49 protein-coding genes and 1 pseudogene (2 of these 50 only partly in view) are annotated in these 57,671 nt (G+C 65.7%); 35 read left to right on the top strand and 15 right to left on the bottom strand.

The window, feature by feature from the left end; genetic code table 11:
* Nucleotides 1-1,220, bottom strand: partial view of a hypothetical protein gene (locus tag OHA40_RS00940; protein WP_330231167.1) — the 5' portion only. The gene continues 106 nt to the left of window position 1, outside the view; 1,220 of the gene's 1,326 nt are visible here — the first part of the coding sequence; it begins with the start codon at nucleotides 1,218-1,220; its stop codon lies beyond the left edge, outside the window.
* 110 nt (nucleotides 1,221-1,330) lie between these two features.
* Between OHA40_RS00940 and OHA40_RS00935 the strand changes: the two genes are divergently transcribed.
* On the top strand, nucleotides 1,331-2,068 hold the full coding sequence (locus OHA40_RS00935; protein ID WP_330231166.1) for a helix-turn-helix transcriptional regulator: 738 nt from the start codon (nucleotides 1,331-1,333) through the stop codon (nucleotides 2,066-2,068).
* Nucleotides 2,059-2,232: a hypothetical protein gene (locus OHA40_RS00930; RefSeq protein WP_330231165.1), complete on the top strand. Its 174-nt coding sequence runs from the start codon at nucleotides 2,059-2,061 to the stop codon at nucleotides 2,230-2,232. Before OHA40_RS00935 ends, OHA40_RS00930 begins: the two co-directional genes overlap by 10 nt.
* A 138-nt stretch (nucleotides 2,233-2,370) precedes the next feature.
* On the opposite strand, the gene OHA40_RS00925 is transcribed toward OHA40_RS00930, so the two are convergent.
* On the bottom strand, nucleotides 2,371-2,523 hold the full coding sequence (locus OHA40_RS00925; protein WP_330231164.1) for a hypothetical protein: 153 nt from the start codon (nucleotides 2,521-2,523) through the stop codon (nucleotides 2,371-2,373).
* Nucleotides 2,524-3,240: 717 nt separating this feature from the next.
* Nucleotides 3,241-3,441 (bottom strand): hypothetical protein, encoded by a 201-nt coding sequence (locus tag OHA40_RS00920; protein WP_330231163.1) that lies wholly within the window; start codon nucleotides 3,439-3,441, stop codon nucleotides 3,241-3,243.
* 170 nt (nucleotides 3,442-3,611) lie between these two features.
* Between OHA40_RS00920 and OHA40_RS00915 the strand changes: the two genes are divergently transcribed.
* The 6 genes from OHA40_RS00915 (at nucleotide 3,612) to OHA40_RS00890 (ending at nucleotide 9,181) form a co-directional block, all read left to right on the top strand.
* Complete coding sequence (locus OHA40_RS00915; RefSeq protein ID WP_330231162.1) at nucleotides 3,612-4,133, top strand: hypothetical protein; 522 nt, start codon at nucleotides 3,612-3,614, stop codon at nucleotides 4,131-4,133.
* Between the two features lie 683 nt (nucleotides 4,134-4,816).
* A complete protein-coding gene (locus tag OHA40_RS00910; protein WP_330231161.1) occupies nucleotides 4,817-6,088 on the top strand; it encodes a PucR family transcriptional regulator in 1,272 nt (423 codons plus the stop codon).
* Nucleotides 6,089-6,370: 282 nt separating this feature from the next.
* The gene (locus tag OHA40_RS00905; protein ID WP_330231160.1) at nucleotides 6,371-6,640 is read left to right on the top strand and encodes a hypothetical protein; all 270 of its coding nucleotides are present in this window, start codon (nucleotides 6,371-6,373) and stop codon (nucleotides 6,638-6,640) included.
* Nucleotides 6,641-7,191: 551 nt separating this feature from the next.
* On the top strand, nucleotides 7,192-7,380 hold the full coding sequence (locus tag OHA40_RS00900; protein WP_330231159.1) for a hypothetical protein: 189 nt from the start codon (nucleotides 7,192-7,194) through the stop codon (nucleotides 7,378-7,380).
* Between the two features lie 426 nt (nucleotides 7,381-7,806).
* On the top strand, nucleotides 7,807-8,466 hold the full coding sequence (locus OHA40_RS00895; protein WP_330231158.1) for a TetR/AcrR family transcriptional regulator: 660 nt from the start codon (nucleotides 7,807-7,809) through the stop codon (nucleotides 8,464-8,466).
* 82 nt (nucleotides 8,467-8,548) lie between these two features.
* Nucleotides 8,549-9,181, top strand: a complete 633-nt coding sequence (locus tag OHA40_RS00890; RefSeq protein ID WP_330231157.1) for a TetR/AcrR family transcriptional regulator — start codon at nucleotides 8,549-8,551, stop codon at nucleotides 9,179-9,181.
* A gap of 200 nt (nucleotides 9,182-9,381) precedes the next feature.
* Here the strand turns inward: OHA40_RS00890 and OHA40_RS00885 are convergent, their stop codons facing one another.
* Together OHA40_RS00885 and OHA40_RS00880 are read right to left on the bottom strand one after the other, a co-directional pair.
* On the bottom strand, nucleotides 9,382-10,632 hold the full coding sequence (locus tag OHA40_RS00885; RefSeq protein WP_330231156.1) for a PucR family transcriptional regulator: 1,251 nt from the start codon (nucleotides 10,630-10,632) through the stop codon (nucleotides 9,382-9,384).
* Nucleotides 10,633-11,025: 393 nt separating this feature from the next.
* Nucleotides 11,026-11,688, bottom strand: a complete 663-nt coding sequence (locus OHA40_RS00880; RefSeq protein ID WP_330231155.1) for a TetR/AcrR family transcriptional regulator — start codon at nucleotides 11,686-11,688, stop codon at nucleotides 11,026-11,028.
* A gap of 174 nt (nucleotides 11,689-11,862) precedes the next feature.
* Between OHA40_RS00880 and OHA40_RS00875 the strand changes: the two genes are divergently transcribed.
* Entirely contained in the window at nucleotides 11,863-13,260 is a 1,398-nt protein-coding gene (locus tag OHA40_RS00875) for an ABC1 kinase family protein (RefSeq protein WP_330231154.1), read from the top strand.
* A gap of 141 nt (nucleotides 13,261-13,401) precedes the next feature.
* Here OHA40_RS00875 and OHA40_RS00870 read toward each other — a convergent pair whose 3' ends face one another.
* Nucleotides 13,402-14,301 carry an AfsR/SARP family transcriptional regulator gene (locus OHA40_RS00870; protein ID WP_330231153.1) on the bottom strand — a complete coding sequence of 300 codons (900 nt, stop codon included), beginning with the start codon at nucleotides 14,299-14,301 and terminating at the stop codon, nucleotides 13,402-13,404.
* Between the two features lie 235 nt (nucleotides 14,302-14,536).
* On the opposite strand from OHA40_RS00870, the gene OHA40_RS00865 reads away from it, so the two are divergent.
* Genes OHA40_RS00865 through OHA40_RS00825 form a run of 9 tightly spaced genes read left to right on the top strand, consistent with a single transcriptional unit; the run spans nucleotide 14,537 to nucleotide 26,719 of the window.
* On the top strand, nucleotides 14,537-14,782 hold the full coding sequence (locus OHA40_RS00865) for an acyl carrier protein (protein WP_330231152.1): 246 nt from the start codon (nucleotides 14,537-14,539) through the stop codon (nucleotides 14,780-14,782).
* A 10-nt stretch (nucleotides 14,783-14,792) separates the two neighbouring features.
* Nucleotides 14,793-16,400 carry a pyridoxal phosphate-dependent aminotransferase family protein gene (locus tag OHA40_RS00860; RefSeq protein ID WP_330231151.1) on the top strand — a complete coding sequence of 536 codons (1,608 nt, stop codon included), beginning with the start codon at nucleotides 14,793-14,795 and terminating at the stop codon, nucleotides 16,398-16,400.
* Nucleotides 16,397-17,938 (top strand): amino acid adenylation domain-containing protein, encoded by a 1,542-nt coding sequence (locus OHA40_RS00855; RefSeq protein ID WP_330231150.1) that lies wholly within the window; start codon nucleotides 16,397-16,399, stop codon nucleotides 17,936-17,938. Before OHA40_RS00860 ends, OHA40_RS00855 begins: the two co-directional genes overlap by 4 nt.
* A gap of 17 nt (nucleotides 17,939-17,955) precedes the next feature.
* Entirely contained in the window at nucleotides 17,956-18,783 is an 828-nt protein-coding gene (locus tag OHA40_RS00850) for a thioesterase II family protein (RefSeq protein ID WP_330231149.1), read from the top strand.
* The gene (locus tag OHA40_RS00845; protein ID WP_330231148.1) at nucleotides 18,780-19,832 is read left to right on the top strand and encodes an SAM-dependent methyltransferase; all 1,053 of its coding nucleotides are present in this window, start codon (nucleotides 18,780-18,782) and stop codon (nucleotides 19,830-19,832) included. The genes OHA40_RS00850 and OHA40_RS00845 overlap by 4 nt, the downstream gene beginning before the upstream one ends.
* Complete coding sequence (locus OHA40_RS00840) at nucleotides 19,829-22,492, top strand: PEP/pyruvate-binding domain-containing protein (RefSeq protein WP_330231147.1); 2,664 nt, start codon at nucleotides 19,829-19,831, stop codon at nucleotides 22,490-22,492. Before OHA40_RS00845 ends, OHA40_RS00840 begins: the two co-directional genes overlap by 4 nt.
* 7 nt (nucleotides 22,493-22,499) lie before the next feature.
* A complete protein-coding gene (locus OHA40_RS00835; protein WP_330231146.1) occupies nucleotides 22,500-25,220 on the top strand; it encodes a beta-ketoacyl [acyl carrier protein] synthase domain-containing protein in 2,721 nt (906 codons plus the stop codon).
* A gap of 5 nt (nucleotides 25,221-25,225) precedes the next feature.
* A complete protein-coding gene (gene redW, locus OHA40_RS00830; RefSeq protein ID WP_330231145.1) occupies nucleotides 25,226-26,386 on the top strand; it encodes an L-prolyl-[peptidyl-carrier protein] dehydrogenase in 1,161 nt (386 codons plus the stop codon).
* A 15-nt stretch (nucleotides 26,387-26,401) separates the two neighbouring features.
* Nucleotides 26,402-26,719 (top strand): hypothetical protein, encoded by a 318-nt coding sequence (locus OHA40_RS00825; RefSeq protein WP_330231144.1) that lies wholly within the window; start codon nucleotides 26,402-26,404, stop codon nucleotides 26,717-26,719.
* Between the two features lie 17 nt (nucleotides 26,720-26,736).
* Here the strand turns inward: OHA40_RS00825 and OHA40_RS00820 are convergent, their stop codons facing one another.
* The 3 genes from OHA40_RS00820 to OHA40_RS00810 all read right to left on the bottom strand — a co-directional run bounded on the left by OHA40_RS00820 (nucleotide 26,737) and on the right by OHA40_RS00810 (nucleotide 30,767).
* Nucleotides 26,737-28,914, bottom strand: a complete 2,178-nt coding sequence (locus OHA40_RS00820) for an MMPL family transporter (RefSeq protein WP_330231143.1) — start codon at nucleotides 28,912-28,914, stop codon at nucleotides 26,737-26,739.
* Between the two features lie 62 nt (nucleotides 28,915-28,976).
* Entirely contained in the window at nucleotides 28,977-30,122 is a 1,146-nt protein-coding gene (locus OHA40_RS00815) for a hypothetical protein (protein ID WP_330231142.1), read from the bottom strand.
* A gap of 15 nt (nucleotides 30,123-30,137) precedes the next feature.
* Nucleotides 30,138-30,767, bottom strand: coding sequence for a 4'-phosphopantetheinyl transferase family protein (locus OHA40_RS00810; RefSeq protein WP_330231141.1), 630 nt, complete (start codon nucleotides 30,765-30,767; stop codon nucleotides 30,138-30,140).
* A 341-nt stretch (nucleotides 30,768-31,108) separates the two neighbouring features.
* Between OHA40_RS00810 and OHA40_RS00805 the strand changes: the two genes are divergently transcribed.
* From OHA40_RS00805 to OHA40_RS00795, 3 genes are read left to right on the top strand one after another with little or no spacing between them, the layout of a single operon-like run.
* Nucleotides 31,109-33,163 (top strand): AMP-binding protein, encoded by a 2,055-nt coding sequence (locus OHA40_RS00805; RefSeq protein WP_330231140.1) that lies wholly within the window; start codon nucleotides 31,109-31,111, stop codon nucleotides 33,161-33,163.
* Between the two features lies 1 nt (nucleotide 33,164).
* Nucleotides 33,165-34,205, top strand: a complete 1,041-nt coding sequence (locus tag OHA40_RS00800) for a 3-oxoacyl-[acyl-carrier-protein] synthase III C-terminal domain-containing protein (RefSeq protein ID WP_330231139.1) — start codon at nucleotides 33,165-33,167, stop codon at nucleotides 34,203-34,205.
* A gap of 25 nt (nucleotides 34,206-34,230) precedes the next feature.
* Nucleotides 34,231-36,852: an aminotransferase class III-fold pyridoxal phosphate-dependent enzyme gene (locus OHA40_RS00795; RefSeq protein ID WP_330231138.1), complete on the top strand. Its 2,622-nt coding sequence runs from the start codon at nucleotides 34,231-34,233 to the stop codon at nucleotides 36,850-36,852.
* A 52-nt stretch (nucleotides 36,853-36,904) separates the two neighbouring features.
* Here the strand turns inward: OHA40_RS00795 and OHA40_RS00790 are convergent, their stop codons facing one another.
* Complete coding sequence (locus tag OHA40_RS00790) at nucleotides 36,905-37,528, bottom strand: MarR family winged helix-turn-helix transcriptional regulator (RefSeq protein ID WP_330231137.1); 624 nt, start codon at nucleotides 37,526-37,528, stop codon at nucleotides 36,905-36,907.
* An 85-nt stretch (nucleotides 37,529-37,613) separates the two neighbouring features.
* Nucleotides 37,614-38,654: an AraC family transcriptional regulator gene (locus OHA40_RS00785; RefSeq protein WP_330231136.1), complete on the bottom strand. Its 1,041-nt coding sequence runs from the start codon at nucleotides 38,652-38,654 to the stop codon at nucleotides 37,614-37,616.
* 166 nt (nucleotides 38,655-38,820) lie between these two features.
* Here OHA40_RS00785 and OHA40_RS00780 point away from each other — a divergent pair, with 166 nt between their 5' ends.
* The 11 genes from OHA40_RS00780 to OHA40_RS00730 all read left to right on the top strand — a co-directional run bounded on the left by OHA40_RS00780 (nucleotide 38,821) and on the right by OHA40_RS00730 (nucleotide 49,414).
* Nucleotides 38,821-39,594, top strand: coding sequence for an MlaE family ABC transporter permease (locus OHA40_RS00780; RefSeq protein WP_330234485.1), 774 nt, complete (start codon nucleotides 38,821-38,823; stop codon nucleotides 39,592-39,594).
* A gap of 105 nt (nucleotides 39,595-39,699) precedes the next feature.
* Nucleotides 39,700-40,464 (top strand): ABC transporter permease, encoded by a 765-nt coding sequence (locus OHA40_RS00775; protein ID WP_442944094.1) that lies wholly within the window; start codon nucleotides 39,700-39,702, stop codon nucleotides 40,462-40,464.
* Between the two features lie 25 nt (nucleotides 40,465-40,489).
* Nucleotides 40,490-41,812: an MCE family protein gene (locus tag OHA40_RS00770; protein WP_330231134.1), complete on the top strand. Its 1,323-nt coding sequence runs from the start codon at nucleotides 40,490-40,492 to the stop codon at nucleotides 41,810-41,812.
* A complete protein-coding gene (locus tag OHA40_RS00765; RefSeq protein WP_330231133.1) occupies nucleotides 41,809-42,882 on the top strand; it encodes an MCE family protein in 1,074 nt (357 codons plus the stop codon). The genes OHA40_RS00770 and OHA40_RS00765 overlap by 4 nt, the downstream gene beginning before the upstream one ends.
* Nucleotides 42,882-43,895, top strand: coding sequence for an MCE family protein (locus OHA40_RS00760; RefSeq protein WP_330231132.1), 1,014 nt, complete (start codon nucleotides 42,882-42,884; stop codon nucleotides 43,893-43,895). The genes OHA40_RS00765 and OHA40_RS00760 overlap by 1 nt, the downstream gene beginning before the upstream one ends.
* Before the next feature lies 1 nt (nucleotide 43,896).
* The gene (locus OHA40_RS00755; protein ID WP_330231131.1) at nucleotides 43,897-45,126 is read left to right on the top strand and encodes an MCE family protein; all 1,230 of its coding nucleotides are present in this window, start codon (nucleotides 43,897-43,899) and stop codon (nucleotides 45,124-45,126) included.
* A complete protein-coding gene (locus OHA40_RS00750; protein ID WP_442944093.1) occupies nucleotides 45,126-46,376 on the top strand; it encodes an MCE family protein in 1,251 nt (416 codons plus the stop codon). The genes OHA40_RS00755 and OHA40_RS00750 overlap by 1 nt, the downstream gene beginning before the upstream one ends.
* Complete coding sequence (locus tag OHA40_RS00745; protein WP_330231129.1) at nucleotides 46,373-47,614, top strand: MlaD family protein; 1,242 nt, start codon at nucleotides 46,373-46,375, stop codon at nucleotides 47,612-47,614. Before OHA40_RS00750 ends, OHA40_RS00745 begins: the two co-directional genes overlap by 4 nt.
* 55 nt (nucleotides 47,615-47,669) lie before the next feature.
* Nucleotides 47,670-48,272, top strand: a complete 603-nt coding sequence (locus OHA40_RS00740) for a hypothetical protein (RefSeq protein ID WP_330231128.1) — start codon at nucleotides 47,670-47,672, stop codon at nucleotides 48,270-48,272.
* 10 nt (nucleotides 48,273-48,282) lie between these two features.
* Nucleotides 48,283-48,963 (top strand): hypothetical protein, encoded by a 681-nt coding sequence (locus OHA40_RS00735; protein WP_330231127.1) that lies wholly within the window; start codon nucleotides 48,283-48,285, stop codon nucleotides 48,961-48,963.
* 211 nt (nucleotides 48,964-49,174) lie between these two features.
* Nucleotides 49,175-49,414 carry a hypothetical protein gene (locus OHA40_RS00730; protein ID WP_330231126.1) on the top strand — a complete coding sequence of 80 codons (240 nt, stop codon included), beginning with the start codon at nucleotides 49,175-49,177 and terminating at the stop codon, nucleotides 49,412-49,414.
* 3 nt (nucleotides 49,415-49,417) lie between these two features.
* On the opposite strand, the gene OHA40_RS00725 is transcribed toward OHA40_RS00730, so the two are convergent.
* Nucleotides 49,418-51,496, bottom strand: coding sequence for an AMP-binding protein (locus tag OHA40_RS00725; RefSeq protein WP_330231125.1), 2,079 nt, complete (start codon nucleotides 51,494-51,496; stop codon nucleotides 49,418-49,420).
* A 762-nt stretch (nucleotides 51,497-52,258) separates the two neighbouring features.
* On the opposite strand from OHA40_RS00725, the gene OHA40_RS00720 reads away from it, so the two are divergent.
* Entirely contained in the window at nucleotides 52,259-53,491 is a 1,233-nt protein-coding gene (locus OHA40_RS00720) for a PucR family transcriptional regulator (RefSeq protein WP_330231124.1), read from the top strand.
* A gap of 19 nt (nucleotides 53,492-53,510) precedes the next feature.
* Nucleotides 53,511-53,837, top strand: a pseudogene (locus OHA40_RS00715) (AarF/UbiB family protein); the annotation flags it as partial.
* 81 nt (nucleotides 53,838-53,918) lie between these two features.
* On the opposite strand, the gene OHA40_RS00710 reads toward OHA40_RS00715, so the two are convergent.
* A complete protein-coding gene (locus OHA40_RS00710; protein WP_330231123.1) occupies nucleotides 53,919-55,145 on the bottom strand; it encodes a saccharopine dehydrogenase family protein in 1,227 nt (408 codons plus the stop codon).
* Between the two features lie 30 nt (nucleotides 55,146-55,175).
* Here OHA40_RS00710 and OHA40_RS00705 point away from each other — a divergent pair, with 30 nt between their 5' ends.
* A complete protein-coding gene (locus OHA40_RS00705; RefSeq protein ID WP_330231122.1) occupies nucleotides 55,176-55,769 on the top strand; it encodes a TetR/AcrR family transcriptional regulator in 594 nt (197 codons plus the stop codon).
* Between the two features lie 168 nt (nucleotides 55,770-55,937).
* On the opposite strand, the gene OHA40_RS00700 is transcribed toward OHA40_RS00705, so the two are convergent.
* Both OHA40_RS00700 and OHA40_RS00695 read right to left on the bottom strand, forming a co-directional pair.
* Complete coding sequence (locus tag OHA40_RS00700; protein ID WP_330231121.1) at nucleotides 55,938-56,609, bottom strand: response regulator; 672 nt, start codon at nucleotides 56,607-56,609, stop codon at nucleotides 55,938-55,940.
* Nucleotides 56,606-57,671, bottom strand: partial view of a sensor histidine kinase gene (locus OHA40_RS00695; protein WP_330231120.1) — the 3' portion only. Its footprint extends 512 nt past the window's final position; 1,066 of the gene's 1,578 nt are visible here — the last part of the coding sequence; its start codon lies off the right edge, out of view — the gene reads right to left on this strand; its stop codon occupies nucleotides 56,606-56,608. Before OHA40_RS00695 ends, OHA40_RS00700 begins: the two co-directional genes overlap by 4 nt.

Raw genomic sequence — 57,671 nt, 5'->3', positions numbered from 1 at the left:
CCGATCGCGATGGCGAATGCCGCCCAGCCCGCGCCGGAGGTCACGGTGATCGTGCCCCAATCGCCGAGATGGTGTGGCGGAATCATCGTCCAGTCGAAGGACTCGGTGCGGACCGGGGCCACGGTCGACGGGCACCACAGGACCGCAATCGCCAGGATGCTGCCCGCGGTTCGCGGCTGGAAGGCAGCCGAGCAATACCCGGCGACGATCGCGAGTGCGGCGGTGGCGAGAGTTGGGGCGGCAGCTGCCGGAACGACCACCGCGAGCACTGCGATCACCGGGAGCGTGCCGGCGCCGAGTGCGGGATTGTGCGATCGGGTGCCGGCCATGTGGCCGAGCAGGAGCAGACCGAGCAGGAGCAGCACGCTCCAGCCGGGACGGGGACCGGTGCCGATCGCGCTCCCGGTGGCGCTGAGCGCGACCGCGAGATAGATCGCGATCCCATCTCGGCGTGGCAGCAGCCAGGCGGCGACGGTCGCGGCGAGCAGCGTGCACAGTGCCGTCACGGTGAGCGCGCTGCCGTCGTCGCCCTGACGGTGACGCCAGCTGACGAGGGCCAACTGCGTCATGACGAGCACGACGGCGGCGACGACCGGGGTGAGCGGCAACTCGGGGTAGATCGTTTCCGGCGTCAACCGTTGCCGCGTGACCAGCAGGCTCGCCCCGATGAGGCAGGCCACCGCGCCGAGCAACCACACGGGCTGCGCTTCCAGCATCGACCAGACGCGCGGTTCGGATGTCGCGCGATGCGGGTTGCCGAACAGGCCCGAGGCCTGGGACAGGGTGATGACGAGGAAGGTCCCGATGCCACCGAGCACGAATCCGGTGGCCGGTACCCGGCGGCCGAGTACCGCCACGCCCGTGGCGCCGAGCAGGATTCCACTGCCGATGGCGTCGAGGTACGCGGTGGTGGTCAGCACGTCCGGCGAGGCGCTGTGTTCTTCGAGCGTACGGGTGCCGACCAGCAGCAGCGTCGCCGCCAGTGCGATCGACCACGCCGTGCGTGGCCGGGCGAGACTCACGGCGACGACGGCGGTCACCGCAGCGACCAGGACACCGATCGCCGCTTCGCGAGGCGCGTTCAGCACCAACCTGTTGACCTGATAGGGCGTGCAATTGCAGGACCGGCCGAAACTGAGCGGCACGACCAGCACCAGCCCGGCCACCGCGGTGGCCAGGAAGGCGGTGACGCCCTCGAGTGCTTCGCCTCGTCGCACCACACTACCGGCGTACCCAGCGAGGACCGGCCGAATAGCGCGGCGCGACCGGTCGCCAAAACTGGTACTGACAGCACCTGGATACCTCTAGCACGGTACGGGAGGATCAGGGAATGACCGATGTGGCCGATGTTCAGGCGGTGCGCAAGGCCCGGCGCGCCGAACTGGGAGCGTTCCTGAAATCTCGGCGTGCCAGGATCTCACCGGAGGATGTGGGACTGCCGCCGGGCCCGCGGAGGCGGACTCCCGGTCTTCGGCGCGAAGAGGTCGCTCAGCTGGCTGGGATCGGGATCACCTGGTACACCTGGCTTGAACAAGGCCGCGAAATTAACGTCAGTGTTCAAGTTTTGAATGCGGTGGCGCGGACGTTGTCGTTGGATGCGGCGGAGAAGGCGCATTTGTATCGTTTGGCGGATGTGCCGACGGTGCCGACGGCGCATGCGGGGACGGCGTTGCCGGAGGAGTTGCAGGTGATTTTGGATCATTTGGAGCCGTTGCCGGGTGTGGTGTTGAGTGCGCGGTATGACGTGTTGGCGAACAACAAGTCGTATGAGGCGTTGTGTCCGGGGTTTCTGCTGGGGGAGCGGAATGTGGCGCGCCGAGTGTTTCTGACACCGGAGTGCTGCAATACCTATCACCATAATTGGGATGATCTGCGTCGGATGGTGGGGTATCTGCGTGGCGCGTATGCGAAGAATCTGGGTGATCCGGGGTGGGAGGGGTTCATCGCCGAGTTGTGTGCGGAGAGTGTGGGTTTCGCGTCGTTGTGGGCGTTGAATGATGTGGCGGTTCCGGTGAGTCGGACGAAGCAGGTGCGGAATTTGGCGGTGGGGAGTTGGAGATGTTTTTGACGAGTATGTCGTTGCCGTCGGTTCCGCATGCGTGGATGCAGGTGTATACGCCGGTGGATGAGGTGGCGTGGGGGAAGTTGCGGGCGTTGTTGGCGATGAGTCCGGAGGAGCGGCAGCGTCCGTGGGCGGAGCATCGCGAGCTGTATCACGCTGCGGCGGGGTGAATTCGGTCCGAATGGCGTGCCCTGGAGCCGGGCATGTGGTGGAAGGGTTGGTCCGACTGCTGGTGTTCAATCCTCGGGTGCGCTCCGGTGTCCTGCGCGCGGGGGTGTTCGAGCGGAACGCTGGGGCTTACGGTGCTCTCATTGGTCTTTGGCGTAGCCGCCTTGCCACCATCGGCGCAGCACGGCGAGTTGGTGTTCGGAGAGGGGACCGGAGAGTCGTTGCTGTACTTCGCCGATGTAGGCGAGTTCCTCGTCGGTCCAGTCACGCGTGTGACCGGTGTTGTCACTCATGCCGGGCCGCCGGTAGTGGCGCCTGGCAGCGGGCCAGGCTGACAGCATCGGCTTCGATGGTCGCACAGAAAATCTCGTGAGGCGGTGCTGGACGACAGCACTAGCAGCATCATTTGGGACAGCATTCAGCATGGAGTCACCTCTTTCGTGACCCGTCTGCTGATTCTCTCGACATCGATTGAAGCGCAGGTTTCTTGCTCGCGCCACTCTCGCAGGCAACACGATTCATGCTGTCGGCAGACTGTCATTGCGACGCTGGCTCTCGGGCTGCTGATGTGCGTATGCGGGGCCGGTGTCCACTTGACACAGGTTCAAGTCCCCCCAACCAATCCCGATGCTGCTCATCATGACTGGTCAAAGGCGTGTTTTGCCGAAGCCTGGCGCTGAACGAATCCCATCGGATCCGTGCACGATCACGTCAACGACAATCGTGCTGCCTTGCTCGAAGACGACGAAAGTGTCACCGACACTGCCTGGCGCGAGTTCCAGCCACTGGATTCGCCCCCGAGTGGAGCAAGACGTGGACCCGTGCCCCGATTGCCGCCCCGGAAAATTCGCCGTGGCGGGCGAACTCAGGATCCCGTTGCAGGACACCGCGGAGTCACCGGCGTGCCGCCGGTCCACTCAGCGATGTCCCTTTTACCTGGAACCTTACAAGGTAAGGGACTGTTGCCGAGGTGTTTTCAGTCGATATTCAGTTCGTCTTCACTTTGGGAATCACGCCTGAAGCACTCCGGTGAACAAGAGGACCGTTGGAGCGAGTGCGGTGCCGATCGCTTCGGCTACTGCCCGGTGATTAGGCCCGAGGTCGCTGCCGTCCGGGTGGATATCCTGCGCAGTGAGGAGGTTGTCGGTGAGCCACCCCTGGGTTTCGTCGCCGGGGAACACTACGTTGTTGTCGTCATGGTTGTGCGACAACGAACCGCAGTATGCGATCGAGCTGCAGGACCAGACGCCTCCGCCGCCCTCGGTCGGGAAGTACGTGATGTCGCCACGCACCCGACCGTTCTGCGCCCCGCCGGTACCGGGAACGTAAGGATCGTGGAGCGCGGCGCTGTCCTTGGGGCAACCCGGTGAGGTAGTGGGCGATGTATATACACGGATATGCGTCACTGATCACTGAGCTGGCCGCACAGCCTTCGTCGAGCAGGGCGGTGCCGTTATTGGAGCCCGAACATCTGCTTCAGGCGATCTCGGGTCGCTGTGACAATACGGCCCGCCTTGTTGGTTGGGCGCGAGATCTCAGCGACCTGCACGCCGAATTGATACATTTCAAGCTCGACCGCGAGCTTCTACGAGTCGGTATCACTTGTGAGCAAGTCCGGGCACGAATCGAGGAAGTTGTCGATGATATCAATGTGTGGGCGGCACGCTACGTACCGCGCACGAAAGGCGCGCGCAAACATACACATTCGTTGGGCGAGGTGATCAACCACATCGCAAAGACCTTCGCGGAGGCGTGGTGGACCGTTCTGCATTCAGCGGAAGCCGAAGAGCGGCACCAAGCATGGTTTCACCTGTGCGAAGCTCGTGAAGGATACGCCGAAATGGTGGACCAGATCCGGGAACGGCGCCTCCAATTGCCCTTGGGATGGAGGAGAATCGGATGACGCAGGATGGCCAGGAAACCGTGAGAACTATCGTCTCCTGCAGGCCGCGCACGTGACAGAACGATCAGAACTGCACGCCGCTCCAGTTCTTCCGGAATGCCCGTTTCAGGTGTGGGTGCTCGACGCCCCGCCGTCCGGCAACGACGCCGATGACGGTCCACAATGGCGTGGACCTCGAAACGGGCCCTAGCCATGGTTCCCCCGATCGGCGTCAGAGGAATACCGATAACCTTTGCGCATCCGGGCTCGAGAGCCTGATCCAGATGAAACCGGTTACCCTAATGGGGCCAGACGGAAAGCAGCAGACCAGCTGGTCCTTGATTAGGGAAACGAACCTTCCGTGGACTGGACCGCATTGGGCCGCGGTTCGCGCACGGCCCAGGCCCGCACCGTACCTGCTGCCGAGACGGGACTGGATGCGCGCCCGAGAGGTGTGGATCCACGCCGTCGATCTCGCCGGTTGCGCTCGTTTCGGCGACTTCCCCGGTCGTGCTCGACTCGCCGCTCTCCGGCATCTCGGCACGTCAGTGGCAGTTAGCGACCGTCATTGTGAACTATCACTATCGCTTGCTGACCGGCCCTCCCGAAATTTCACGTTACTCGGAGTAAGCCGTTCTTCCGAATCTTGTTCTGGTTACTCTGGTGCAATAGCGCAGTTAACGGGGACGAAAGGAAGTTCGACCATGCCTGTCACCGCTCCCCGCCGGCAAGGACTCACCGTATCCGGCCGACCCATGTCGTTGCCGTTGAAAGACGTGCGGGCCTTGTCACGGCAGATGGTCGGGCATTTCGTCGAAACCGTCGCCCCCTGCGGCACCTTGCCCGGTGACGCGATCCACGGCGACATCACCATCATCACGCGCGTGTGCTTGGAACTGGCAGTGAGCATGCTGGACGGCAGCAACATTCCGGAAAAGACCGAACAGCTCGAGGACGCCGCGGCCCAATGGGCTCGCGAAGGCGTGCCCATTGGCACCATTCACCACGCCATCCACGAGGGCTTCAAGATCGGCTTCGACCTGGTGGTGTCCCCCGCCTTGGCTCAGCAGCGTGCCTCCGGCTCGGCCGACACCGAGCCGATGCTCACCCCCAGCATCGCCGACTACCAAAGTATCCTCGACGGCGCCAAACTCGTCGTCGAAATGCTCGACAGCATGACCACGGCAGTCTCGGTGGCCTATGTGCGCGAACTTCGCGCGGTCGTGTCGGAGCACCACACCGCGGTGCACACGCTCACCTCGGCGCTGCTCGGGGGGCACCCCACCTCCACCATGGCCCGCGAGTGTGGCATCGACATCTCCGACCGCTATCACGTCATAGCCCTCGCCATTCCGTCCCACCCGGACGAATCCAACCCGATACTGGACGCGCAAGTCGTTGCCCGCCGCAAACTCCGGCGCGCGCAGGCGGAACTGGCCACCCGCTGCGACGACACCGTGCTGTCGCTGCTGTCGATCGACGGCGGCACCCTGCTCATCCCCGCCGATCACATCACCGAGGTTGCTCTGGAGGACCTGATCGGGCACCTGTCGCGGGCGGCCCGCGTGCCCATCACCGCCACCGTGGTCACCGCCCCCACCGACACCGTGCCCACCGCTGCCGATCAAGCCCATCAACTACTCGACATGGTCACCCGGCTGCGGTCGGTGCCGGGCCTGTATCACTTCGACGATCTGGCGCTGGAATACCAGCTCACCCGCCCCGGCCCCGCCCGCGAATATCTCGGGTCGCTGCTCGATCCACTGGACGAACACCCGGAACTCCTGGAGACCCTGCAGGTCCATATCACGCACAACCTCAACCGCCAGCGCACTGCGCGGCTACTGCACGTACACACCAACACCGTGGACCACCGGCTCAAGCGGATCGGTCAGCTCACGGGGTTCGACCCCGCCCAGGCCAGCGGGCTGTGGCACCTGCGCTCGGCATTGGTTGCCCACACTTACCGCAGGTGACCGGAGTGCCGTCGAGCGGATGCGTAATTACTGGTCGATCAGCGTCCGCTGTTCCCGCCGCAGCACGGCGGCGCCCGCGCTGGAGAGCGCCACCCTTCCAATCGCAGACTTCACACCACCCGGTACGCCTATGAGTTGCGAACATAGGGCATGTTTGCGTTTCTCACCCATGCCCGCACCCGACCCGACCGATAGTATTCGTGCAATCAGAATCAGCAGGAGATCGGCATTGACAACGGTCGAAAACGCCCTAGAACAAAGCCGACGAGTTGGAAACAAAACATGGATGACACGCGAAGAACCGAAGCCGACGGATTGCGCGCAACATGGCGGCCGTTTCAGGACCACCTGATCTCCATCGTCGCCGTCCACGAGGCATCCGGCACCACGCCGATCGTATCCTTCGGCCCCGACGATTTTCCCGATCTCGCACAAGCACGAGAACTCCTTCCGGAAATGAATAAGTTGTGGGACGCGGTACGCCACGACTTCTGGACCAAACTCATTCCGCCGCGACCACAGTGTCGACAATGGCGATGGATGCGATCTTGAAACCCCGCGCCCGCTGCTGCGTGCGCATCGGGCTGTCAACCAACGGCCACCGTCATGTGGTTCAACGCGACACAGCCGGAAAAACCCAGGGCTCTCAGCAACCCGACGCGGAAGAACTGGTCAGCAAGCCCGCTGATTCCGCCGGCACAGATAACGGAGTATGTTTCAACGCTGCCCGCCCCGGGATTCGTTCGCCTGGCACGACGAACTAGCACCTGCAGCCTTGCCGCTGTATTCGGCCTGCGCACTGATCATGTCGATTGGAACTCGGCGCTGCCCTTGCGGTCTCCCGCAGGCCGCGCGCGACAGAACGATCAGAACTGCATGCCGCTCCAGTTCTACCGGAATGCCCGTTTCAGGTGTGGGTGCTCGACGCTCCGCCGTCCGGCAACGACGCCGATGACGGTCCACAACGGCGTGGACCTCGAAACAGGCCCTAGCTTGAGTTTTAACCTCTGAGCTGGGTTTTCAGTATCCCGGGTGATCATGGGTGAAGCCCTTGGTTGAATGTCTCCTTGCGACAGAAAGACTTTCGATAACGAAGGGCTTCGGTGAACAGTGTGCACGACACCGGCTGCGCCGGTGCGGTCGGGGAGCTGTCGGCGTTCCGGCGGGAGTTGTATCGGTGCCTGCCCCGGCGGGCGGATGCGGTATTCGATGTGGTGGACGCGGTGTTGTGCGCGGACGGGCCGCTGCGGTCCAGTGCGCCATCAACCGCGTGGAAGGACGATCGGCAGTAGCGCAAGAGCTCGTCATGCCACCTCGGCTCGTTCTCCGGGGAAGCTCCGGTCCGCCTCGCCGCTGAGACCCCCACTCGACGCTCCGCGGTAGCGTCACAACCGGCGGCAAATCGGCGAGACGGGCTTCAACCCGGTGGTGATTGTGGTGCTGAGCTTCCACAGTTCCCCAGTCATCCACCGGTCCAACTCGCAAACCGGTCCGCCTCCCTCGGGCATTACTGCTGGCGCTCGCGCCGGGTACCGCGTTTCTCGGATTCGTCCCGGACCTGCCGACCCGATACGTCGCCGGGCCCGACGTTGTCAACGCGGCCCGCACCTTCTCGTTGCTGCCGCGCTGCCAGGGGGATGCGGCGACTGCGCCAGTTGTCCCCTGGTTGCGGCAGTTCCGGGCCACGGACGCCCGTACAGGCCGTAGGGTTGGCGACGGTGCCCTTTCCTAGCGACAGCAGGCAGGAGTATGTGATGCCGCCGAACAACGGGACCCGTCGTCCGACACAGGAACGCGCCAAGGCGACCCAGGAGCACATTCTCGACACTGCCGCACGCCTGGTCGGCGAACACGGGATCGCCAACACCTCGACCAACCGGATCGCCGCCGAGGCCGGAGTGAGCGTCGGCACCGTCTACCGACACTTCACCGACCGCACGGTCATGGTGGAGAAGCTGATCGAGCGGCTGCTGGAAAATGCCGAACAACGCTTCACTCAGCGCGTGTTCGGCCTCGCCGAGCAAACCACCGCGGAGCTGGTGGCGTCCATTTTGGAGGTCATCACCGACGAGTTGATGGCCAACGCCCAGTTGATACGCGCGATCTCGGCAGGGGTCTCGTTCTACGACACCGGCATCCCCGAGCTCGAACTCCGCCTGCGTCTTTTCGCCAAGGTGGCGGTGATCCAGTTGCTCGGCCCCGGCGACGACCACAAATACGACGTCATGAGCATCGTGTTGATCAACACCGGCATCGCGGCAGCACTCCGCGCGTCGGTGCTCGAGATCGACAACCAGCAACGTACACAGGCCCTCGCCATCACCGCGCGTGCGGTTGCGGCATGGATCGAATCCGAACGCACGCGGGACTCGGCATGACGCAGGTCGAATGCGGAACGATCGGCGCACCGTCAGGTCGCACAACACCCGGCCTCCCAGGCCGCCGGGCAGGAGCGAGTACGTGAGGCCGCCGATGAAGTCGACTCGTCGTCCGGCACAAGAACGCGCGAAGGCGACCCGGGAGCACATCCTCGCTACCGCCGCGCGCCTGTTCGGGGAAGGCGGGATCGCCAACACCTCGACCAACCGGATCGCCGCCGAGGCCGGAGTGAGCGTCGGCACCGTCTACCGCCACTTCGCCGACCGCACGGTCATGGTGGACGAGCTGCTGGAAAGGCTGCTGGAAAATATCGAACAGCACCTCGTTCGCAGCGTGTCCGCCACCGCCGGCAAAACCGTTCTGGAACTAGCCGTCGCCATCCTCGAGGCCATCACTGACGAACTGGTGGCCAACGCCTCACTGGTGCGAGCGCTTGCGGGAGGGCTGGCGTACTACAACAGCGGTCTCCCGGGATTCGAACCACGCCTGCGCGCGCTACTGAAAGTTCTGGTAATTCAGGTACTCGGCTCCGGCAATGAAGACGCCCACGACGTGATGGCGTTCGTTCTGATCAACATCGGTTTCGCGGCGGCAGTCCGCGCCGCACTACTCGATGCTGACACCAGCGAGCGCAAGGAAGTCATCGTCATGACCGCCCGTCTGATCGCGGCAGCCGCTGAAGCCGAGATCGAGGCATCGACAAGCCTCGGATAACCGCCACGCACTATCAGTCACCGGAGCGGCAACTACGTGGGTCGCCGAAAGGTACTGTCCCACATTCGATAACGGCATCGGGCTTGGAGTTGAGCTGGCTGGCCTCCGGCTGTGATCGCGACCTTCGTGCAACTCACAGAACTTCGGCACACTCGAATACGAGGCGGCGTGTCGAAATGGCCTGGTTCGCGAATCGCAGTTCACACGGCGTCGACCCGGATATCGCGTTGGCTGGGCTTGCTGAACGTACGGGCGACGAGCGCCGAACGCAGCTGCCACCAACCAGACGTGGCGGTGGGGTCGAGTCCGGTGAGCTGGGCGATGCGCCTGAGCCGATAGTCGACGGTGTTGGTGTGGATGTGCAGCGAGCGAGCCGTGCGTTGGCGATTGAGGTTGTTGCTGATATGGCTGCGCAAGGTTTGGAGCAGTTCGGGGTGATCGTCGAGGGGGTCCAGCAGCGACTCGAGAGTTTCACGAGCCGGACCCGGCCGGGTCAGCTGGTATTCCAGCGCCATATCGGCGAAGCGGTACAGGTTGGGGGCACCTTGCAGCCGCCGCACCATATCGAGCAGTTCGTGAGCGCGATCGGCTGCATCGGGCACCCCTGCGACCGACGCGGTAACGACGGCCGCTGTCACGGGCACGCGCGCGGCCGCCGACAGCTGAGCCAGCAGTTCGTCGAGGTGCTCGTCGCTCAGCGTCGCAGTCGGGATCAGGATCGTCCCACCGTCCACACTGAGCAACGCGAGCGCGTTCTCGCCGCAGCGGGTAGCGAGTTCGGCTTGGAGGCGGCGCAGTTTGCGGCGGGCTACGACCTTGCCGTCGAGCATCGGATGCTGCTCGTCCGGGTGTTTTGGAATATCCACTGCCAGAACGGAGTACTTGTCGGCGATGCCTAGTCCGCATTCGCGGGCCATTGTTGCGGTGGTGTTTCCCGCCAGCAGCGCGGAGGTGAGAGTGTGGACGGCGGTGTGGTGCTCACTGACCGCAGCCTTGTGCTCACGGACATAGGCGCGGGCGACTGTCGCGCTCATGATGTCGAGCATCTCCACCACCAGTTTCGCGCCGTCCACCAGATTGTCGTAGTCCTTCACCGTCGCGTTCGAGAAGATGAGATCCATACTGACCTTGAATCCTTCATGGATGGAATGCAGGATCGTGTCGATCGGCACGCCTTCCCGGGCCCAACCGGCGGCCGCTTCGGCCAGTCGGCCGGTCTTCGCCGGAATATCCTGCCCGTCCAGCATGCTGACAGACAGCTCGAGACAGACCCGGGCGATGGCAGTGACATCACCGTTGATGATGTCACCGGGCAGCGTGGCGCAGGTTGTCACGTTGTCGATGGAGTGCCCGACCAGCTGCCGAGACACCCCCTGCACGTCCTGTAAGGGTAATGACATCGGTTTGCCCGAGACGGTCAACCCATTCCGGAGTGCCCCAGTGGTTGTCATCGTCGACTCCCTTCCGCCTAGTTGCTGCGGTTCTTCCGGCCGATGGTCCGGTCCGCAGCCGCGTGAGGCCGCGGATTCCCGCGACGAACGCGATTGACCTGTGGCACTTGATCGGTCGGGACCCAACGATAAGGTGATCTCGGGCTCAGCTTCTACTCCTCATTGCCCGACCGCTCGATGTCGGTGAATCATGGCGGTGACCTGCGCCGAAGGCCATTCGTAACAGCGTTCGAAGATATCCGTCAATGGTTCCGCGAGACAGTTGCTCACTTTTGCGGCTGTGCTCACGGTCCGGTTGATCAGGGCTGAATGCCCGATTCAGCCGATCGGCATGCACTCCTGGGGTTACTGGCAGGGCGCTGACACGGTCCTGACCGGTCCTGGCTGCGGGGCTCAGGGAGTGTCGGGGAGTTGAGCAGCTCGTACTTCGGCGTCGAGCCATGCGCCGATCATCTGTGCGGTCATCGCGATGGCCTCGCGGCGTTCGTGGTCGTCGACCTCCAGGGCCGTTGTGCGCAGTACCGCCGCGAAGCCGGTATTGATCAGCACGTATGTCATCATGTCGTACTTGTGATCGTCGCCGGGGCCGAGGAGCTGGATCAACAGCACCTTGACCAGTAGACGCAGACGCGGTTCGAATTCCGGGATGCCGCTGCTGTAGAACTGAACTCCGCCGACCAGCGCGCGCACCAAGTACGCGTGGGCTACCAACTCTTCGGTGAAGAGTTCCAGCATCTCGGTGAGTACCTGCGGAGCCGAGAGGAGCAGCTGCGGAGTCGGGCGCTGCGACAAGTCGGACACCCAATGGGTGAAGCGCCGGTCTGTGTTCTCGAGAAGGCGCTCGAGCAGTTCATCGACGATGGCGGCCCGATCGGGGAAGTACCGATAGACCGTGCCGATGCTCAACCCGGCCGCCGCCGCGATCCGGTTCGTCGACGTTTCAGCGATTCCACGCTCACAGAACAACCGTGCCGCGGTGCCGAGTATGTGCTCCCTGGTTTCCTTCGCGCGCTGCTGGGTCGGGCGACGGTGCTGTGGGGCGGCCTTCTGCGGCATCACACTTCCCTGCCTTGGGGTGAAAACTGAGCTTTACTCATTTCACTGTAGTTGTCGAATGCCACTGCCGCTTGGGGTAGCTTGTTAGGCCATTGAATTCACGGCCGACAGCGCGGGCACAGCTGACCGCAGCGGCGCGCGACATAGGCCATGGGCGGGCCCACGGAGGTGCAGATGGCGGCCGGTCGGGTGCCCAGAGGTCGACTGGTGCGCGGGAGTCGGGTGGGCCGGCTGGTCGCGGGGCAGGCTGTGCGTGGGGTCGGGACTCGGTTGTCGATGATCGGTCGGCCCGACGAAGCCCGGCAAATACTCGCCGAGCGGTCCGCTCTGCAAGCCGCGCAGCAAATGGTCACTGTGCTCGGCGGCATGAAAGGTGCGGCGATGAAGCTGGGGCAGATGCTGTCGGTTCTCGATGTCGACCTCGTCCCGGAATCACACCGTGAACTGTTTCGGGTCAAACTCGCCGAACTTCGAGATCGCGCCCCGGAGGTTCCGTTCAGGGCGATGCGGAAGGTCATCGAGGGTGATCTGGGGCCGATGTCGCGAGTGTTCGCCGATTTCGACGAGGTGCCGGTGGCCGCAGCCTCGATCGGCCAGGTGTATCGGGCGAGGTTGCACAACGGGCGCATGGTCGCGGTGAAGGTGAAATACCCCGGGGTGGACGAGGCCGTCCAGGCGGACATGCGCAACTTGCAGTTGTTCGCCAAGCTGTGGAGATCCGTGCTGCCCAGCGCGGCAGACGCCGCCGTGCTGGAAGAGATCGCCCGCAACATCGGCAGTGAACTCGACTACCTCCGTGAAGCGCGGACCCAGCATGCAGTCGCGTCCCGCTTCCACGATCATCCTTTCATCACCGTCCCCGACAGCATCGGAGAACACTGCGCGCACCACGTTCTCGTGACAGACTTCGTCGAAGGGAAGTCCTTCCAAGAGATTCAGGCTTTGCCCGGGACCGACCGCGATCGGATCGGTGAGCTGATCTACCGCTTCTACATCAATTCGATCTTCTCCGACTACGAGTTCTGCGGCGACCCACATCCCGGCAACATCCTTCTGCACAGGGACGGTCGCCTCGCCTTCGTGGATTTCGGGCTCTATCACCGGATCAATCCCGCCGACGCCGAATTCGAGCGTGCGTCCCTGCTGGCCGCCGGTGAACACCGGGCCTGGGATCTGTACCAGGCGTGGGTCGGACGCGGCATCATCGACCGGGACGCGGGCGTCACCCCGCAGGAATGCCTGGAATACGTGTGGGCCGCCTCGGGTTGGCATTTGCTCGACGAGGAGATCGCGATCACCCCCGAACTCGCCACCGGGGCAGTGGTGCTCGCCGTCGACCCGAGGGCGGCCGAATTCCGGGGTGTACGGCATCAGCGGCTGCCGGCCGAGCACGTGTTCTCGAGGCGCGCGGACCTGTTCACCTTCGCGGCGCTCGGTCAGCTCGAGACGACCAACAATTGGCATCGACTGGCCCGTGAGTGGCTTTACGGCGAGCCTCCGGCAACCGATATCGGGCGGGCGACGGCGCGGTGGCGAGCCGGGCGACTGTGGGGTCCACCTTCCCGCTGCTGACCAGGTCATCACCGCGCTACGGAGAAGTTGACCGGCCTCTCGATTCATCTTCGCTGATGTTCCTGGCGGGCAATGCGCATTGGCCTGACTGCCGTGGCGTTGATCAGACGGAGTGGCGCTGGACCGCTGACAGCGACCGTGTCAGGCTGTCAGGCGGTTCTTCGTCACCGGACGCGGGTCGACTTCCGCACGTCTCAGTACCGCCGCGGCCGAGTCGAGCGTGCTGTCCTGCGCGAGGATGCTCTCGTAGAGGCGCGATAGCGCGCGGCCGGGTTCGACCCCGAGCTCAGTATCCAGTCGCTGTCTGGTCCGATGGAACAGATGCAGGGCCTCGGACTGACGGCCGGTGCGGTAGAGCGCCAGCATCAGCAGTCCACACAGGTGCTCGCGCGACGGGTCGGCCGCGACGAGCCGTTGCAGTTCGACGATGGCCTGGCGGTTGTTACCGAGCAACAGATGCGCGCTGACCAGATCCTCCCAGGCCAGGATGCGCTGCTCCTCGAGGAAGGCGGCGGCGGATCGGCATCGTTCGCCGGCGTGGGTGTTCAGCAGTGCCGGCCCGCGCCACAGCCGCAGTCCCTGCTGCAGTGACCGCAGCGCGCGCACCGGATCGACGGCCAGGTCGCTGAATCCACGCGTGGTGTAATCGAGGAATCTGTTGGCGTCCACGGCATCGCGTGGAATGTCGAGCACGTAGCCGTTCTGCACCGCGCGCAACTCAATCGGTTCTCCGATCCCGTCCGTGCACTTCTCCATTGTCTTTCGGATGCGCGTCGCCTGCGCCTGAATTGCGTTTCGTGGATTCTTGAGCAGCTCGCCCGGCCACAATTCTTCGGTGAGCTCGTTGTAGTAGACGGTGTTCCCGGCCTTGAGGGCGAGAACGGCCAGCATCGATCGGATCTTGCCGGCCCGCAATTCTGTGCGGCTGTCGGCGGTGACGAGGGAAATGGACCCGAGTATATCGATGTGGACGGCGCCGGTGTGCCGCACATCGTCCCGTGCGGTGGTGGCGGGTGCGTCCCAGGACAGGCTGAGCGCCATTGGCGAACCTCTCTTACTCGACATTTCCCCTGGTGAGAACGATGCTAATTACGGGTCACAACTATCGCACAGAGGGCATTGTGGTTATTTGTCACCATTGTCGCAGCGTCGGAATGTGGCCACACGACACCGGGCGGTGTGTCAGTAGCTCGTCAGTGGTTTCGTCAGCGTTGTGGGTCAAGGTCGGATTGTTTATGAGACATCCGTAGCCGCTGACTGCGATATTGGAGTAGTTGTGACAGCACAAGCTTTCCTGCTGGAGTGCATCGCCGATTCGTGGCTGGATGGAAAAAGTGAAGGACTGTCCGCGGACACGCCGCTGCTGGAACTGAACATCATCTCTTCTGCCGAAGTATTCGATTTGGTGCATGCCATTCAGGCGGAATTCGGGATTGTCATTCCGCTCCAGGAGGTCAGGCCGGAGAATTTCCGGTCCGTCGCGGTTATCGCGGACCTGATCGAGCGCTTTCGCAGGAAGTAGGGGACATTCGATGGCTGAAACGACAGCGGCGGTGGATTCGGTGTCCGAGGTGGTCATCGCGACGGCCATGCGGCATACACATTACCGGCGCGACCAACTCGATCCAACGGCCGATCTCGAGGGCGAGCTGGGTATCGACTCGGTTGTGCTCGTCGCGATTATCGGGGACGCGGCGAAGCAATTGGCCCTGCCCGCCAATCTCACCTCCGATATCTCGGTCACCACCCTGGGCGCGCTGATCGGGGAACTGGAAACCTACGCCGACCGTGCGGCCACCGACGCGGCGCCGCCGGACCCCCGCACGTTCGCCGAGCTGGAGCTGGCGATCGGCGAGGTGGATCCGATCGGGCCTGCCGGAATCACGGCCTGGGATGGTCGCTCGATGCGCGACTTCCTGGTCAGCGACGAACGTGACCTGTTCGCCAAGGCTGCGGAGTTCGCCGCGCATCGCCGTGATCGCGAAGCCGAGCGCCTGTACTGGTATGGCATGCCGCTGCGGTCGCGGTGCACCAACCGGGCCCGGATCTACGACGAAATCTCCGGTCGCACTCGCGAATTCCTGATGTTCGGCTCGAACAACTATCTCGGCCTGGCCAACCATCCGCAGGTCGTCGACGCGATCTGCGCCGCCACCCGGGAATTCGGTGCCACCAATACCGGGTGCCGCATCATCGGCGGAACCAACTACCTGCACAAGGAACTCGAGCGTAGGCTCGCCGCCTTCAAAGGGCGCGAGGCCGCCATCGTGTACCCGGGCGGCTACGCCGCCAACCTGGGCGCGATCTCGGCGCTGGTTAGGGCCAAGGATGCGGTCATCGTGGACAAGCTCAATCACATGAGCATCGTCGACGGCTGGAAACTATCCGGCGGGCTGCGCCGGATCTACCGCCACAACGATATGGCACACCTAGAGAGCGTCCTGGATCGGTGCGCCGAGCAGGCCAGGGGGATGCTGATCGTCACCGACGGCGTATTCAGCATGCACGGCGATATCTGCGAGCTGCCGGAGATCGTCCGGTTGGCCCGGTCCTACGGTGCGCGGGTGCTGGTCGACGACGCGCACGCCACCGGGGTCCTCGGCGCCCGGGGCACGGGCACCGCCGAGCACTTCGGCCTGAAGGGTGAGGTCGATCTGGAACTCGGCACGATGAGCAAGACCCTGGCGGGAATGGGCGGCTTCGTCGTCGGCGACGAGGAGGTGATCGATTACCTGCGCTTCTACTCCAACTCGTATGTGTTCGCCGCGACCATCCCGGCCGGTGTCGCGGCGGGACTGATCGCCTCTATCGACGTGATGGAGCGCGAGCCCGAGCGAATCACTGTGCTGTGGAACAATATTCGCAGCCTGATCGGATACCTCACCGATGCCGGATTCGACCTGGAACGTACTCGGAGCGCGATCTTGCCGATCGTCGTCCGCGACGAGCGCCAGGCCATGGAGATGGGCCGAGCGGTCCGCGCGCGCGGATTGTTCTGCCAGACAGTGGTTTTCCCCGGCGTCCCGCTCGGCGAGGCCCGGCTGCGCGTCAGCGTCACCTCCGAGCACACGCCGGAGGATCTGGCCCTGGCGGCCCAGATCTTCATCGACGCGGGCCGGGAAACCGGGGTACTGCCGTGAGCGACCGCGTCATCTGCCTGCCGGATATCGATTCCGACGAGCACGCGGCTCGTCCGGCGCTGCTCGGGCGGACCACGCTCACCTACGGTGAGCTGGCCACCGCGGTGAACGCGGTGGCGCACCGGCTGCGCGAACTCGGTGCCGCGCGGGGTGATCGCGTGGTCATCTGGATGGACAAACGCCCGGAGTACGTCCAGACGATGCTGGGTGCGCTGCACCGCGGGTGTGCGTATGTCGCCGTCGACGGCGCGCACCCGGTGAGTCGGCTGACGACGATCGTCGAGGACACCGAACCGATCCTGCTCGTCACTGACGAGCGGCACCTGCCCCAACTCGCGAGCCTGGAACTGCCGGACTCGGTCCGCACCGTGGTGGTCGTCGACCGCGTCGGCGACGCTGTCGCGACGGTGCGGACGGTCAGCTGGTCGAACTTCGTCGCCGGCGCCGAGGCGATCCGGGTGCCGCGCGCGGCGATCACGCCGTCCAGCCTGGCCGCGATTCTCTACACTTCCGGGTCCACAGGGACGCCGAAGGGCGTGCAGATCTCCCATCGCAACCTTGGTGCGTTCATCGACTGGGCATGTGCCGAGCTGGCCGTGGGCGCCGCGGACGTTTTCGCCAACCATGCCTCGTTCAACTTCGACCTCAGCACATTCGACCTGTTCGTCGCCATATCGGTCGGCGCGGCGATGTGGATCATCGAGGACGAGCAAGCGCGTGATCCGGCGGCGCTGGCCGCCGGCATCCGCGAACACGGTGTCACCGTGTGGTATTCGGTGCCGTCGATCCTGACTCTACTGACCGCGTGCGGTGCGCTGGTGCCCGAGACCGTCCGCGGCCTGCGCTATGTGCTCTTCGCCGGTGAGGTATATCCGAAACCTCGACTGGCCGAACTCGCCCTGCTGCTGCACGAGCACACACAGCTCTACAACCTGTACGGACCCACCGAGACGAACGTGTGCACCTACCACCGGGTGACCGCCCAGGACCTGGCCTGTGACGAGCCGTTGCCGCTCGGGCTACCGGTCGGCGATGCCAAATTGCTGATCGTCGACGAGCACGGGCTGCCGATCGACGGGCCCGACGCATTCGGCGAGCTGGTGGTCGAAGGCGATTGCGTCACCCCAGGATATTGGCGGCGGGAGCGGGAACCTATGGCAGAGCAGCATCGGCAGCGCCGCCACCCGACCGGCGATCTCGTGAGTTGCGTCGACGGCCACATCATCTATCGCGGACGCAAGGACCGGATGGTGAAGCTGTCCGGGTACCGCACCGAACTCGGCGAGATCGAATCGGTGATTGTGCGGCACTCCTCGATCGACGAGGCGGCGGTGATCGTCGCCGCGGAAGGCTCGACCGCGCGGCTCGTGGTCTTCTATACGATCCGAGCCGGCGCGCCGGAGCCGACGCTCATCGAGTTGAAACGTCATTGTGCCGAGCACTTGCCTCGATACATGTTGCCGCGCAAGGCAATCCGCGTAAATGTGTTGCCGCGCAATGCCAACGGCAAGATCGACTATCGGTGTCTCGCCGGGTGAGCAAGGCTATGCCGACGGTGCCACTCGAACTCCGCACGCAACGGCCGGCACCGGACCCGAGTGGTCTGTGGTTCTCCGGTGTCGACGCACGACCGGTGGCTATCCGGCTGGTGTGCTTCGCCCACGCGGGCGGCGCACCGTCGGTTTTCCGGGACTGGCCGGATCATCTGGGCCCGGATGTCCATGTCGTTCCGCTATTGTTGCCCGGGCGCGGACTTCGCTTGTGGGAGCCGGCCTCGACCGATATCCGGGCGCTGGCGCGCGAGGTCGCCACGGCGCTGATCGGGCAGGGCTTCCTCGACCGCTACGCGTTCTTCGGGCACAGCATGGGCGCTCTGCTGGCGTACGAGGTGGCTTGCGTGCTGCGCGAGCGAGGTGCGCCCGCGCCCGCGCACCTGTTCGTCTCCGGCAGCCGGGCCCCGCATCTGTACGGGACTTCACTCGGCGCCGAACTGTCCGATGACGAGCTCCTGGCTTGGGTGCGCGAGCTGGGTGGACTACTGGGTTCCGGTGCGAGATCACAGTTCGATCGCCGACTTCCAACCCTGCGCGCGGACCTGCGTGCGTGCGAGACCTACCGGCCGCAACCCCGGCCGCCACTGGATTGTCCGCTGACCGTGTACTCCGCTGCGGGCGATCTCATCGCCGACGAGGAGCAGACCGGCCAGTGGCGTCGGTACACCACGGGCTCGATGCGCCGCGGGCATTTCCTCGGCGGTCATTTCTATCTCGTCGGCCCGCATCGGTTCAGCCTGCTCCGCCGACTGCGGGATGACCTCGCCGGCTACACCTCCACCCCCGGATCGACGGCCCCCACCGGCGATCGCCAAAGGATGCACCGATGAAATTCTCCACGCTGACCAAAGCGAATGCCGCAGGCAGCCTGCCGCTGCTGTTGTCGCTGGCCAGGAGCTTTGCCACCCCGCTGTACAGAGCGAGCTTTCTGGTCGCGGCGCTGGACCAGGGTGTGCTGCAACAACTCGCCGGCGGAGCGCGCGATGTCGGCGCCCTCGCCGACGCCGTCGGAATCATGGGTGACCGTCGGCTGTTGCGCGCCTGGCTGGATCTGGGCGTGCGGCTCGGCGAGCTCGGGATTTCCGACGGTCGCTATCGGTTGGCGAGCCGCCGGGCCAGAGCGCTGGCCCGGCCCCGCAACGACGCGGTCGCCGCGGCGCTGGAAGAGCTGGTGCGCTTCCATCTTCCGGTCCTGCTGAACGCGCCCGCCATGGTGCGCAGCGGCGCCAGGCTGACGATGTCGGATCAGGACGGCTCGATCATCGCCCGTTCCAGCCGGATCGTCCAGCCGTTCCTCGAGGAATCGGTTGAAAGCGTGCTGCCCCGCACCGGCCCGGTAAGCCTGTTGGAAATCGGTTGTGGCAGTGGGGTGTACGTGCGCCACGCCGCATCGCTCAATCCCGAGCTGACCGCCGTCGCCATCGACTATCAGGCCGAGGTCGCCGCGGCGGCCGCCGCCAATCTGGCGCAGTGGGGATTGGCGGATCGCGTCGAGGTCAGGCGAGCCGATGTGCGGGAGTTTTCCTGCTCGGAACTGTTCGACATCGTCACGATGCACAACAACATCTACTACTTCGCGGCGGACGAACGCACCGAGCTGCTCGCGCGCGTGCGGTCGCTGCTGAAACCCGATGGGCGACTTCTGCTCACCAGCGCGTGCAAGGGCGGAAATCTCAGCACCGAAGTGCTGGGTCTGTGGTTCGAGTTCGCCGACTTCGGCGGCCCGCTGCCCGATTCCGCCGAACTGGCCCAGCAGTTCGAGGACGCGGGCTTCGTCGATGTCGAGGTGCGCCGCCTGATTCCCGGTGAGCAGTTCTGCTCGTTCGTCGGCCGCAATCCGTCCTCATCGAACACCGACGCCGAGGAGCGCCTGTCATGACTGCCACCCGCCAGACCGCGCATGACATGATCGTCGTACTCGGCGAACCGGTGGCCGCAGACCCGGAATCGCTGGGCGGCAAAGGAGCTCGCCTCGATGAAATGACGCGGGCCGGGCTGCCGGTGCCGCCGGCCTTTTGCCTCACCACCGAATTGTTCGATCGTTTCCGGCGCGAGATCGGCCTCGATGCCCAAGCCCTGGCGGGCGAGCCCGGCGCCGTCAGATCCCGGGTGCTGACCGCCGAGATTCCCGCGGATATCAGCGACGCCATCCTCGACGCCTATGCGGCACTCGGCGCGCGGCGGGTCGCGGTGCGGTCCTCGGCCTGCCGCGAGGATTCGGCCGCGCAGTCCTTCGCCGGACAACATGACACCGTGCTGAACATCTCCAGCGCCGCAGGGGTTCTCGATGCTGTCAAGGCGTGCTGGGCCTCGCTGTGGTCGGACCGGGCGGCCGTCTACCGCGGCGCCGCCGATGCCGGATCAATCGCCGTGGTGATCCAGCAGATGGTCCAGGCAGAGGCTGCCGGTGTGCTGTTCACCCGGGACCCGATCAGCGGGCGCACCGACCGCTTCGTGGTGGATGCGGTCTGGGGCCTCGGCGAGGGACTCGTTTCGGGACGGGTGAGCGCCGACTCGTTCACGGTGGATCCGGCCGGGTCACGCGTGACCGACCAGAACGTCCGCTATAAGGTCGCCATGACTGTGTCGGTGGCACCGGGCATCGTGGAGCTGGTCAAGGTGCCCGAGGAGCTGCGCGGCGTCGCTTGCCTGTCGCAGGAGCAACTGACCGGGCTCGCCGCACTGGCGGTGCTGGTGCGCGAGCGGTACGGCGCCGAGCAGGACATCGAATGGGCGGTAGAGGGCGGTGCGCTGTATCTGCTGCAGACCCGTCCCATCACTGTGGCGCCACCGCAGCCCATGCGCCGCAGCCCCTACCGGGATCCCCAGCCCGAAGCCGTGCAGCAGGGCACCCTGTGGTCGCGGATGGACATCGGTGAGATCTTCACCGGAGTCATGACACCGCTGGGCATTTCGTTCGCCGAGTACTACCAGTACAACGTGCACAGCGATTGTGTGCGGGCGACCGGTGTACGCGATACCGGCGACATCACCGTGCAGATGGGGTACCTCCAGGGTTATGTCTACCTGAACATCTCCTACACCAGCTACCTGCTCAGCCAGAGCCTCGGGACCAAGGACGAGAAGCGCATCGCCGCGCGCTTCGCTAGCGAGGACGTCGACCAGGCCGCCTACCGGAATCCCTTCGGCAGCTACCGGACCGGTATCCCCACCGCCAAATCGACGGCGTTCTGGGGAAAGGCGACCGTGACCGAGCTGCGAGATATGCGCAAGCGCGCCCGCCGGATGGTCACCGCGCGGGTGCGCGAGTTCGACCGGGCCCGCGGCCTCGACCTGACCGCGCTCGACCGCCGCGCCCTGCACACCGAAATGCAGCGCCGCCTGACGTTCTTCCATGATATGCATGTCGGCTACATGCCGTACTTCATCAACGCGTTCACGCTCTACGGCGCGCTCGAGATGATGTGCGGCACCTGGCTCGGCGCGGCGGGGGAGCGGTTGCAGAACCGCTTGAAGACAGACATGTCGAACCTGCGTACTGTCGCGTCCGCGCGCGAAGTCTGGGAGCTCGCCCAAATCGTGCGCCAGCGCCCAAGGGTGCATCGGATCATGACGTCCGGTTCCGTCGCGGACGTCGTCGAACGCCTGCGCGCCGACCAGGTGGGCCGGGTGTTCTGGAAGGCGCATATGGAGCCGTTCCTGCGGGAGAACGGCGCGCGGGCGCAGCAGGAGATGGAGCTCACCCATCCGCGCTGGATCGACGATCTGTCGTACGTGGTCAAGATGATTCGCCGCTACGCCGAGGATGGGTTCTGCTTCGACGACGCCATCGAATCCACCACCGACCCCCGCGCCGACGAGACGGACGCGGCCATGAGACGGCTGCCGCGGACCAAACGCCGCGCGCTGAAATCCGTGATCTCGCTATATGAGAAGTGCAGCTCCCTGCGCGAGATCGCCCGGATGTCGATGATCACGTCGGTGTGGCTGGTTCGCGAGGTCGTCTACGAGGTGGGCGTCCGGTTGGCCGCGGCGGGGGTGTTGCGCTCGCTCGACGAGGTCGCCTACCTCGACTTCACCGATATCCTGCGCTACCTGGCCGGCGAGGACGATCCGCATGAGATCTTCCCTCGCACAGCGATCGACGAGGCCCGCCGCACCTTTCAGAACTATGCCCGGTTGCCCGCGCCGCCAATGAGTTTCGTCGGCGAATGGGACCCCGGCCAGGCCGTGCGGCCTACCCCGGATGGTGTCGGCCTCGAAGGACTCGGCACCAGCCCCGGCACCGCCATCGGGCGCGCCCGCGTCGTGGAGGACCTGGCCTGGCAGGCCGACGAATTACAGGTCGGCGAGATCCTGGTGACGCGGTACACCGACTCCTCCTGGACCCCGCTGTTCGCCATCGCAGGCGGCATCGTCACCGATATCGGTTCGATGCTGTCGCACTCCGCGATCGTGTCGCGCGAATTCCGGCTGCCGTCGGTCGTCAACACCAAACATGCGACCACCGTGATCAAAACCGGCGACCTGATCATGGTCGACGGCGACCGCGGTGTGGTCGAAATCGTCGAGGAGTGAGACGGCCATGCGGAACGAGCCCATAGCGATTGTCGCAATGGCGGGCCTCTACCCAGGGGCCCGTGACATAGAGGCGCTCTGGCAGCTGCTCGTCGCCGCCGAACCGGCCACAGCGCCTCCGGGTTTGGACGACCTGGACATCGACATCGCCGCATTCCGTATCCCGCCGGTCCAGCGCGGCTCGATGAGCAGGATGCAAATACTCATGGTGGAGGCCGCTGGGCAGTGCCTCGCCGATGCCGGATATCCGGACCGTCCGCTGCCGAGCGAACGCACTGATGTCGTGGTGGGCACATGTTTCGGGCTCGACCGCCAGTACAAGAACGCGCTGCGAATCGAAAGCGCCCGCTACGCCCGGGAACTCGAGCGGGCAGCGGCGGCCGACCACGACGATCGGGTCCGCCGCGTCGCCGGTCGGTTCACCGGCGAGTTCCGCACCCGCCTCGCACATCGCCTCGGCGCCTCGCGCCACGATCGGGTCGGCGAGATGGCGAGCACGATCCCGGCGCGCATCGCGGCGACCTTCCAGCTGCTCGGCCGCACGATCGCACTGGAATCCGCCGACGCGACCTCGTTCGTGGCACTGGACACCGCGATGACCAACCTGCGCGCGGGCGCCTCCGACGCGGTGCTGGTGGTGACGGGTCAGCGCAGGGAAGGCTCGCTGATCGAAGAAGCCCTGGCCGCAAAGGGTCTCACTACGAGCCAGGATGGGAGCTTCACGCTGTCCGACGGGGTCGGCGCGCTGCTGCTCAAACGGCAATCGACCGCCGTCGCCGATGGCGACCGCATCTACGCCTCGATTCTCGAGTGCGTCCTGCGCCATGAACCCCACCGTGGCGCCTTCCGATACTCGACGACGGCGGATGAGCGGTACCTGCTTGCCCAGCAGTGCCATCTGGCCAGCTCGGTGGACCCGGCGGCGGTGCGCTATGTCGAAAACGTAGGACCGGGGATCGCGGCCGTCGGGGCGGCCGACGTCAAGGGGTTGGGCCAGTTGCTCGGTGACGCCGCGCCGGCTTCGGTGGTTTTCGGTAGTGCCATCGATCGGCTTGGCCACACCTTCGCGAATGCGGGTCTTGCCGGTGTCACCAAAGCCGCGCTGGCGCTGTATCACCGCACAATGCCGCCTCAGCGCGCGGGGCTCGCCGACTCGCCGGGTGCGCAGTTCCGCATCGCTTCCAGCCGCGAAAGCTGGCCTGCCGAGCCGGAATCCGGGTCCAGGTACGCGGCCGTGTGTGGGTCCGCCTTGGGCGGCACGCTCAGCTATCTGCTGCTCGAAGGCCACCCCGCACCCAGATTCGTGACTGCTGCGCGCTCCCGCCCGGCAATGAGCGCCGAACCGATCGCGATCGTCGGGTTCGGCGGGGCCTTCGCCGGGTCCGCGGACGCGGCGAGCTTCTGGGCCAACAGCCGGTCCGGCCGCGGAGGAATCGGACCGGTACCCGGGACCGTGCTCGATCGCGACCTCTATTTCGCGCCCGGCGAAATCACGCTCACGCACAGCTATTCCGAGATCGGCGCGGCCATGCGGATACCGGATCGGCCACCGGCCGCGCTGCGCATCCCCCCGCGCCGCTACGCGGCGATGGACCCCGCACATCGCATCGCACTGTCGGTGGCCGGCGAGACGCTCACCCGGTACGGGCGGACGGCGGCGCTGCGCGATCGCACCGGTGTCGTGGCGATCGGGAGCACGCTGTGCCTGGCGACGGAGCGCAGGCGGGCCGGCGAGCGGTCGTTCCACGAACTGGAGTCCGCTACCGCCGATGTCGAGGCCTTCGCAGATCTGCCCGCAGCCGCTCGCGCCCGGATTCTCGAGCGGGCCCGCCGCGGCTACGCCCCTGGGGCGGAGCCGCTCGTGCCCGCGGACCTGGACGGCTGGCTCGCCAGCGGCGTGGCGGGTGTCATCGCGAGCGAGTACCAACTGCGCGCTGTCCCCGTGGCCGTCGAGGCCGCCTGTGCGTCGGCGCTGGCGGCGCTCGACCTTTCGGTCAGTGCCCTGCGGACGGGCCGCGTCGATTTCGCCCTCGCGGGGGGAGTCGAATTGGCCTGCACACCACGCGATCTGGTGCTCTGCTCGGCGCTCGGCCTGCTGTCGCATACCAGGATCACCCCGTTCGACAGCGAGGCCGACGGGTTCAGCCCCGGCGACGGCTGTGCGCTGTTCCTACTCAAACGCCACTCCGACGCACAGCGCGACGGTGACGAGATCTTCGGCCTGATCCGCGGCGTGGGCGCCGCCAACGACGCGAAATCGCTGATCGCGCCCTCCGTCGATGGCCAGATCAGAGCCATGCGGGCAGCTTTCGCGCAGGTGGACTACGAGCCCGCCGCAGTGGACTATCTCGAGGCACACGGAACTGGAACCCGCGTGGGGGATCGGGTCGAAATCGCCGCCACGGCCGCTGTTTACGCCGCACCGCAGCGTGCTCGCCCGCTGGTGATCGGCTCGGTGAAGGCATTGATCGGCCACACCTTCGCGGCAGCGGGCGGAGCCGGGTTGCTGCACGCGCTACAGGCCGTGCGCGCGGGCGTGTTTCCGCACAACACACACCTGACCACGATCAACCCCGATTTGCCATTGCACGACATCCCCGCGGTGCTGCCTCGGGCGTCGTCTCCGTGGCAGGCGGAATCGGGCAGGCCACGACGGGCGGGTGTGAGCTCCTTCGGCACCGGCGGCATCAACTATCACCTTCTCCTCCAAGAAGACGGGCAGGACTGAGCCAGATGAACTTCGATCTCCCCGCGGACACCGAGGCGATGTGCGCGGCGCTGACCGCATTCGCCCGCCGCGACCTGGGCGGCACCGGAACCTTTTCCCCACCGGACTTCCGGCGCCGCTGGCAGCTCGCTGGCAAACAGGGGATCCTCGGCGCGACCGTGCCCGAGGAGCACGGTGGTAGCGGCCTGGACGCCGTGTCGGCGGTCGCGCTGATGGAAGCCCTCGGGGTCGGCACCGCCGATACCGGATTCGGCTTCTCGGTGGCGGCACACCTGTTCGCCTGCCTGATGCCGATCGTCGAATTCGGCACGCCCGAGCAGCAGTCGCACTGGCTGCCGCGGTTGTGTTCCGGGGAATTGATCGCGGCGCACGCCATCACCGAACCCGAAGCCGGTTCCGATATCTTCGCCATGCGCACCACCGCCGAGCGGCGCGGTGAGGAGTATGTCCTCAACGGCGTCAAGGCATTCACTACGAACGCACCCGTCGCCGATGTGTTCATCGTGCAGGCTGTCACCACCCCCGGCGGCGGATACTTCGGGCTCACCACCTTCATCATCGAAGCCGGGACGCCGGGACTGCACACGGGCCCGGCCTATGACAAGGTCGGCCTGCGCGGTTCGCCGACGGGGGAGGTGCACCTGGACCACGTCCAAGTGCCTCTGGATTGCGTGCTCGGCAGCCCAGGTGCGGGCGCCGCGGTGTTCTCCGATTCCATGCAGTGGGAGCGCACCTGCCTGTTCGGCGTCTATCTCGGCGCCATGCGGCGGGTCCTCGACAGCACCATTGAATTCGCGAGTGAGCGTGTGCAATTCGGTGTGCCCATCGGCGAGTTCCAGGCGGTGAGCCATCGCATCGTCGACATGGTCATGCGGGTAGAGTCCGTGCGGTTGTTGCTGTTCAAGGCGGCCGCGGACCTGACCAGGGGCGGTAATGGCGAGATGTGGCCGGCGCTGGCGAAGATCGCGGTCAGCGAGGCGGCGGTGCAAGTTGGCCTGGACGCCATCGGGGTGCACGGCGGCCTCGGCATCACCGATGGCGCAGCCGAAACGCTGCTCCGCGATGCGCTGCCGTCACGAATCTTTTCCGGCACCAATGAGATTCAGAAGAACAATATCGCGCGCGCACTGGGACTCGGTCGGCGCGGGCCGGTCCGGGGGCGCTGAAAGGGGAGACCAGCCATGCAGGTCATCGTTCATCTCATTCAGCTTCATCCCGGCGTCGACCCAGCTGCCTTCGAATCATGGGTCCGAACAACCGATTACGCCACCTGTCCCCAACTGCCCAGTGTCCGTGCCTTCAGCGTGCAGCGCGCGGCCCAGTCCGCGGGTGAACCCTGGCACTATTTCGAGATCATCCAGGTGACCAGCCACACCGACTTCGAAGCCGATATGCGCACTCCGGCCTTCGCCGGCCTGGTGAGTGCCTTCGACACGATGGCGTCGGTGGTGCAGGAGTTCGCCGGGGTACGGCTGGACCCCGGCTACGCGGCTACCTGATTCCATCTCAGCGTTTTTCAGCTCGCATCGACAGCATCCTGCGTCCGCCTCCCGACACGGGGGAGCACGCGGTCCAGGCCGGCGGGCAGCCACCAGTTCCAGTCACCGAACAGCTTGATCAGCGCGGGCACCAGCACGAGGCGCACCAGGGTCGCATCTATGGCGATGGCGATGGCGAGCGAGAAACCGAACTGCTTCAGCTCCGGGACCGGGGCGATGAGAAAGCTACCGAAGACCGCGACCATGATCGCCGCCGCCGCGGTGATCGGGCGTGCGGTGTGCTCGATGCCGACGGCTATGGCCGAATCGGTGTCGTGACTGTCTTCCCAGGCTTCCTGAATGCGGCGGATGAGGAAGACCTCGTAGTCCATCGACAATCCGAACAGCAGCACGAACACCGTGATGGGAATGTAGACCTGCAAGAACCCAGGGCTGGTGAAACCGAGAACTTCGGCGCCGTAACCCCATTGGAAGACCGCGACGGTGAGCCCGGTGGCCGCGGCGGTCGCGAGCAGATTCATCAGCACAGCTTTCACGGGCACGGCGATGCTGCGGAATATCACCAGCAGGAACAGCAGCGACATGCCGAGGACCAGCATGATGACCCAGGGCAGCTTCTGCGTGGTCTCGTCGGACAGATCGACGAAAGCCGCTGTCGCCCCGCCGACCAGAACCTGTGTATCCGGCATACCCCCGGCCAGGTCGTCGCGAATGTGGCGGACCAGGGCGATAGCTTCCCCCGAGTCGATGGCTACCTTCGGCACCACGTTGAGCAGAATTCGACCATCATTGCTCAGGGTTTCGATGTCACCGACGCGGTGATCCCCGGACAAGGTGGTCGCGAGGACATGGGCCTGCTGCCGGCCCGTGTTGTCGAGCGCGTCGTCGCCGGGCCCGGTGATGACAACCTGAACCGGGGACACCGCGCCGGGGGAGAACGAACGGTCGAGAACGAGCTGCGCCCGGGCCGTCGGCTGGTCGCCCATGGACGTGGTACCGAGATCGATGCCGTAGCGCAGGCTCCCGATCGGGAGCGCGGCGACCACCAGAATGGCCCCCGCCGCCGTCGCGAACAGGACCGGACGGCGCATCACCAGGTGCGCCCAGTGCGCCCACAGGCCTTGCGCGGCACCGGAGTCCGAGCGCGCATCGGCGGGGCGCCATTTCGGGGGCAACTGCCACTTGTTCACCCGAGGCCCGAGAACGGCCAGGACGGCGGGCAACAGCGTCAGCGCGGCGATCAGCGTGCAGATCACCGACACGAGGACGCCGGTGCCGACCTCCCGGAAGATCGGTGACTCCATGATGAAGAACGAACACACCGAAATGCCCACCACCACACCGGAAAACGCAATCGTGCGGCCCGAGGTGGCGATGGCGACCCCGGTGGCCTCGGCGATCGCCGCCGGGTCGCGTCCGGTGATCGCGCGCCGGGCGAGTTCTTCGCGGAACCGGCTGACGATGAACATCGCGTAATCGATGCCGATTCCGGTGCCGATCATCGTGACGATGGTGATCAGGAAGGCGTCGAAGGTCAGCCCGAAGCTGAGCAGGTAGAGCACACCGAAGGTGAGGGTGAGCCCGGCGATGGCGAGCAGCAGCGGCAACGCGGCGGCCAGCGCGGCGCCGAAGGCCAGCACCAGGATCACCAGCGCGAGAGGCAGGCCGATCGACTCGGCCTCGGTTGTCGCTGCGGTCTCCACCGCGGTGAGATCGTTCGTAATCGGCGAGAAGCCGGTCACATTCGCCGTCACGCCCGCCCCGGCGGCTCCGGCGACTGCCCGCTGTAAGGCGGCCGCGCGCGCGGGCAGCGAGCTCGCGTCACCCTCCAAGCCGACCAGCGCCAATGCCGCGTGCCCATCCTCGGATACCTGATTCTTCGCGATCGGATCGAACGGCCCGACCACGGTGACCACCCCGGTTTCGGCGCGGGCCGCCGCCAGCACGCGATCGACGACGGCCCGCCGGCCGGGATCGGCGACAGTGCCGTCCGGACTGTCGAACACAATGACGTCCTGCTCGTTACCCAGGCCGGAGAAATGCCGTTGGACCAGTGTCGAGGCTCGCGTCGACGCCGCTTGGTCCACCCCGTAGTTCGGGGCCTTCAGCTGGCCGGCCACGAGCGGGAAAACTGCGCCGCACGCGATCATCAGTACGACCCAGGCCGTGATGACCAAGCGGCGGTGGCGTGCCATCAGGGCACCCCAGTGGTGGCGTCTCATCCTGTGTCTCTCGCTAGTCGGGATGCGCATGCTCGTCAGAGCACACGCAACGATGCGGCCGGATCCCGGCGGGGTGAGGGGGGGAAATGTCGCGCTGAATAGCCTAGGCGTGCAACGAAAAACACCTGCCCGGTCAGCGCGAACTCGGTTTGGAACCGGGCGCGCAGGTCCTCGTGCTGGATGACGATGCTGATCGGGTGCAGCACCAGGCCCGCGTTGGTGGCCCGCAGCCATACATCGGTGAGCATCTCCCCGGCGGTGAGCAGGTCGTCGTCGCCGGGGGTCGAATCCGGCAGGCTCAGCGCGACCACCGCCGGGGAACGTCGGACGACAGCGGCGAGCTGTCCGGCGAGAATCCGCGGGAACCCGGTCGCACTCAGCGCCCGCATGGTGACGGGGGCCAGCACGATGCGCCGCAGCAGCCTTTGCGGGCGCGAGAGCGGGCCGAACAGGTGCGTGTATGTGAAGCCGTCGCCGCGATCCTGTGCTTCGGTCTCGGTGCGGCGGATGAAGGAGTGTGTCTCCCGCCACGCCGCGGAGTGCGCGAAATCCCGGCCAGCGTGGCGAGCGACGAAGCGCACAAACCGGTTTCGATCGTTTTCAGACGTCAGATACCGGACATGAATTCGTTGCGTATCCTCCGTGTCGCAGCGGGCCAGCATGTCCAGAACGCCCGCCGGGACTGGCTTGTCCAGGTACGGCCCCCGATCGGTATGCCGCGCCTCGGCGAGATGCCGTAACTGCGTGAGGGATTCGGCCGTCTCGCCGGTGCGCTGGAGCCGAACCAGTCGCAGCGGACGCCAGTCGGCGGGGAGGCCGAACACGCCGAGGTCAGCGGCTGCCGAGGTCACGACAGCCCGCACCATCCAGCCCTGGGCGGCCAACGCCCGCTGCGCCAGTCGCCAGAACAGCCCGCAGCTGAGCTGCATTTCCGCGTGATGGGCGGGCAGTGCCTCGAGCTCACGGGCACGATCGGCTGCGAGGAGCAGGAACTCGTCACCGGCGTCGGAGTCGGCGCACAATGCCGCGGCGCGACGGCGGGCCAGGTCGCTGACGACCTGTGCCAAACCCCACGGCTGGCTGTTGTGCGAGGACGGTGACCGTGCCGCGATGTCCGCGGCCGTCGCCAGCGCCGCGCTGAACGAAAGTTCCGCCTGCCGAAGCGAACTCCGGATCGTCATGGTCATCTCCGTGCTCTACCAGATCAGGGCCAGGGAGTAGCCGGTGCGCTCGACCGCCCAGGCACGCTGCGGCCATCGGTCGGCGGCGGCCGCGATCCGCAAGTGCGGGCCTGCCGCCCAGTGGAATTCGCCGTCCGGGCGCCACCGGGTGAGCCGCACCTCGCGGGGATCCACGCGCAGGCCGAACCCGAAATACTTGAGTACCGCCTCCCGGCACGCCCACCGCAGCGGCGTCCCCATCGTGTCGAGCCGCGAGTGCCCGCCGCCGGTCTCCGCGGGGGTCGCGGTCCCAAGCCCGGCCACCAGCAGCGGCGAGAACACCCGGTTTCGCTCCAGGTCGATCCCGACCGGACCGGACATGCACGCCGCGATGGCGAGATCACCGGAGTGCGAGATGCTGATCCCGACAGCGGCGTCCACCACCGGCATACCCGCGCGGGGCCCGGCGCCGGTGGTCCGCACCACGATGTCATTGGTGGCGTCGAGGATGTCGAAGTGCCGCTGCCGGTACGCCTGGACGGCATGCTTGGCTGCCAGCCGTCCGGCCAGCCACTCGGCGCGCCGCTTGGGAGTCGGCAAGGCCGCCGCGTGGGCCGTCTCCGCGGCGGACATGTGCTGTGCCGTGGACGCCGAATTTATCGACACGACGGCAATAGTCGGCCCACCGGCCGCGTGTGAAATATGCAGCGGCCGCGCAGGGTCCAGTATGCAGTTCTCGCGTAGCGGCATTTCCGAAATCTCCAGTATGTGAATGGTGTCATTCTCGATGCGGCCGTTGACGATTCCGCTGACCGATTGCTGACGTATTGTGCCGGGTCACCGTAGGTAGGCTCGATCATCGTCAGGATTGCGGAAAGTATTGACCTGCTGTTGATTCCGTGGGTAGCTTGGCCGGAGTTCGTCCGAATCGATTATCAAGAACGACCCCGATTCCGCGAGTGTTCCGATTCGCCGAATACATATCGGGTCGTTACGTAGGGGCTGGCATGAAGACCTCGTCCATGGATACTGTCGTCGCCGCGCGCAACTGGGTCGATCTCGTCGCCACGCGAGCTCGGCAATTCGGTGATCGCACGGCATATATCTTCCTCGATGAGAACGGTCGGGAATCCGACGTTCTCACCTACCGCGAGCTGGATCGGCGCGCCCGGGCGATAGCGGGCCGATTGGCCACTCTGCTCGACCGCGGAGACCGTGCGCTACTGCTGTACCCGGCCGGACTGGACTATGTCACCGCGTTCTTCGGATGCCTCTACGCCGGCGTGATCGCCGTGCCGCTGTACGAGCCGACGCGCAACCGGGCCGAGCAGATCGACGCGGTCGCACGGGATTGCGCCGCCGCCGCCGTGCTGACCACGCACGACATCGTCCTGCATCCATTCGCGTACGGCACGCAGCACTCGTTCGCCGCCCTGCCGCGGGTCGCCACCGATGCGTTGCGGGGTATCGATGACCCGGAACCGGCGACGACGACAGTCGACGGCTCCACCGTCGCCTACCTGCAATACACCTCTGGCTCCACGGCCACGCCCAAGGGCGTGATCATCGACCACGCCATGGCGCTGCACCAGAGCGCGGACATGGCCCACTGCTGGCAGGTCGTGCAGGACGACACCATCGTGTCGTGGCTGCCACACTTCCATGACTTCGGACAGGTCACCGGGATCCTGCTGCCTGTTTACGCCGGGTGCAGCGCTGTACTCATGGCACCGTCCACCTTCGTCAAGAACCCGGTCCGCTGGCTCGACGCCATCACCGGCTACCGCGGAACCCATAGTGGCGCACCGAATTTTGCACTCGACCTGTGCGTGGACAAAACCACACCGCAGCAGCGCGCCGCACTGGACCTCAGCAGCTGGCGGGCGTTGAGCAATGGCGCCGAGACTGTGCGCAAGGCCTCGCTCGACCGCTTCGAGGCCACGTTCGCGCCGTGTGGGCTCAGCGCAACCGCGCTTACGCCCGGGTACGGCCTTGCCGAGGCCACCCTCAAAGTGACGTGCGCCGATGTGCGCGGCAGGCGCCTGGCGGTGCGATTCGATCGACAGGCACTCGGTCTCGGCAAGGCGGAACCGACCGCCGCCGCGGATGGCGTCGACTGTGTCGGCCTCGGCGTCACCGCCTTGTCCACCGAGCTCGCCATCGTCGACTCGGCAACCGCGTTTTCCCTGCCCGACGGCCGGGTCGGCGAGATCTGGGTTGCCGGGCCTGCCGTGTCGCCCGGCTACTGGCAGCGGCCGGAGGACACTGCACGGACCTTCGGCGCCCGGATCGAGGGCGACGACCGCGGCTGGCTGCGGACCGGCGATCTCGGGTTCGTGTACGCGGGCGAGATGTTCATCTGCGGTCGCGTGAAAAACATGATGATCGTCAACGGTGTCAACTACTACCTCGAAGACATCGAGGGCACGTTGGCCGACGGGCACGATGCACTGCGGGCGGGCAGTGTCCTGGCTTTCGGCATCGAGAGAGGCGGGCACGAGGGCTTGGTCCTCGTGGCTGAGTACCGGCCGGAAAGCGGGACCGAGCCGGCGCCGCTGGCCGGCGCGATGGTTGAGCTCGTCGCTCGGCGGCACGGCGTCCATCCGGCGGCGGTCGTCCTGATCGCCCACGGCACGATACCGCGCACTACCAGTGGAAAACTGCGCCGCCAGCAGTGCCGCAACGACTTTCAAGCCGGCCGACTATCCGAGATACACCGCTGGGAAGGCGTGACCACCACAATGACGGAAACCACCACTGAGCACAGTGTCCCTGATTCATCCGGCGTGCGGAGCATGAGCGAGCTGATGCGGCTCGGTTTGATCGAGCAGGTGCGGACCTGGATGGCGGACCGCCCAGGCGCCGACGGATCCGCCCTGGATCTGAGCCGATCGCTCATCGACCACGGCCTCGGCTCGATCGACCAGATCGATCTACACGAAAGCCTCGAGACCTGGGCGGGTAAGCGGTTCCCCGCGGAACTGATCTGGGATTCGAGAACCGTCGAGGACATGGTGGAAGCCATTGCCGACGCGTTGAGCCCCGCGACCGCGAGGATGTGAGATGCGACTTCGTTCTGTAGCGGCCGGTCTGCCGTCGCGCACGGTGACCAACGCGGATATCCTCCGGATGATCGCCGAACACAGCTCGGGCGGCTTCGATGGCAACCTCGACGACACGTTGCGCGCGATCGATTCCATGCTGCGTTACACCGGTTCGGACGAGCGGCGCTGGCTCGACGCCGGCGAGCGGCCGATCGAGTTGCTCCGAAACGCCACGAAAACCGCGCTGGATCAGGCGCAGGTGCGCGCCTCCGAGGTCGATCTGCTGATCTACACCGGTATCGGGCGCGGATTCATCGAACCCGGTGGTGCCTACCATTGCGCCACCGCTCTCGGGTTCGGCGAACCGGACTGCTTCGACATCATCGACGCCTGCATGAGCTGGACGCGCGCCGTGCAGGTGGTGGAATCGATGATGCGGACGGGGCGCTACCGCACCGCGGTGATCGTCAATGCGGAGTTCAGTCTACGGATGGGCGGGATGGTGTTCCCCCACCTGTTCACCTTGCCCAACCGGGAAGCGCTCACCTCGATCTTCCCGGCCTACACCCTCGGGGAGGCCGCGACGGCGACCGTACTGAGCGCGGAGGATGACCCGTGGGATTTCCGGTTCGTCTCCCGTCCGGATCTGGCACCGCTGTGCAATGTGACGTTGCCGGGCTATGAGGGCTTCTGCGAACCGTCGGACAAGCTGGCCGCCAACGGTGTCGGGTACTTCAGCTCGTTCGGGGCGGAGATGCACGAAGTCGGCGTGGCCGACACGCTGGATGTCTTCCAGCGTCTCGCGGTGAATCCCGAGAAGGTCTCCGCACTGTTCACCCATGCCTCCAGTAAGCGCCAGTGGCAGCTGATGGCCGGCAGCGTCGGGCTCGGCGAGGTGATCCATCACATCTTCCCCACGACCGGCAACATCGTGTCGGCGTCGGTGCCCGCCGCGATGGCCTCGGCGATCGCGGCCGGTGAACTGCGGCGAGGTGAGCGCGCGGTCGGTTGGGTCGGCAGTGCCGGAATGTCTTTCGGCGCTTTCTCTTTCGTCTATTGACGAGCATCGGAAACGGGGTAGTCACATGCTCACACATCTCGCCAAGGCCGTTGGCTGCGCGGCGCTCGGCGCTGCCGAGTACTCGATCGGTTCGATACGCCTGCGTAAGCAGGACAACCGGGAGGAGCGGCGTGCCCACGCGATCGTCGACTTTCTGTTGCGGATGGGGCCGATCTACATCAAGATCGGCCAGATCGCGGCGACCAGATCGGATCTGCTGCCCGAATCCTGGGTGAACAACCTACGTGTGTTGCAGGACAACACCCCGCACATGAGCGAGGACCGGACCCGGCGGGCCATTGAGCGTGAGATCGGCGCCCCATTGGCATCGAGGTTTCGGTCGTTCGACCTGGTGCCGATCGCCAGTGCCTCGGTCGCCCAGGTACACATCGCCGAACTGCTCGACGGCCGCAAGGTCGCGGTGAAGTTGGTCAAGGATTCGGTGCCCGCCCAGATCGAGAACAGCCTGCGGTCACTGAGCACCGCGGTGCGGGTGGCCCACGCCGTGGCGTGGCCGGTGCGGTACCTGGACCTGCCCACACGGTTCGACGAAGTCGCCAGGCTGCTGCGGCCACAGGCCGACATGACCCACGAAGCTACCCAGCAGCGGCGCATCCACGCCAACTTCGCGGCGCATCCATTCGTGAAAGTACCTGCGGTGCTGGACGAATTCGTCACCGAGCGGATGCTGGTGATGGAGTACATGGTGGGCATTCCGGGCAAGGACGCCGCCACGGTGGGGGTCCCCCCCGAGCGCCTCGCGCAGCGGCTGCAGGACGCGATCTACACGATGCTGTACATGCACGGCATCTGCCACGGGGATCCGCATCCGGGCAACGTCATGTTCACCACCGACGGTGAAGTGATCCTGGTGGACTACGGCGTCACCGCCGAGCTCAGCGAGGACGAGAAGTGGGGTCTGTCCTCATTCTACTACGCGTGCAGCCGCAAAGAATGGGGTATTGCCGTCGAGCGGTTCACTCGGCACTTTGTGCTCGCCGCGCCGACCCTGGCCGAGCGTCGCGGAGCCTACGACGCGGAAATGGTGCAGGTATTGCGCCAGCATTTTGACATCTCCTACAACAGGTGGTCGACTGTTGCCTACTTCAACGACGTCAATGCGGTGCTGCGCCGCTATGATGCGCGGTACACGACCACGTTCACCAAGGTGGAGTTGGTCTTCCTGTCGGGTGAAGGCTTCGCGACCCAGATCGACCCCGACATCGATATCTGGTCGAATGCACGCAAATTCACCGATCGCTACGCGCCGTACATGAGCGCCGAGGTGGAACAGCGGTTCGAAGCCGAATTCCAGGAGCAGATGCCCGCGTCGCTGGCCATGCGCGATCGCGCTCAAACGACGCTCGTTGCGCCGACGCACATCGACCGCTACTTCTTCCCCAGTAACTTTCCGGTGTTCGTCGAGGAAGCCGTCGGCGGCGGCGTGACCGATTGCGATGGAAACACTTTCATCGACCTGTCCGGCGGCTACGGGCCGCATTTGCTCGGGTATGCGCATCCGGCGATCAACGCCGCGATCGCGGGCGGTTTGGCCAAGGGGATGGTGAATGGGATCGGCAACACACCGGAGTTGGAGCTGGCCGAGAAGCTGGTCGCCGCCTTTCCAACCGCAGAGAAGGCAGTGCTGTGCAATTCAGGTACCGAATCGGTGCTGTTCGCCATTCGGATGGCGCGCGGATATCGGCGGCGGACCCGGGTGGCGAAGTTCGAGGGGCACTACCACGGCTTTTCCGACCAGGCGATGGTGAGTTCGTGGTTCCGGTTCTCCGGCACCAAGGACCGTCCCGAACCGGTGGCCGGCTCGCTCGGCACCGATCCGGCCGCGGTCGCGGGCACCATCGTGATGCAGTACGGCGATATCGCCGGTCTGGCCCGGCTGCGCGAACACGCCGACGAGCTGGCTTGCGTTGTCCTGGAACCCATGCCGACCTCGGTGGTCACACTGAACGTGGACTTCCTTCGCGAACTGCGCGGCCTGTGCACCGAACTCGATATCCCGTTGATCTTCGACGAGGTGGTTTCCGGTTTCCGGGTCGCTTACGGCGGCGCGCAGGTGCTCGCCGACGTGCCCCCCGATCTCACCTGCCTCGGCAAAGTGATCGGCGGCGGGCTGCCATGCGGGGCGGTGATCGGCAAGGGCTATCTGATCGATATGGCCAAGAGTTCGCAAGATCCGTTCTACGACTACGAGAACAAGGTATTCGCAGGTGGCACGCTGAGCGGCAATTCGCTCACCTGCACAGCGGGTCTCGCGGTGTTGGACCACCTCGACAGCCACCCGGAGATCTATCCCCGGCTCGAAGTCAATACCCAGCACCTCGCGCAGCTGATGCGAGAGGCGACGCAGTCTCGGGGGATCGCCTGCCGGATCAATGCCCAGCACTCGATCTTCTCGCTGAATTTCAGCCACCGCGCCGCAGGGCTGTATCGGGAACGGATGGCGGGCAGCAACTTCAAAGCTACGATCGCGCTGGCGTACTACATGCGCAAGCACTACGTCTACCTGCCCGAAATGCACAGCTTCTTGATCAGCGCCGCGCACGGTGTCGAGGACCTCGACCAGATCGCGCACGCCTTCGAGAAGAGCCTCGACGAAATGCTGGCCGACCAGCTGTTCGTCACCTAGGAGTGATGGGCGGACGGCAGCCTGCGGTGCCGTCGGACCCATCGCGAACCACTCACCGCGGTACTCCTTCCAACCCCGAGGAGGTACCGCGGTGAGTGCTGTGCGGGTCGGTCGGTGCGAAGGCGACCCGTTCCAGCAGTTCCAATGCCTCGGCGAGGGTCGCCATTTCGGTTGGGGTGAGCTGCTCGGCCAGGGCACGGGTGAGGAAGCTATCCGTGGCTGTGGTCCGTACCCCGCGCACCCAGCCGCGCCCTTCCTCGGTGAGCGCGAGCCGGATTCGGCGGGCGTCCATGCTGTCCCGCTTGTTGACGACCAGGCCGCGGTCCCGGAGACCATCGACGACATTGCGGATGGTCTGGGGTCTGAGTCGCTCGATCTGCGCCAGGTCCGCCGAGGACATCGGGCCGCCGCGCTCGAGGCGGCCGAGAACCGATATCTGGGTCAGCGTCAAACCCGCGAGCGCGCTGTCGTTGCGGGTGTGTCGCAGGATCAGACCGGAGACGATCCGCAGCCACGCCGCCAGCGCTGTCACGTCGATGTGCTGCTGCTCCCGGTCCGGGTCGTCCCGCTCGGCAATCGCTGCTCGCCGGTCCGATACAGCCTGCGGCCAGGCGGTTTCGGTGATCGGTGGGTAGGCCTGGCGGTAGCGGTGGATACGGGGGTGTCGATACGTCATTGCGTCCCTTCACGGCGGACATGTGGACCGCAAACCAGTCTCGATGACAGCGGCCGTCGAATTCTGTACCGAGTGCGACAAACTCTTACCCCGATGCGACACCGGGTACGCCGAGGGCGGCCGCACGGACGGCACCGGGGGTCCGGCCCCACCAGCGGTGACTGCACCGGGTGAATGCGGATTGACTCGACAGGCTGAGCAATCCGGCGATCTGGTTCAGCGACAGAGTGGTCCCGGTCAGATAGCGGTGCGCTACCCGCTTGCGCACGTCGTCGACGATGGCGGTCAGGCTGGTGCCCTCCCGTTCGAGCCTGCGCTGTAAGGTGCGCCGGTGCAGGTGCAGTGCGTCTGCCACCCTCTCGAGGTCGGGGGCCGTGCTGCCGAGCAGTCGCGAGACCACGGCGGCGACCTGTGGCCCCAGCTCGGTGCGTTCCTCCGGGAGCTGGCGGGCCAGCATGGCCAGCGCGAGTTCGCGCACCTGCCGGTCGCCGGTCCCGGCGACCGGCCAGGTCAGCACGGCGTGTGGGATGCGCAACAGGGCCGCGGGCCGACGATCCCGCACCGGCGCCTCGAAGAAGTTCTCGTACACCGACAGTGGCGCCGGCGCCGGATAGGGCAGCTCGACGCTGCGCAGTCCGTAACTGCGGCCTGCCAGCGTCGCGATGATGCGGTGCATGCAGCCCAGGCCGAAGTCGTTGGCCTGCCAGGTCCCGTGATCGTAGGTCGGCGGACCGTACCGGAGCGCGACAACGCCGGTGGCCTGATAGGGATCCGGGACGACGGTGATGCGCAGCGACCGGCTGTGCACGGAGAGGTATTGCGACGCAGCGTGCAGCGCGCCCGAGAGTGTCGAAGAGTTGTGCAGCGCCATCGCCAGGGCGCCGAGCATTCCGGTACCGGTGCGTTGGGCGAGGCGCAGTCCGATGTCCGGGCAACCCAGCTCCGTCGCCGCCAGCCGCAACGCTTCGGCTACCGCCAGTTCCGGTATCGGCAAGTCGTCTTCGTCCAATGCCCGAATCGGCAGCCCCGCCCGGGTGGCGTATCGCTCGGGATCACCTCCCAGTTCATTGATGATCGGGCGGAATGCTCGCAGTGACGCGGATCTGGCAACGGATATATCGGACATGCCGGATAGCGTATGTCGCGCAGGGCGAAGGATCGGTCGCGAAGGCGGGTGATTTCTCACAACGGTGTCCGATCCATATGCCAATGTTGCACAGCAAATGCAACTGCGCGGTGCCGCACCGCAATTCGCTGATAGCCTTCGCCAGGTGAATTTGAACCCGGCGCATATGCGGACATCTTTAGATCCCGCCTTTAGCCAGGTCGGCAATATCTTTGCGCTATCAAACGATGTGCTGCGCAAGACGTTCAAGCGGCCTTTTCAATTTAGGGAGTTCATCGAACAGTCGTGGTTCGTCGCGAGTGTTTCGATCCTGCCCAGTGCATTGGTTGCCATCCCGTTCGGCGCCGTCGTGGCATTGCAGACGGGATCGCTGATCAAACAACTTGGCGCCGAATCGTTTACCGGCGCGACCAGCGTGCTGGCCACCGTACAGCAGGCCGCGCCGGTGGTGACGGCGTTGATCATCGCCGGCGCCGCGGGTTCCGCCGTCGCCGCCGATCTCGGCTCCCGGACCATCCGCGAGGAGATCGACGCCATGGAGGTGCTCGGCATCGATCCCGTGCAGCGGCTCGTCGTCCCGCGAGTCCTCGCGATGATGCTGGTGGCGGCGCTGCTCAACGGCCTGGTCTCGGTGGTCGGCATCGCGGGCGGCTACTTCTACAATGTGCTCCTGCAAGGCGGCACACCCGGTGCGTACCTGGCCTCGTTCTCCGCGCTGGCCCAGCTGCCCGACCTGTGGGTCGGGGAAATCAAGGCGCTGCTGTTCGGATTCATCGCCGGCGTGATCGCCGCCTACAAGGGTCTGCATCCCGGACGCGGCCCGAAGGGTGTCGGCGAGGCGGTGAATCAGTCGGTGGTCATCACCTTCATGATTCTCTTCTTCGTGAATTTGATTGTGACGCTGGTGTATCTGCAGATCATTCCCGCCAAGGGGGCGTGATCGATGGCGACGAAGTACCGCCCTCCGCGTATTGCCAAGACGACCCGCCAACTCGGTGGAATCGTCCGTGCGCCATTGGATGTCATCGATCGCGCGGGCGAGCAGATGGTGTTCTACTCGCGCACCGTCGCCTGGATACCGCGCACGGTCGTGCACTATCGCAAGGAGGTCATGCGGCTGCTGGCCGAAGTGACCTTCGGGAGCGGCGCGCTCGCGGTGATCGGCGGCACCATCGGCGTCATCGTCTTCATGTCCGGCTCGGTCGGCGTGGTTGTCGGCCTGCAGGGCTTCAAGGCTCTCGACGCGCTCGGCAGCTCGACCTTGACCGGCTTCCTCACCGGCTACATCAATACTCGCGAGATCGCGCCTCTGGTTGCGGCGCTGGCGCTTTCGGCGACGGTGGGCTGCGGTTTCACGGCGCAACTGGGCGCCATGCGAATATCCGAGGAGATCGACGCGCTCGAAGTGATGGCGGTACCCGGTGTGCCGTTTCTGGTGTCCACCAGGGTGATTGCCGGTTTCGTCGCGGTGATCCCGCTCTACGTCGTCGGGCTGCTGGGCACCTTCGTCGCCTCTCGGCTGATCAGCATCTGGTTCAACGGGCAGTCCAGCGGGTCCTACGACCACTACTTCGGGCTGTTCCTCCCACCGCAGGACGTCCTCTATTCCTTCCTCAAGGTGCTGGTCTTCGCGTTCGTCATCATCCTGGTGCATTGCTACTACGGCTTCCACGCCACGGGCGGGCCGGCCGGGGTCGGCGTCGCGGTCGGCCGGGCGGTGCGCGCGGCCATCGTGCTGGTCAATGTGCTGGATCTGTTTCTCGGCCTGGCCCTGTGGGGCACGACAACCACCGTCCGGATCGCCGGATGAGCAGGGAGCTAGAGCATTGAATACGATGCGGAAGACGCGTGTCCGGATGGCGGGTATGGCGTTCTTCACGATGGCCGGTCTGTTCCTGTGGACCACCATCGCGATCTACAACAAGGACTTCGTCCGAACCGTGCAGGTCACGCTCGTCACTGACAGCGCAGGAAACGCCTTGGCCCGCCACGCGGATGTGAAGGTGCGCGGAGTCCCCGTGGGCGAGGTGCGGTCCAGTCGCAGCGACCGCGGCCAGGTAACACTGGACCTGGCGATCGACCCGGGCAAAGCCGGCCTGATCCCGGCGAACGCGACCGCCCGGCTGCTGCCGAAAACCCTGTTCGGGGAACGGTATGTGGCACTGGTCATCCCGGCCGATCCCAGCCCGGCGCGGCTGGCCTCGGGCATGACCCTGCACCAGGACCGCAGCGGCAATGCAATCGAGGTCGGCAAGCTGCTCGACGACCTGATGCCTTTGCTGGACGCCATTCCACCGCAAGATCTCGCCGCTGTTCTCGGCGCGCTCTCGCAGGCGCTGTCGGGTCAAGGTGAGGCGCTCGGTTCGACTGTGGACAAGCTGGACACCATTTTCGGCGACGTCAACGCGGTGATGCCGGAACTACAGCAGGGGTTGCAACGCTTCGCCACGGTGGCGGCAACCTACGCCGATGCCGCGCCGCATTTGGTCGAGGCGCTGAACAACTTCCGCACCACCAACGCGACCGTCATCGACCGGCGCACCGAGATCGAAAACCTGTACGCGACAGTGACACCGAGTTCGTCGAGGCTCGCCGACTTCCTGATCGCCAACCGCGACAACATCATCGACGTGGCCGCCGACTCGCGCCCTGCGATGGAGTTGCTGGCCAAGCACTCTCCGGCCTATGCCTGCACGCTGGCGAACTTCGCCCAGATCAAGCCGCGCATCGATGAAATCTTCGGCAAGGGGACGGACATGCCGGGTACCAGGGTGACGATCGAACTGGTCAACAACCGCGGCCGGTATTTGCCCAACCAGGACGAGCCGCGCTGGTTCGACCCCCGTGGCCCGTGGTGCCTGCCCGAGATGCCTCTCGGTATCGACCCGGGCCAGTACCCGAGCGGCCCCCCGAACGACGGCGGCTACCAGCCGCCCAGCCGTAACCCCGGCGACCAGACCAGCGGGCATCTGCCGGAGCCGCAGCTACGGGTGTTCCCCGCCGCGCAGCCACCGACACTGGCCGGATCACCCGGTGAACAGGATTCGCTCGGCGCGATCTACGGTGCGGCAGAAGCTGTTTCGCCAGAGTCCGTGCCCGGCTGGCTGACCAGGGCCGCCGCGCCCGCTTTCCGCGGCAGTGAGGTGAGTGTCCGATGAGCGGACGTCGGCGTGGCCTGGTCGGCCCCCTCGTCAAAATGGCCGCATTCGTGGTGGTGACGGTGTTCGTGACAACGATGCTGGCACTGTCGATCGCCAACTACTCCGGCGGCGGCACCGTGTTCAAAGCTCGGTTCACCGACGTGACCTCCCTCGCGCCCGGCGACGAGGTGCGTATCGCCGGAGTGCGGGTCGGCACGGTCACCGCGGTCGGGATCGTGGACCGGCGCGAGGCGGAGGTGGAATTCGAACTGCACGACCGGAATTGGCTGCCGGCATCCGTTACGGCCACCATTCGGTACCGAAACCTGGTCGGGCAGCGCTACATCGCGCTCGAGCAGGGCGCCGGCGAGCAGGGTCGCAAGCTGAATGCGGGTGCCACTCTCGGGTTGGACCGTACCCGGCCCGCGCTCAACCTGACCACATTGTTCAACGGGTTCCGGCCGCTGTTCCGCACGCTCACCGCGGAAGACGTGAACAAACTGTCCTACGAGATCATTCAGGTCTTTCAGGGCGAGCAGGGCACCATCCACGACCTGGTCGCCTCGACGGCGGCGCTGACCAACAAGATCGCCGACAAGGATGTGGTGATCGGAAACCTGGTGCGCGACCTCACCGCCGTGCTCACCACCGTCAACGACCACGACGACCAGTTCGACCAGCTGATCGTGAACACCGAGGCGCTGGTGAGCGGCCTGTCCGCCGAGCGCGACATGGTCGCACGGTCGGTGACCTCGATGGGCAATCTGGCCGCGGCCACCGCGGATCTGCTGGTTCCGGTGCGCCCGACCCTGCAGGGCTCGATCGCGGGTTTGAGTGAGCTGACCGCCACCCTCAACGAGCGTTCCGACGAGCTGAACACCGCACTGGCGAGCCTGCCAGTGAAGCTGGAAAAGCTCGGCCGCGTCGGCAGTTACGGCGGCTGGTTCCAGTTCTATCTGTGCGGCCTCGACATTCAGCTCGGCACCGGCGCCAAGGACGCACCGCAGCTCAACTTGCCCACCATGCCGACGATCAACCAGCCCTTGTACACCAACACGGCCACGCGCTGCCACGGAAAGGCCCGCTGATGGAATACCGGACATTGCACCGCGGCAAACGCAGTCCCGCCGCGCTGGGCCGCCTCGGCATTGCCCTGGTGCTGCTGGCCACGATCGGCGTCTTCTTCCTGGACCGGGTCCCGTTGCTCGGAGCGAGCACCAGCTATACTGCGGAGTTCACCGAAGCGGCCGGTCTGAAGACGGGCAATGAGGTCCGCATCGCCGGGGTGAAGGTCGGTCAGGTGTCCGATGTTCGCCTCGACGGTGACAAGGTGCTCGTCGAGTTCCGCACCTCCGGCGCCTGGATCGGCAACGAGACCACGGCCTCGATCCAGATCAAGACGGTGCTCGGCCAGAAGTATCTGGCCCTGGACCCGAAGGGGTCGGCGCCTGCCGATCCGGACTCGCCGATTCCACTGTCGCGCACCCTGTCTCCCTACGACGTGGTCGACGCGTTTACCGACGCTGCCGACAATATCGACCGGATCGACACCGCGCAGCTGGCCACCAGCATGCAGGTGCTCTCCGAGGCGTTCGCGACCACACCGGCCGAGATCCGCGGCTCCATCGACGGCATGGCCCGGCTCTCGGCAACAATCGCCACCCGAGACGAACAGCTGCGGAAGATGTTCGACGCCACCAGCGCCACCACGGCCGTGCTGGCCGAACGCAATGCCGAGTTCGAGCGGCTGCTCGGTTCCGGCGGGGCGTTACTCGCCGAGCTGAACATTCGCCAGCAGGCCATTCACCAATTGCTCACCGGCGCGGAGTCATTGGCCGCGGAATTGAGTGCGCTGGTGAAGGACAACAAGGACCAGATGGGTACCGCCCTGACCAATCTGCGCACCGCGATCGGAACGTTGAACGACAACCAGGCCAACATTGCCAAGACTCTCGAGCTCGCTGGCCCGTTCTACGGGCTCTTCGCCAACGTGATGGGCAACGGCCGCTGGTTCGAGGCCGTCATTGTGAATCTGGCCCCTCCTGGCCTGCCGGAGATTCCCGGTGTCCGGCCACCGATCCGCACCATCGGAGGTAACTGACGTGGCATTCAGGATTCGCTCCTTGCCCAGCATCGCGATCGCCGTGGTCGTGGCGTTGGTCGCGACCTTCGCCCTGTGGTGGGGATACGACCGGGTCACCAGCACCCGGATCGCCGCCTACTTCGAACGCACCGTCGGCATCTACGAGGGTTCGGATGTGCGGATCCTCGGTGTGCCGGTGGGTTCGGTGGAGTCGGTTGAGGCGATTGGCGACCAGGTGAAAGTAGTGCTGCGAGTGGAGCACCGCTTCGACGTGCCCGCCGACGCCAGGGCCGCACTGGTGACCCCCTCGGTGGTCTCGGATCGCTACATCCAGCTCAGCCCGGTCTACCGTGGCGGCCCGAAAATGGAAAGCGATGCGGTCATTCCACGCGAACGCACCGTCACTCCGGTGGAAGTCGACCAGCTCTACCAGAGCATCACCGAACTCTCCGATGCGCTCGGGCCCAACGGTGCCAATAAGGAAGGCGCGGTAAATCAGTTGGTCCGCACCGGCGCGGCGAATCTGGCGGGAAATGGCGAGGCGATGGCCGACTCCATCACCCAGCTCTCCCGCGCGGCGCGCACCCTGTCGGATTCGCGCGGCGACATCGTCGAGACGGTTCGCAACCTGCAGACCTTCGTGTCCATGCTGACCACCAACGATCAGCAGGTGCGCGAATTCAACACGCAGCTCGCGGATCTGGCGGGATTCCTGGCCGGCGAACGCGAGAATCTCGGTAACGCACTGAATCTGCTCTCGGTTGCCCTCGGTGATGTCGCCGGCTTCATCGCCGACAACCGAGACCTGGTCGCGGACAACGCGGATGCGCTGACCACACTCACCAGGACCCTCGCCGACCACCGCGACGACATCGCGGCGGCACTGCAGGTGCTCCCGGTGGCGATGAGCAATGTGATCGGCATGCACAACGGTGAAGCCGGCACCCTGGACATGCGGTCGAACTTCTTCGACCAGCTTCAGGACCCGTTCGGAACCGTCTGCAAGTTCATGGATTTGGGCAAGCTGATGCCGGGCAATCCGACCTTCGACGAGGTCAGCCGGCAACTGCGGCCGCTGCTGGACCATTGCTCGACCATCGCCGCCTCGCTGGCGGCCGCAGTGAAATCCCCGATGATCCTGCCGTTCGGCATTCTCAGCGCCGAGAACATGCAGCGCGACCCGGTGCCGGGGACCGTGCCCGGCACACCTTCCAACCAACTGCCACCCTCGGAACAGGGAGATCGATGATGAGCGGACTTCGCTGCACCGCACGCGGTTTCGGTGCTGCGGTGGTGATCGCGGCGACCGCCGCGCTGGTGAGTGCGTGCGCCTCCGACGGCATCTACAGCGTCGCACTGCCCGGCGGGGCCGATATCGGTGCGCGTCCGATGACGATCGACATCGAGTTCGATGATGTGCTCGACCTGGTGCCGCAGTCCGCGGTGAAGGTCGATGGCGTCCCGGTGGGCCGGGTCGAGGAGATCACCCTCGCGAGGGATATGTGGACCGCCAGTGTGCGGACCGTGGTGAACTCCTCGGTCGAGCTGCCGGTCAACGCGCGGGCCGAGGTGCGGCAGTCGAACCTGCTGGGGGAGAAGTACATTGAACTGTCCCGGCCCGGTGATGGCGAGGATCCGGCCCGGCTCACCGATGGTTCGGTGATCCCGGTCGCCAATACCCGCCACGCGACCGAGGTCGAGCAAGTGCTCGGAGCGATGTCGCTGCTGGTCAACGGCGGCGGCGTGGCGCAGTTGCAGCCCATCGTCAGCGAGCTGAACAAAACCCTCGGCGGGCGCGAGGACAAGGCCCGCTCCCTGCTGGAGCAGGCCACTACCCTCATCGAGGGCCTGAACACTCAGGTGAACGACATCACGGCGGCGATCGACGGCCTCGCCACCCTGAGCGGGCGGGTGAGTGCCCAGACCGAGCAGATCGGCGCCATCCTCGACGAACTGCCCGAGGGCATCAGGATTCTCGAGGAGCAGCGGCCCCAGCTGATGGCGCTGTTGACCCAGCTCGACCGGGTCGGGCAGGCCGGCTTCGACGTGCTGAACACCGCCAATGCCGATCTGATCAAGGATCTGACCGCGCTGCGGCCCGTCCTGCAGGAATTGGGCAAGGGCTCCGACGATCTGGTGACCGCGCTGCCGCTGATGCCCACCTATCCATTCCCGGATGCGGTGCTGGAGAGCACCTTCGGCGGTTCGGTCAACACCTGGCTCTCGGTCGATATGGAGATCGGCGTTCTGATGAACAATTTAGGTGTGGGTAAACCCGATCCGGTCTACACCCCCCCGCCGTTCGGGCCCTCGGTTCCCGTGAACCCGGACAACCCGTACTACAACGGCAACGGCCCGCGTCCGGGCTGGCCGACCATCACATTGCTGCCGACACTGCCCATACCGCACCTGCCGACGCTGCCGGGTGTGCTGACACCGATGCTGGAACAACAACTCGGGTTGACTCCCGCTCCTGCTGCGGAAGGTGGTCCGCGATGACCCATCTGGTTCGGTATCAGCTGATCGCCTTCGTGCTGATCGCCGTGATCGGTGTGAGCTATGTCGGTGCCACCTATGTCCGGCTCGACGAAATGTTCGGGCTCGGCGTCTATCACGTGCGGGTCGAGTCGGCGGAGACAGGCGGCCTTTACCAGGGCGCGGAGGTGACCTACCGTGGCGTCCCGGTGGGCCGGGTCGGTGAGCTCGAACTCACCGAGGCGGGTGTGACGATGCGGCTGGATATCAGCGCGGACGCGCCGAAGATCCCGGCATCGGCGACCGCGGTGGTCGCCAACCGCTCCGCCATCGGGGAGCAGTACCTCGATCTGCAGCCGGACAGTCCGAACGGGCCTTTCCTGCAGAATGATTCGGTGATCCGCGGTGCGGTGACACCGGTCGCGGTCGAGCAGCTGCTCGCCGGAGTGGACCACTTCACCAATTCGGTGGACCTGGCCGCGCTACACACCAGCATCACCGAACTCGGAAGAGCGTTCCACGGCAAGGGCGATGACCTGCAGGTTCTCGTCCAGTCGCTGAACAACATCACCGCCGACTTCCACACGTCCCTCCCGCAGACCATCAAGTTGATCCGCGACGGCCGGATCGCCTTGGGCACCCAGGCCGAACAGTCCGGTGCAATCCGCGAATTCAGTGATGGCCTCGACCAGCTCACCGCGCAATTGCGCGCGAGCGATCCGGATGTGCGTCGCATGATCGGCACCGGTACGGATGCGGGCGAGCAGATCGACGGACTGCTGGTCGAGAGCGGGGCCGCGATCACCCAAAATCTCGCCTCGTTGCGCACCATGCTGAAGGCGGTGTCGCCGAAATTTTATGCACTGCAACCGATTCTGATGATGATGCCGCCGATCTCCTTCGGTGGTTCGGCCGCTGCACCTGGTGACGGCACAACCCACTTCGGCTACGTCTTCGAGCTGAACTACCCGCCGGCCTGCTCGGTCGGATACGAGGGCACCCGGAAGATCCTGGCGGATATGAAGGCCGCGAATCCGGACTTCGACGACACTCGCGACGACTTCCCGTTCAACACCGAAGCGCAGTGCACGGTGCCCTTCGGTAACCCGACCGCGGTGCGCGGTGGTGCGCGCGCCGAATTCGCCGACCCGAGCATCCCGCAGCCGTGGGACGGCACTCCGAAGTCCGACCCGGACAAGCTCGATGTGAGCCCGATCGCCATCCAGGTGGCGACCCTGCTCGGGGTCACGCCCAAGCGGTGACCGACAACAATGATGTGAGGTACATATGGTGAGTGAGTCGAGCGAATCTCCGGAAGTGGCGGCCCCTGTCGCCCACCCGGCGACCGCGGTCACCGCGGTCGCGGTCGGGGCGCTGGTCGTGGCGCTGATCGGGGCACTCTGGTTCGGTGGGGGCTGGGTGCGCGCGGCCTACTTCACCGACGGCCCGCGCGCCGAAGCCCGTGACGCCGCACTTACCGCCGCGTCCCAGGCCGCTATCAACATGACCACGGTCAAGGTCGAGGACATTACCGGTTCCCTGGCCCTGGCCCGATCCTCGATGACTGGCGCGATCCTGGATTCGGCGAACCAGAACCGACAGAAGTCGGAGGAGATGGCACAGCAGGCCGCCGTCGGTATGCAGTCGCAGGTTCTGAACGCCGCGCTCATCTCGCTGAACAGTGAACTGGACAAGGCCGCGGCACTGGTGGTGCTGAAGGTGACCGAGGTCAAGCAGGACAAGTCGGCGTCGAACTACCGCTACTCCTGGAGTCTGGACATGACCAAAGAGGGGGATGTCTGGAAGACAGAACGGGTGGCATCGCTAACCCAGCCGGTGCTGCTGGACAACCCTGCCGCCACCGCCGCCGGGCCGCCGGTACCGACACCGGCCGCTCCCGCCCCGCGGCCCGGATCGTAGGAGAATTCTGATGACAAACCGTCGACCGGTCAACCGGGCCACCACCAGGCGCCAGCCCGTGGAAGCGGAAGTCATGACGCCGGAGCCTGCCGACTCGGGCGAGGACGTGGCGGTCAGCTCGGCACCCGCCGAAGACTCGGCGAAGGAATCCACTCCGACGTCCCGTGGCCGGTTCACCTTTCCCCGCCTCGCTCCCGGCCGGACCGGCTCGTGGCGTCAGGTCGCGGCCGCTGCCGCGGGCGCGTTGGTGCTCGGTGGATTCGCTGTGTTCGCGGCCGCGCATCCCGGCGTGAACGACGCCAACACGGCGCTGATCGACTCGGCGTCCACCGAGGAAGTGAAGGCCGCGGGCGTGCACGCCTTGCGCACCATCTACGGGTATGACGCGAAGACCATCGATGGCTACGACGCCGCGGTGCGCGGAGTGGTCACCGGCCAGATGCTGACCGATCTGAACAAATTCTCGGCCACCACCGTCGACGCCATCAGGCAGGCGCAGACGAGTGTGCAGGCCGCCGCCGACCCCGTCGGGGTAGCCATGCTCACCGCCGACCACGCCGAACTGCTGGTCAATCTCACAGTCGCCGCCACCAAGGACGGGGTTGCCCAGCAGAGTGTCTCTGGGACTGTTGTGCTGCGCATGCGGAAGGTGAACGGCGCCTGGCTGGCGGGCGAGATACTCGACCGGTAAGGCGCGTGTGGAGTTGCGAAGGTGGCTGGAGGTTCGCCCGACGCGGTGGCTCCTCACATCGTGCCGCTGCTCGCGGTGTGAATCATCCAAAGCACCGGGCATATCCCGCACCCGCCGACGGGTGAGAATTTAGCGTCTGAGTTGCGGCCGGTGCCCTGATTCCGTCGATCGGATCGGGCAATTGACACAGCTGTCGAAGGAATGCAACGCAATGGCGCGCTACACGGATACCGCGATCTCCAACGGTGTGGATGACACTCTGAATTGCCGGGTGACTGTCTATTTCTATCGGCCGGATCCCCAGCCGATGATGATTCTCGAATATCTTGCGACGTGGCCGGAGGCGACCGAGTTCGCCGCGGCGGCTCGGCAATTCGGATTGCTGGTAACTTTTGACGGCGATATGCGACCAGGACTGCGGCAGCTGCCCTGCCGCAGTCTCTGGCATTGAATTTCACACTGTCTGCTCGATTGCCAGCAGCCGTTTGACGATCTTGCCGCTGGCCCCGCGGGGCAACTCCGTCACGAACGCCACATCCCGTGGAACTGCGATCCGGCCGAGTCGGCTCCGGATATAGTTGCGCACCATCGCCGAATCCAGTCCGGAGTCGTGGCTTTTTACGACGAACGCGGCCAGACGCTGACCGAACTCGGGATCCGGTACGCCGACCACCGCGACGTCGGTCACATGTGGCAGAAACGACAGCGCCTCCTCGACCGGCCGCGGAAACACGTTCTCGCCCCCGGAAATGATCATCTCGTCATCGCGGCCCGCGATGAACAACCGGCCCGCCACGTCCACGTAGCCGAGGTCGCCGGTATCGAGCATGCCGTCGGCCTCGGCTGGTGGGATGGAGTTGACGTAGCCGTCGAAGAGCATGTGATTGCCCACGAAAATCCGGCCTACCGCACCCTTCGGAACCGGGCGTCCGTCCGGGCCGAGCACCGCGACTTTGGTGCCCAGCGGTGGGCGACCCGCGGTGGTGGGGGAGATACGCAGATCCTCGGGATCGGCGATCGTCGCCCACGACACCTCGGTGGAGCCGTAGACGTTGTAAAGGACATCGCCGAAGGAGTCCAGAAACCGCAGTACGGTCGCCGTCGGAAGTGGTGCGCCGCAACTGGCTACGACTCGCAGGCTGCTGGTGTCGTAGCGGGCTCGGACCGCGGGCGGCAGGCAGAGGATGCGATGCACCATGGTCGGCACGACGATCAGGGATGTGACCCGATGCTCGGCGATCAGCCGCAGGCAGTCCTCGGCGTCGAACTGTTCCGGCAGCACGACGGTGGCGCGCAATGCGGTACTGAGTTGGAGGGCGGCCAGGCCCCAGGTGTGGAACAGCGGTGCCGGGATGAGCATCGTCTCGTGCATCCGCAGCGGGATACGTGAGAGCAGCGCCGCGATCGTGCCGAACCCTTTGGCGTGCGGCCGCCTCGCGCATTTCGGTGCGCCGCTGGTTCCGGAGGTCAACACCAGCAGCCGGCCGGGATGGGCCGGTCTGGGGACCTTCGTGCGCCCCAGTGCAATCAGGTCGTCGATGGTCGACCGGTCGGGCTGCGAGCCCCGAATTGCGGTGATGTAGCGCGGGATACCGTCATGCAGGTACTGCACCAGCGGTTCCAGTTCGGCGTCGACGAACAGGGCTGCTAGGCGTTCGCGCTGGGCGATCTCCTCGAGCTGGCCGCCGGAGAGCCCGGCATTGAGCAGCACCATATCAGCGCCGAGTTTCCCGGCGGCAACCATGGTTTCGACCATGTCGGCGTGGTTGTGTGCCAGCACGCCGATCGCCTGATGGGCGTCGATGCCGAGATCGGCCATGGCGGTCGCCAGCGCATTGGTGCGCCGGTGCAATTCGGCGAAGGTGCGGCTGCCGCGGTCGTCGATGATGGCGGGCCGGTCGGGATCGAGCGCGGCCCCCGCCGCGTAGCCGCCGGGCAGGGTGAAGCGCCACTTGGCCAGTTCGGCCAGCTGCCGCACGCCGCGGTCCGGCCGGCTCGGGGCCAGGACACCGGTGCGGATCATCTGGCCGACCACACCCGCGCGACGGCGAATCGGCAGGTTCTCGCCGTTGATCAGCACGGATTTCGGGGCCTGCTGGGCGAATTCCAGCACTCGACGCAGGCCGGTCCGGGTCCAGGCGAGCACCGCGGCCTTGGATACCCGCGTCAGGCTCGGATGCACTCGCGCGGCCGCGAAGTAGGTCACCCGGACTCTTGTCCGCTCGACCTGGTGGTAGCCGCTGAACTCGCGCTTGAGTCGAATTGCCGCGAGAGCGCCCACATTTGGCGCGGACAGCTCGAGGCGTTCGTACCACTGGTGGACGGTCAGCCGGACTTCGACGGTTTCGATTCCGATCGCGGGTGACCCGGCACGAAACGCTGCGCGCCAGTAGCTTTCGTCCTGTTCCAGCTGTTCCATTCCGCCGACACCGCTGAACAGCCGCGCGTAGTTCTCCGGTTGGATGAGGATGTTCCACACCACTTGCCGCGCCAGCGGCAGCTCATGAACCACTTCGACGATTTCGGCAACCATTTCGCAACTCCTAATCCGCCCGTGATCTGACGGCGCGAAGCGGAGGCTACTGCCAGCGAAGGCCCACCCCGGCGGCGTTCGCTGCAGGTCGGTGGAACGCACAGTGGCAGGTGGCCTCGCACTGGGATGTCGTCACGATGCCCCCTCCCGCCCTGAGCAGATCATCGAGCTCGTGCCGCCGGAATCCGTTGCACATACTCCGGCGCGGGGTACGGCAAACCGCTGGCTCGGCTCGGCCCATCCACTGGCGGGACGAGGGATCCACCGCCGATGAGCGCGGACTATCACAGGTACCGGGCCTGCGGCGAACACTCACCGGCGGTGGAATGCGCCCGCCGGGATCGGGGATTCGGCCACGTATCCCGGCGGGCGCGTGAGGGGAGAACAACGCTGTTCACCGCCCGCCGTTGGTAGCGGCGGGTACGGCCACTCTATGGGCGCGTCGATGCCGGGTGGGCCTAGGCAGTGCGGTCTGAGCGGTATCACAGCGGAGAGGGGCCTGCGTTGGGACCCGATCACGATCCATCCCGGATCGTGATCGGCGCTTCCGGGTCGTGAGTTCGGTACAAAAGTGAGCAACCACGTTAGAACCTTGGCTGTCGAGTTGCGTCCGAGTGCCGCCATTGCGGAATACCCACTGGTCACCGACATGATCGGCCGCGACCGCACCGCAGGTCAAAGAGGAGTGGAATATGAGCGCTCGACCATCTTAAGGTTCCATCACCGCAGGAACCGCAGCAACTGGGCGGAAGGGAGTCGACGATGACAACCAATGGGACGCTTCGGCCGGGGCTCACTGTCTCGGGCAAACCGATGTCCACACCTTTGAAGGATGTGCGGAGGGTATCGCGGCAGCTGGTCGGGCACTTCGTCGACAATGTGATCACCTGCGGCACCCTGCCTGGTGACATCATCTCCGGTGACGTCACCGCGGTCACCCGGATCTGTCTGGAGCTGTCGGTCAGCATGCTCGACGGCCACGATATTCCGGCGAAGACCGACCGGCTGGCCGCGGCCGCCGCTGGCTGGGCGCGCGAAGGCGTGCCGATCGACACGATCCTGCATGCCATCCACGAAGGCTTCAAGGTCGGCATGGATCTCATCGTCTCCAACGCGACGGCGCAGGATTACGCCAATCTGATGGACGGCGCTAAACGGGTGGTGGAGCTGCTCGACACCATGAGCGGGACGGTCGCCCGCGCCTATGTCCGCGAGCACAAGGCGGTGGTGAGCGAACACCACACCGCAGTGCACACACTCACCTCCGCACTGCTGGGCGGCTATCCGACCTCGACCATGGCGCGCGAATGCGGAATCGCCCTCGCGCAAGCGTATTCCGTACTGGCCCTACATATTCCGAATCACCCGGACGAGCGGGGCCCGATGCTCGACGGCAAGGTCGTCGCGCGCCGCAAACTGCGCCGCCTGCAGGCCGAACTCGCCGGCCGGTGCGGTGAGAGCGCGCTCGCCCTGCTCAGCGTGGACGGTGGGACGATCCTCATCCCGACCCAGACGTGCGCCGATGAGCAGCTCGATGACCTCATCGCCCAGCTGTCGGCCGCCGCGCACGTGCCCGTGACCGCGGCCGTTGTCACCGCCTCGGTGGCCGAAGTGCCCGGCGCCGCCGACCGCGCGCACGAATTGCTCGATATGGTGCAGCGTTTGCAGTGTGTCCCCGGCGTGTACCGATTCGCCGATATGGCGTTGGAATACCAGCTGACCCGGCCGGGCCCGGCCCGGGAAACGCTCGGCTCACTGCTCGATCCCCTCGACGCCCATCCGGAACTGCTGAAAACACTGCACAGCCATATCAGCAACAACCTGAACCGCCAGCACACGGCCCGGGTACTGCACATCCACACCAATACTGTCGACCACCGGCTCCGGCGCATCAGCCAGCTCACCGGTCTGGACCCAACTGCCACCTTGGGGCTGTGGCAGCTGCGTTCGGCATTCATCGCCCGTTCGTTCCGGGAGCGCACCGATTCCAAGTGACGACTCATGGTGGCAGGGGCGGCTGGTCACAGTGCTCGCAGGAATGAAGGGCGCGGCCATGAAGCTGGGGCAGATGCTGTCGGTGCCCGACGTCGACCTGGTTCCGGAAAACCATCGGGAGCTGTTCCGGCTCGAGCTCGCCGAACTGCGCGACGAGCGCCGGAGGTGCCGTTCCCGGCGATGCGGAATTTCATCGAGGACGGTCTCGGCCCCGCTGTCGGGGGTTTCGCCGATTCCGACGAGGCTCCGATCGCCGCGGCCTCGGTCGGCCAGGTGTTACCGGGCGCGCTCGCGGGACGGGCGGAGCGTCGCGGTGAACGTGCAGTATCCGGGCGTGGACGAGGCGGGTCCTGGCCGATATGCGCACGAAACCGGCCACGTCTACCTGCGCGCCGCGACCGCTACCGGGATGCTCGGGGCGCCGTCGTCACGGTGTGGCTGGTTGCGGCGCGAGGAACGCGGTGAGCAGCGCGGCGGAAAGGTTTTCGACGTTGGCCTCGGGTGTTGTCCACGAACGGGTCGTCACGGTCATCGCGGTCGCAGCGGGGTTTCCGATGCAGTAGGGCGCGAATGCGGCGAAAAACTCTTCCGGGTCGATCAGTGTTTCCGGCGGATGCACTCCGGGACGGCGGATCGAGGGGAGGAGCAGGGTGGTGACAGCCAGGGGGACGCCGGTGTTCTCGCCCATTGTCAAGCCGGGAATTTGAGCCAGTGCGGTCGCCGCTGTGGCGTGCCTGCCGTTGCGGGTACCGCGGACCAGAGCGAACAGTGGCGGCGGGCCACTGGGTTTGATGATGTCGGCTGGGTTGGTAGGCAACATGCGTTCGGCGAAGGCCGCGATACGCGCCGCGCGGTGCTGGGTCAGAATCCGGTGATCCATGCCGACTCGCAACGCAGACAGCGTCGCGAGGGTAATTCTGTCCCCCACAGCGATATTGATGTTGTTACGCAGGCCGGGGAATGCTCGGTGCAGAGTTACCGCCTCGGGATGACCGAAACTGCGGCCCTGGATCGGGCCGATGCCCGGATAGTCCAGGTCGACCTTCTCCAGCGCGGGGCAATCCACGAGCCGGCCGTTGCGGGTAATCCGAATCGTCCCACTGATTTGCCGCATCCCGTGCTCCACGGCCGCACTGGGCTGGTTGGTGTGTGGCGAGCCCGGCTGTGCGGCGTCGGCGATGTTCCATCCCGTGACCACGCTCTCGACAATGTCGAGTTCACGTCCGGCGGTAACCGCGAGCAGATTCGCGACGCCCGGACTCGCGCCCATGCCGACCAGGGCGGTGACACCCGCGGCGCGGGCGCGATCGTCCAGCGCCAGCATCTCCAGAGTCGGCTCCCAGTCGTCGCAGATATCGACATAGTCGCGGCCCGCCGCCACGGCCGCCGACAAGACCTGCGTTCCGAATCGGAAGAACGGACCGACGGTGTTCACCACGACGTCGCATTCACGCAGCATCGCGTCCAATGCCTGCCGATCGGTCACATCCACACGCCGACCGAATGCCTTGGGCCCCAGGCTCTGGGCTACCGACTCGGCCCGTCGGCCATGGAGATCGGCGACGACCAGTTTCGTCACGGTCGCAGCGGCGCTCAGGACGCGCGCCGCGACCCGGCCTATCACACCCGCTCCGCCCAGTACCAGCACTCGCATGACGAACGCTCCTCGAATAGATTTACTGTTGTGATAGTAAATAAAGTAGGTCGGCCCAGCAAGGCGCGGGAACGAACAGTCGAAATCCTGCGGGCGATGGCCGGCGTGGTGGCCCGGGACGGGCTGGCCAACGCGACTCTGTCCCGGGTGGCAGAAGCGGCGGGAATGCAGCGCACGCTGGTGTTGCACTATTTCGGTAGTCGCGACGGGTTGACGCGCGCCTTTGTCGCCGAGGCCGTCGCCGCCTACGGGTCGGCCATGCTGCGGACCACCGCGACCGAACCTGTGGCGGTGCGGATCGACGCGATGTTCGAGCCAGGCGCCTATCACAGTCGAGAAGACCTGATTGTCTGGATCGAGCTGGTCGCCTTGAGTGCCCGCGACCCGCAAGTCCGAGCGCAGTTGCGTGAGTTGTGGATGCATCGTTGGCTACCGGAGTTGGAACAGCAACTGCACGAGGAGTTTCCGCACGCCGATGACGACCGGATAGCCATGGCAGCGTATGCGCTAGCCTGCCTCTTCGAGGCGCACTGGGCGTTCGACCTGCAGGACGTCTCCGGACCCCAGCGTCATAGTCAGGCCAAACGCGCCGCGCACGCCGTACTCGCGACCCTGGCCTACTAGCCCCAGATCCGGGGCCATTCCAAGCCGTTGCTCAGTGGCGCCTCTGTGGTGCTGGTACCTGCAACGAGAGCTCTGGCGGATATCCAATGCCCTCAACGATGTGGTGTCGATATGGGGAGACCGGGTCAGCACCACGCAGCTGTAGTACCGCGTCGGTGTCGTGGCCGATCAGCCGCCGATCCAGCGGTATCGGCGCTCCGGGCGGCCGGTGCCGCCGTAGCGCAACCGCACCTGGGCCCGTTCGGTTTCCACGAAATACTCGAGATATCGGCGGGCACTGACGCGCGACAGCGCGGTGGCCTCGGCGCACTCCTGCGCGGAGAGATCGGGAGTCGCCGCGCGCAACACTTGTTCCACCAGTTCCGCGGTCTGCGCGGTCAGCCCCTTCGGCAGCGCGGCCGATCCACGCGGACGCCCGACGAAAACCTCGTCCACATCCGACTGCGCGGCCCGCGACAGCACACCGAGCTTGGCGTGTAGCGCGGCGAAATGCCGCAGCTGGTCGTAGAGCGCGCCATAGGTGAACGGCTTGATCAGGTAGTGCAGCACGCCGCCGCGCACCGCGGCGCGGACGGTGTCCACATCGTCTGCCGCGCTGATCACCATGACATCGGTCGCTTCGGCTGATTCTCGGATGCCCCGCAATACAGTCAGGCCATCGATATCGGGCAGATAGATGTCGAGCAGCACCAGATCCGGGCGCAGTTCGCCGATCATGCGCAGCGCGTCGGCACCTGTGTGCGCCACGCCCACAAGGGCGAAACCCGGTGTCTTGGCGACATATCCGCAGTGCACCTTGGCAACCATGAAGTCGTCGTCGACGACGAGCACCCGGATCACCGCCGCATCTCCGGAACAATCGGCAGTGTTGCGGTGAATACCGCACCCTCGGCGTTGTGTACTGAGACCGAACCACCTCGGCGAACACACGCCTGCCTGGTGATCGCCAATCCGAGACCGCGCTGCCCGCCTTGCTCGGCGGCCTTGGTGGTGAAGCCGTTCCGGAACACCTCCCGCGCGAGTTCGGGCGCGACGCCGGGGCCGGAGTCGCGGACCACTACTTGCACTTCGGTATCGGCTTGCCGCAGATCGACCTCGATCCAGCCTGCGCTGGGTCCGCGCAGGGCGTCCAGCGCGTTGTCCACTAGATTGCCGAGCACCGTGACGATGTCCGCAGACAATGCCTCGTCCGGCTCGCCCAGCTCGCTCGTCTTCGACATGCGCAGCTCGATGCCCTGTTCCGCGGCGAGGCTGGCCTTGGCGATCAGCAGCGCGGCGACCGCGGGATCACCGATCCGGCCGGTCACCTCGGCCTGCCACTGATCGCTGCTGGCACTCACCCGGCTGACGTAACGGCGGACCTCGTCGTACTCGCCGAGTTCGATCAGCCCGGCGATGGTGTGCAGCCGGTTGCGGAACTCGTGCGCTTGGGCGCGCAGGGTTCCAGTGGTGTTGCGGTGCGCGATCAATTGATCTTGCAGCCGGACCAGCTCGGTGCGGTCGCGCAACGTGACGACGGCGCCGAGGGTCCGCTGTCGCCGTCTGATCGGGGTCCGGTTCATCACCAGCACCTTGCCGCGGCGCAGGCCGATCAGGTCGGTGCCCGCGGCTCTACCGGTGAGCACATCGAGCACGCGCTCGTTGAGCCCGAGGTCGTGGACGTTCTGCCCGACCACCGTTGCCGGCAGCGAGAGCAGCACCCTGGCCTGATCGTTGACCAGGGTGATCCGCTGCTGCTGGTCCAGCCCCACGACGCCCTCGTGGATGCCGTGCAGCATCGCTTCTCGATGTTCGACCAGCCCGGTGATCTCGGCCGGCTCCAGGCCGAAGGTCTGCCGCTTCACCCACCAGGCGACCGACATCGATCCGGCGACGCCGAGCGCGCTCGCGATGCCGAGCACA

It is taken from the genome of Nocardia sp. NBC_00508, assembly GCF_036346875.1.
Classification (GTDB): Bacteria; Actinomycetota; Actinomycetes; order Mycobacteriales; family Mycobacteriaceae; genus Nocardia.
Note: the sequence above shows the minus strand (reverse complement) of the source record. Positions and strands in the feature narration are given on the sequence as shown.

Bases quoted from the DNA above. Each gene is read 5' to 3' on its own strand.
- OHA40_RS00935 (WP_330231166.1), top strand. From the start codon at position 1,331: ATGACCGATGTGGCCGATGTTCAGGCGGTGCGCAAGGCCCGGCGCGCC.
- OHA40_RS00930 (WP_330231165.1), top strand. From the start codon at position 2,059: ATGTTTTTGACGAGTATGTCGTTGCCGTCGGTTCCGCATGCGTGGATG.
- OHA40_RS00925 (WP_330231164.1), bottom strand. From the start codon at position 2,523: ATGAGTGACAACACCGGTCACACGCGTGACTGGACCGACGAGGAACTC.
- OHA40_RS00915 (WP_330231162.1), top strand. From the start codon at position 3,612: ATGTATATACACGGATATGCGTCACTGATCACTGAGCTGGCCGCACAG.
- OHA40_RS00910 (WP_330231161.1), top strand. From the start codon at position 4,817: ATGCCTGTCACCGCTCCCCGCCGGCAAGGACTCACCGTATCCGGCCGA.
- OHA40_RS00905 (WP_330231160.1), top strand. From the start codon at position 6,371: ATGGATGACACGCGAAGAACCGAAGCCGACGGATTGCGCGCAACATGG.
- OHA40_RS00885 (WP_330231156.1), bottom strand. From the start codon at position 10,632: ATGACAACCACTGGGGCACTCCGGAATGGGTTGACCGTCTCGGGCAAA.
- OHA40_RS00880 (WP_330231155.1), bottom strand. From the start codon at position 11,688: ATGCCGCAGAAGGCCGCCCCACAGCACCGTCGCCCGACCCAGCAGCGC.
- OHA40_RS00875 (WP_330231154.1), top strand. From the start codon at position 11,863: ATGGCGGCCGGTCGGGTGCCCAGAGGTCGACTGGTGCGCGGGAGTCGG.
- OHA40_RS00870 (WP_330231153.1), bottom strand. From the start codon at position 14,301: ATGGCGCTCAGCCTGTCCTGGGACGCACCCGCCACCACCGCACGGGAC.
- OHA40_RS00860 (WP_330231151.1), top strand. From the start codon at position 14,793: ATGGCTGAAACGACAGCGGCGGTGGATTCGGTGTCCGAGGTGGTCATC.
- OHA40_RS00845 (WP_330231148.1), top strand. From the start codon at position 18,780: ATGAAATTCTCCACGCTGACCAAAGCGAATGCCGCAGGCAGCCTGCCG.
- OHA40_RS00840 (WP_330231147.1), top strand. From the start codon at position 19,829: ATGACTGCCACCCGCCAGACCGCGCATGACATGATCGTCGTACTCGGC.
- OHA40_RS00835 (WP_330231146.1), top strand. From the start codon at position 22,500: ATGCGGAACGAGCCCATAGCGATTGTCGCAATGGCGGGCCTCTACCCA.
- redW (WP_330231145.1), top strand. From the start codon at position 25,226: ATGAACTTCGATCTCCCCGCGGACACCGAGGCGATGTGCGCGGCGCTG.
- OHA40_RS00825 (WP_330231144.1), top strand. From the start codon at position 26,402: ATGCAGGTCATCGTTCATCTCATTCAGCTTCATCCCGGCGTCGACCCA.
- OHA40_RS00820 (WP_330231143.1), bottom strand. From the start codon at position 28,914: ATGGCACGCCACCGCCGCTTGGTCATCACGGCCTGGGTCGTACTGATG.
- OHA40_RS00815 (WP_330231142.1), bottom strand. From the start codon at position 30,122: ATGACGATCCGGAGTTCGCTTCGGCAGGCGGAACTTTCGTTCAGCGCG.
- OHA40_RS00805 (WP_330231140.1), top strand. From the start codon at position 31,109: ATGAAGACCTCGTCCATGGATACTGTCGTCGCCGCGCGCAACTGGGTC.
- OHA40_RS00800 (WP_330231139.1), top strand. From the start codon at position 33,165: ATGCGACTTCGTTCTGTAGCGGCCGGTCTGCCGTCGCGCACGGTGACC.
- OHA40_RS00795 (WP_330231138.1), top strand. From the start codon at position 34,231: ATGCTCACACATCTCGCCAAGGCCGTTGGCTGCGCGGCGCTCGGCGCT.
- OHA40_RS00790 (WP_330231137.1), bottom strand. From the start codon at position 37,528: ATGACGTATCGACACCCCCGTATCCACCGCTACCGCCAGGCCTACCCA.
- OHA40_RS00785 (WP_330231136.1), bottom strand. From the start codon at position 38,654: ATGTCCGATATATCCGTTGCCAGATCCGCGTCACTGCGAGCATTCCGC.
- OHA40_RS00780 (WP_330234485.1), top strand. From the start codon at position 38,821: ATGCGGACATCTTTAGATCCCGCCTTTAGCCAGGTCGGCAATATCTTT.
- OHA40_RS00775 (WP_442944094.1), top strand. From the start codon at position 39,700: ATGGTGTTCTACTCGCGCACCGTCGCCTGGATACCGCGCACGGTCGTG.
- OHA40_RS00770 (WP_330231134.1), top strand. From the start codon at position 40,490: ATGCGGAAGACGCGTGTCCGGATGGCGGGTATGGCGTTCTTCACGATG.
- OHA40_RS00765 (WP_330231133.1), top strand. From the start codon at position 41,809: ATGAGCGGACGTCGGCGTGGCCTGGTCGGCCCCCTCGTCAAAATGGCC.
- OHA40_RS00760 (WP_330231132.1), top strand. From the start codon at position 42,882: ATGGAATACCGGACATTGCACCGCGGCAAACGCAGTCCCGCCGCGCTG.
- OHA40_RS00750 (WP_442944093.1), top strand. From the start codon at position 45,126: ATGAGCGGACTTCGCTGCACCGCACGCGGTTTCGGTGCTGCGGTGGTG.
- OHA40_RS00745 (WP_330231129.1), top strand. From the start codon at position 46,373: ATGACCCATCTGGTTCGGTATCAGCTGATCGCCTTCGTGCTGATCGCC.
- OHA40_RS00735 (WP_330231127.1), top strand. From the start codon at position 48,283: ATGACAAACCGTCGACCGGTCAACCGGGCCACCACCAGGCGCCAGCCC.
- OHA40_RS00730 (WP_330231126.1), top strand. From the start codon at position 49,175: ATGGCGCGCTACACGGATACCGCGATCTCCAACGGTGTGGATGACACT.
- OHA40_RS00725 (WP_330231125.1), bottom strand. From the start codon at position 51,496: ATGGTTGCCGAAATCGTCGAAGTGGTTCATGAGCTGCCGCTGGCGCGG.
- OHA40_RS00720 (WP_330231124.1), top strand. From the start codon at position 52,259: ATGACAACCAATGGGACGCTTCGGCCGGGGCTCACTGTCTCGGGCAAA.
- OHA40_RS00710 (WP_330231123.1), bottom strand. From the start codon at position 55,145: ATGCGAGTGCTGGTACTGGGCGGAGCGGGTGTGATAGGCCGGGTCGCG.